Genomic DNA, 57,671 nt, shown 5'->3' on the forward strand with positions numbered 1-57,671 from the left:
GTGCTAAACTACTTATTACAGGCGGGAGATACCGCTGATCCAGAGGGTTTTATCCGGCGACTGGCAGAACAGTCCCCGAAGTATGAGGAGGTACTGATGACAATAGCGCAGAAACTGGAGCAGAAGGGGCACCAGAAAGGATTTATTGAAGGGCGTCAGGAAGGGCGTCAGGAAGGGCGTCAGGAAGGATTGCATAAAGGCGAAAAACAGGGGATCCTGAAAATCGCGTGTGCGATGATCGATATGGGTATCGACCGTGAAACGGTAATGAAAACTACCGGGTTGAGCCAGAACGAACTTGAGCAAATACGCCACTAACTCGTGCTGAGAGCTCTTAATCAGCATTCAACGATGCGTGTTAAACGAGGATCTTACGGTGACTGTCAGAACAGTCACCGAAGTATGAGTATCGACCGTGAAACAGGTGATGAAAATCACCGGACTGAGTCAGAGTGAGCTTGAACAAATGTCCGACAAAATTACTGTTGATACGTTATCGGCATAAAAATGCTTGAGTTAATGTACAAAACGCATAGAAGCGGCACATTTACATTCCAAGCGATAAGACTGAGTTTGAATCTACGTGTTTCTGAAATCTCTGTTCTTAAGCAGAGTTAGGGTTATTTACTGATGGTCTTTCCGGCAACGAATGACAACCGAAATATGGGCTGGGCTATCATTTTTGGCAATTAATGGTTTATTTATACGAGCTGTTTCTACACAAATCATATTTTTGTAACCTTCATCACACATATCTTTCATATTATTCGATAATTCAGCACCGGGATTCCAGCATACAACATCACTGTGATGGTAATGGTGAATTTCAATTGTTCGTTTCAGTGAGTTATCTCTTATCAGATTAAAATCTTCTGGTTCTGTATAGATGCGGTCAGTGTGGCCGGTGAAAGTAAGATCTTCTCCTGTTGTGTATTGCTCTTTATCAGCAACAGTATCAATAAAATGTTTACCCAGACCACTGACTGAAATCTGATTAATATTACCGACATTCAGATAAGTGTGCAGGGCACAGGTTGCCTGATAATCACCATAGGCTTCCAGTTCCACTTCACAGGTTTCACACAGTTTGAAACGGGCAATCAAGGTAAAATCATAGGGCCACAATTTACGGGTATATTCGTTGTCTCTCAGCGTGAAAGTTAATATTACGCCATTTTCATGTTCATTATGTGCACTGAATTCCCAGGGAAGCGTTCTGGCAAAACCGTGATTTGGTGTTCCTACGGGGCCAAACCAGGGCCAACAAATAGGAATACCCCCGCGGATAGCGGTGCCTGCTTTAAATGCTGTTTTCCTGCTTAACCACAATCCCGGTTCTTCATCACTGGGTTGCCAGGCGATGAGGTGCGCCCCTTGCTGGCTGATTGCGCCACGAACTTTAGGATGAGACACGACTATCAATGGGAAGCCATCTATATTCCGTTGACTGATGGAAGGGGAGATTTGTTCTGCAACCGGTAATGCAAAAATTGTATCGCTCATGTGTTATGACCTTATAAACCCAAAGCAGGCATATTGCATGGCCCAAGAATAACGCATGTTGTAAACAGATTAAAACAAAAGAGCCGCAAGGAAAGGCGGCTCTTTTCAGGCAAGGTGATGACTCAGTTATTTAGAGATGTGAGTGATGAGATCCAGCACTTTATTAGAATAACCTGTTTCGTTGTCATACCAGGAAACCAGCTTCACAAAGTTGTCATTCAGGGCAATACCGGCTTTTGCATCAAATACAGAAGTCAGTTTTTCGCCATTGAAATCATTAGATACAACGTCATCTTCGGTGTAACCCAGAACGCCTTTCAGCTCACCTTCAGCTGCGTCTTTGATGGCATCACAGATTTGCTGATAGGTGGCAGGTTTTTCCAGACGTACAGTCAGGTCAACAACAGAGACGTTAGGAGTAGGAACACGGAAAGCCATACCAGTCAGTTTACCGTTCAGCTCAGGGATAACTTTACCTACTGCTTTAGCCGCACCGGTAGAAGATGGGATGATATTCTGAGCGGCACCACGGCCACCGCGCCAATCTTTTGCAGAAGGGCCATCCACTGTTTTCTGAGTCGCAGTGGTTGCGTGAACAGTGGTCATCAGCCCTTCGACGATGCCGAATTTGTCATTGATAACTTTAGCCAGCGGTGCCAGACAATTAGTGGTGCAGGAGGCATTGGAAACGATGTCCTGGCTGGCGTAAGCTTTGTGGTTAACACCCATAACAAACATAGGTGTGTCATCTTTGGATGGGCCAGTCAGAACCACTTTTTTCGCACCAGCGATAATGTGCTTACGTGCAGTTTCATCAGTCAGGAAGATACCTGTTGCTTCTGCAACAACATCAACGCCCACTTCATTCCATTTCAGGTTGGCTGGATCTCTTTCTGCTGTAACACGGATAGTTTTACCGTTAACAACCAGGTGGCCGTCTTCTACTTCAACCGTTCCGTTGAAGCGACCGTGAGTTGAATCGTATTTCAGCATGTAAGCCATGTATTTTGCATCCAGCAAATCGTTGATTGCGACGATTTCGATGTCTGAACGTTCTTGTGCAGCACGGAAAACAATACGGCCAATACGACCAAAACCGTTGATACCTACTTTGATAGTCATAGTGTTCCACCAGCTATTTTTTAGTGAATTAAAAATTATTACTAAAGTTACCAAAACCTTGCCAGCCGTCAAGCGGAATCGTGTCAATAGTCGAAAAACATCGACTTTGAGTACACCATTCAGACACTTGTTATACGGTACCAGCAATCGATCCGCCCATCATTATCGGGGCACCGACAGATATTGAAAGTTAATCGGTTAGATATGCGAGTCACATCACAAATAGTAGGATAAATATCTTCAGTTAACCGCTTAAAATAAATTCCACTGATGTAATGTTAATCTTTTGTTATTATCATTTGATTTTATTGAAAACATGAGTCTTATTAAGGTGGTCGTTATGGCTAAGAATCCTGATGTTTCCCTTTATACAGAGCTTACTGATATTCAGCGTCATGTTACCCAGAATGCTGGGACGGAACCGCCATTTTCGGGGAAACTGCTACATAATAAAAAAAGTGGCGTGTATCATTGTCTGTGCTGTGGGCAGCCGTTATTTATGTCCGAGACTAAATTTGATTCTGGCTGTGGCTGGCCGAGTTTTTACCAGCCTGTCAGCGATGATGCGGTACTGTATCTTGATGATAATAGTCATAATATACAGCGTATTGAAGTTCGTTGCCGCCATTGTGACGCTCATTTGGGGCATGTGTTCGCTGATGGTCCGAAACCAACAGGAGAACGTTTTTGTATCAACTCGGCTGCGTTAAGTTTTACTGATGAAAATACAGGTGAAAAAACAGTAGGTTAGACATTTTTATCATTGCCGGCATTGCCGTTAATTTATGTAAGAAAAATCGTTTCAGCTAATTCTAGAAAATAATAATGAGGAAATATCAATGGAACTGGATGATCTGTTATCTGTAATGACACCAGAAATATATCAACGCCTGGTTCAGGCAGTCGAACTGGGTAAATGGCAGGATGGTGTGCCTCTAACTGTAGAGCAGAAAGAGAATAGCTTGCAAATGATTATGCTATGGCAAGCAAGGCACAACCATGAACCTGAGCATATGACAATCGGTACTGATGGTCAGTTGGTGATGAAGAGTAAACAAGAACTGAAAGCGGCCTTTCAGTCTGAAATGGTGGCAACATTTAAACCATAATCTTCGCAAGATGAAGATGAAAAGGCTGAGTTTGTTGAACTCAGCCTGGCCTTGATGGGTATCAGAAAAGGGCTCTTTCTAACTGGGCAAGTTCTATCAGGATCGCGCCTTGCGCTTTTATCTCTTTGTATGCGGATTGGCTGTCACCTGGACTGAGGTTAACCCCCCGACAACCATCAGTGATTACCCAGGTTTCATAACCTAATGCCAGCGCATCCAGCGCGGTAAACTTCACACAATAATCAGTGGCAATACCAATAATAAACAGTCGTTCAATTTGCTCTGTTTGCAACCAGTCGTCAAGCCGGGTTTTACTCTGATGGCCGTTATCAAAGAAAGCGCTGTAGCTGTCGATCTGTGGATTTTCGCCTTTGTAGAAAATCTCAATAATGGCCTGCTTGTTCAGTTGTGGATGGAAATCAGCGCCATGTTGCCCCTGAACACAGTGTTCCGGCCACCATACTTGCGCAATACCGTTCAGTATACCGATATCCCCGATCTTCTGACCGGAGTTTACTGCGAAGCTCATATGTTCAGCAGGGTGCCAGTCTTGGGTGGCAATAATGCTGATATTGTGTTTCAGACAGATATCAATTGCCTGATTTGCAACATCAATGACGTGTTCACTCTCTTTTACGGCCAATGTACCGCCGGTACAGAAATCATTCTGTAGATCAATAAGTAATAGGGCTGTTTTCATCTCTTTCTCGGATTATTTATCGGCATAACTTAATTCACCACGTAAATTTTGTTGCATTAAATAACGAATTTTTTCATTGCCATAAGGTTGACTGAGTAAATAGTGCAACTTAGTTAAAGTTGCTTCAAAGGTCATATCGTAGCCACTGATAACACCGGCTTCAGCCAAAGCATGACCGGTTGCGTAACCATCCATGTTTACCCTGCCAGAAATGCACTGGGTCAGATTGACAACCACAATCCCTCTCTCTGTTGCCTGTTTTAGTTCTTTCAATAATTCAGGGTGCTGTGGTGCATTGCCGACGCCATATGAGCGCAGGATTAAGGCTTTAACCGGTTGCATTAAAATATTGTTCACAACCTGACTGGAAAGGCCGGGATAAATGGTTATCACGCCAATAGGCTGATGAGTGATCTGATGAGTGATAAATGCACCACGGCTGGCAGGGGCCGGACCTGCATTGAAGGTTTTGATGTTAATACCTGCTTCCATCAATGGGGAGCAGTTTGGTGAGGCAAAAGCATCGAAACCGTCCGCATGTGCTTTGACCGTCCGGTTCCCACGGAACAATTTATTATTGAAAAACAGGCTGACCTCGTTAACGGGGTAGTTAGCGGCAAGATAAAGTGCATTCAGCAAATTTGTCTGTCCGTCAGAGCGTAGTGCTTCCAGCGGGATTTGTGATCCTGTCACAATCACCGGCTTACCCAGATTCTCAAACATAAAAGAGAGCGCGGATGCGGTAAATGCCATCGTATCCGTGCCATGCAGGATCACGAAACCATCATAATCATCGTAATTTTGCCGGATATCATCAGCGATGAGTTGCCAGTCTTCTGGGGTCATATCAGAAGAATCAATCAGTGGGTGATGTTCACGGAGGGTGAATGTCGGCATTTCAGACCGGTGGAATTCGGGCATTTTGGTGAGCTGGCGCTGTAAATGGCCGGAAACGGGAATGTATCCCTGAGATGAACGTTGCATCCCAATGGTTCCGCCAGTATAGACGACATAAATAGATTTTTTCTGCATGACTGTGCCTCGTAAAAAGATCAGCTGGATTATAGGAGCATTACAAAATAAAAAAAGCCTGACAGGGTATCTGTCAGGCTAAAAACGTCATTAATTAAGTTATCACCAGGATCATACCGGGGAATTCCAGCGGCATGTTTCTGCTAATATCATGCATTATGATGGTTTTTTAGCGAATATCTCCACAGTTTAAACAGAACGCATAACGATTTTGTGGATCATTCAAATGGCGATAGAACTCAGCTTGTTGTTTTACTGCCTGAGCGGCCTGTGTCAGTGGTGCGGGTAGCCATGCCTGAATCGCTTCCGGTACGATAGCTTGAGTGGTTGCCGTCAGTTGGTTCATCAGCAACTCACTGAATGACATTTCCGGCTGCATCCAATCAAGTTCTGGGTGATCCAATTTTGCCAATTCAGCTGCTTTGACAACCGCGTCGTCGAAATCACCTAATTGGTCGACCAATCCATTGGTTTTAGCGTCATTACCAATCCATACATGCCCCTGAGCAATGTTATCGACCTCTTCTGATGTCTTATTGCGTGAGTCAGCAACCAGGCCAATAAAGTTCTTATAGCCATTCTCAATATTAAGCTGCATCAACTCTGAGAACTCTTTACTGAGCCCTTTAGTGACAGAAATACCCGCCAGTGGTGTTGTGGAAACGCCATCCGTGTGGATACCAATATGATCCAAACTGTTTTCATAAGTACTGATGACACCGAAGATCCCAATAGAACCAGTTAGCGTACTTTGGTTTGCAATGATGTAATTGGCGGGGGTGGAGATCCAGTAACCACCGGATGCAGCCATTCCTCCCATAGAAACAACGACCGGCTTATTTGCTGCACGCAGAGCAGCTAGCTCGGTGCGGATAACATCGGAAGCGCTAACGCTGCCGCCAGGGCTGTTTACCCGCAGAATAACGGCTTTGATATTATCATCCAAACGCGCTTGGCGGATCTGCGCAGCGGTTGTATCACCGCCAACCATTCCTGGAACCTGTTGACCATCAACGATCGTGCCTTGCGCTATGATAACGGCAATATTGCCTTTGGATGATGATTTATTTGCCAGCAATTGTGGCGCGTAATCATAAATACTGATGGCATTGAAATGTCGGTTTTTCTCATCCCAGCCAAAAGCTTTTGTCATTTCATTTTCAATGATATTGCGTGGAGCGACATAATCGACCAGTTTGCGTTTAAGTGCATATTGGGCATTATCTCCTCCGACAGCACGCAGACCGGCAATCATCTCATCCGCGCCTGGGAATACCTGATGAACAGAAAGTTTGCGGTTAGCGGAGATAGTATTGAGGTAGTTGTGCCAAAGACCGTTGACCCAACGGCTGTCAGCTTCCCGTGCAGCCGGAGACATATCATCGCGCATAACTGGCTCTATGGCTGATTTATACGTCCCGACCCGGAAAATATGGGTGGTGACTTTCAGTGAATCCAGCAGGGATTTGTAATAGAGGTTATTAGTTGAATAGCCATAAAGACCAACCGTACCTTGTGGCGACAGATAAATTTTATCGGCAAAAGTGGCCAGATAATATTGCGGCTGGTTGTAGTTATCACTGATAGCGTAAACGGGTTTGCCGGAGGTTTTAAACTCATTAATCGCTTTACCGATATACTGCATCGATGGCTGGTCAGCGCCGATGAAATCGTCAAGTTTCAGCACCAGACCGGTGATTTTGTCATCAGTTTTTGCCTGACGAATCGTATCAACAATATCAAACAGAGAATTTTCCTGTAATTTATTGCCGGATGAACCAAACAGTTCACGTCCCAGTTGATTCAATGGGTTACGGCTGGAAACCTGATCCACAACAACACCGGTGAGATTGACATACAATGCTCCCCGATAACTATCCACCGCTTTATTGGGCTGTTGATAGAGCATAAAGCCCCCAACAATCACCAAGATAAGCAGGATAAAAATCAGGTTTGAAATGACTTCCCGAACAAAATTCAGCAGTCGCCAACTCCATTTAAATAATCTTGCGACCCACTTCCATAAAATACGCATATCATCTCCAAAGATAGGATCAAGTAGGGCTATCCTAATGACCAGACATATAAATGTCAGCTTCAAATAGTGTCAAATTGTCCGAAAAAGCCGTTTTTGGGCTTTTATTCGTTAACAAATAAACAGAAAATGTTAGCTTATAACAAAATAGCTTATTCAGGAGAAAAAATATGAATGCATTAGAACTCTTGTTAAACCGACGTTCAGCATCACGTTTAACGACACCGGCACCGCAAGGTGAAGCATTACAGAATATTCTGGCCGCAGGTATGAGAGCGCCTGATCATGGCGCATTACGGCCGTGGCGCTTTATTGTCATGCAGGATGAAGGTATTGATCGGTTTAGCCAATTACTCCACCAGGCTGCCGTTGACGGTCATCTGGGGGTTGAAGCGGAAGAAAAAGCAAAAAGTGCGCCTTATCGTGCACCATTAATTATCGCTGTGCTGGCAAAGGTAATGGAGAATTCCAAGATACCGGAATGGGAACAAGTGGTTTCTGCCGGTTGTACTGTGCACGCGATGCAAATGGCGGCGGTGGCGCAAGGGTTTGGTGGTATCTGGCGCACCGGTTCATGGACTGATGATGATACGGTGCGTACTGGTCTGGGTTGTAATGAGTATGACAAGGTAGTCGGTTTTCTCTACCTTGGGACGCCTGTTTTAAAAGCGCCAGGCAAAGTTACCACGCCGGATATGACTAATTTTGTCAGTTATTTCTGACCGGAGTCTGTTATGTCAACAGAAGTTCGCCTTACCCAGTACAGCCACGGTGCTGGATGCGGCTGCAAAATTTCACCGAAAGTTTTGGAAACCATTTTGCATAGTGAGCAGGAAAAATTTCTTGATCCTCACTTATTGGTGGGTAATGAAACGCGTGATGATGCGGCGGTTTATGATATTGGCAATGGTACGGGCATCATCAGTACGACAGATTTCTTTATGCCGATCGTGGATGATCCATTTGATTTTGGCCGGATTGCCGCGACAAATGCTATCAGCGATATTTATGCAATGGGCGGTAAGCCCATTATGGCGATCGCGATCTTGGGATGGCCGATTGATAAACTGGCACTGGAAATTGCCCGTAAGGTGATTGAAGGTGGCCGGGCTGTTTGTAAAGAAGCGGGAATTTCACTGGCGGGAGGACATTCTATTGATGCACCTGAGCCTATTTTTGGTCTGGCTGTAACCGGTATCGTTAACATTGACCGGGTGAAACGGAACAGTGCAGCGAAAGCCGGTAGCCAGCTATTTTTGACAAAGCCGCTTGGCATTGGGGTATTGACCACGGCGGAGAAAAAAAGCCTGTTGTTGCCTGAGCATCAAGGCGTCGCGACAGCAACTATGTGCTGCCTAAATAAACCGGGGGCTGATCTTGCCGAAGTTGCGGGTGTGACAGCCATGACTGATGTGACCGGGTTTGGTCTGTTAGGGCATTTGAGTGAAATTTGTCGAGGATCGGGTGTCCGGGCAACTCTCCATTTTTCAAAAATTCCTAAGCTGCCGGAAGTGGGATCCTATATTGAAAAAGGGTGTGTTCCGGGGGGCACTGGGCGTAATTTTGACAGTTATGGTCATCTTATTGGTGAAATGACAGTGCTTCAGCGTAACCTGTTATGTGATCCGCAAACATCAGGCGGCTTGCTGCTGGCCGTTCTGCCAGAAGCGGTAGATGAAGTGAAAATGATTGCACGATGTCATGGCATTGAACTGACAGCAATAGGTGAGTTGTCTGAGCAACAGTCAGGCAGAGTGCTGATTGAGGTTAATGAATAATATCCATGCGGCTTTTTATTGCAGAAAAACCAAGCCTGGCTAGGGCGATTGCTGATGTTTTACCGAAACCGCATCGCCGTGGCGATGGCTTTATTGCTTGTGGAAATAACCAGTTTGTGACTTGGTGTATTGGGCACTTACTGGAGCAGGCGGAGCCTGATGCTTATGACAGCCGCTTTGCCCGTTGGTCGCTGGTTGATCTTCCTATCATTCCGGAGAAATGGCAGTTAAAACCGCGATCTTCTGTGGCGAAACAGCTCAACGTCATCCGGGAGTTACTGGAAAAAGCAGATGAAGTGGTACATGCGGGCGACCCGGATCGTGAAGGGCAACTGCTGGTGGATGAGGTTCTGGATTTTTTGAAATTGGATGGTGAAAAGCGAAAAAATGTTCATCGTTGCCTGATAAGTGATCTAAATCCACAAGCAGTTACCAGAGCTATTGATAGATTGAGAAATAACCGGGATTTTATCCCGCTGTGTGTTTCCGCTCTCGCCAGAGCCAGGGCTGATTGGTTGTATGGCATTAACATGACCCGGGCTTATACTTTGCTTGGACGCAATGCGGGGTACCAGGGGGTATTATCTGTTGGGCGGGTTCAGACACCGGTTTTAGGGTTAGTTGTTCGTCGGGATGAAGAGATTGAGCATTTCGTACCAAAAGATTTCTTTGAGGTGAAAGCGCATATTGTTACGCCAAAGGATGAGCGTTTTATCGCTCTCTGGCAGCCAAGTGAATCTTGTATTGATTTTCTGGATGAAGAAGGGCGATTGATACATCGGCCTTTGGCTGAACATGTTGTTGCCAGAATCACCGGCCAGCCAGCCTATGTGACATCCTATCAGGATAAACGGGAATCTGAAGTTGCTCCCTTGCCGTTTTCATTATCTTCGTTACAGATTGAAGCCGCCAAACGTTTTGGCCTGAATGCACAGCAAGTGTTGGATATTTGCCAGCGATTGTATGAAACGCATAAATTGATTACTTATCCTCGCTCTGATTGCCGTTATTTGCCGGAAGAGCACTTTGCCGGGCGCCATGCGGTGCTTAATGCCATATCCGTTCATACAACCAATCTGTTGCCACAAGCATTACTGGAAACAGACAGAAAGAATCGTTGTTGGGATGATAAAAAGGTTGATGCTCACCATGCCATTATTCCTACGGCACGAAGTAACCATATAAATCTGACAGACAACGAGGCTGATATTTATGGTTTGATTGCCAGACAATATTTGATGCAATTTTTTCCAGATGCCATATTCCGTAAATGTATTATTGAATTGGCAATTGCCGGTGGCAAATTTATTGCTAAAGCGCGTTTTCTTGCTGAGGCAGGTTGGAGAACATTGCTTGGTAATAAAGAGCGTGATGAAGAAAACGATGGAACACCATTACCGGTTGTTGCTAAAGGTGATGAATTATTGTGTGAAAGAGGGGAGGTGGTAGAACGCCAAACTCAACCGCCAAAGCCATTTACTGATGCCACTATCCTTTCTGCTATGACGGGGATTGCCCGTTTTGTGCAGGATAAGGAATTGAAGAAAGTCCTTCGTGCAACGGATGGGCTGGGAACTGAAGCAACCCGTGCCGGCATTATCGAACTGTTGTTTAAACGGGAGTTTCTTTATAAAAAAGGGCGTCATATTCATGCAACGCCTGCGGGTAGGGCACTTATTCATGTATTGCCTGATATGGCCGCTTTACCGGATATGACAGCCCACTGGGAGTCCCGGTTAACGCAAATCAGCGAAAAACAGTTCCGTTATCAAGATTTCATGGGGCCACTTGAGGAGACATTGCAGCAATTAATTTGGCAGGCTAAACAGAACCGTAATTTAAACGCTTTTCGTGATTTGCCTCCGGTTCCGGTCAAAGAGAAAAAAGGGAAAAAAACAAAATCGACAAAAAACGCTAAAACAATTGCGCCGTAGGGCGCAGTTGCTACGTTATTTTAAAAGAAATGATTGATATTCGGCGTCAACAGAATATCACATTTCAAATTCTACCCAGACAGGCGCATGATCTGACGGTTTTTCCATTTCACGGATTTTATAATCAATACCGGTCGCAATACAGCGCTCCGCTAAGGGCTTACTGGCAAGAAATAAATCGATACGCAGCCCGCGATTATCATCAAACCCTTTTGAACGATAATCAAACCAAGAAAATTGGTCGTTACATTCAGGATTCAGGTTCCTGAATGTATCAACCAGACCCCAACTTTTCAGGCGATCCATCCAATCCCTTTCTTCCGGCAGGAAAGAACATTTACCTGTTTTTAACCAGCGTTTTTGGTTGTTCTCACCAATGCCGATATCCAGATCTGTCGGACTGATATTCATATCCCCCATGATAATCACTTGTGATTGAGGCGATAAATTTTGCTCCAGATAGTTTTGCAGGTCCTGATAAAACTTCTCTTTTGCAGGAAATTTCACTGGATGGTCACGGCTTTCTCCCTGTGGAAAATAGCCATTAATGACGGTCAATCGCCCGTGAGGGGTTTCCATATCAGCCATAATAATACGGCGTTGGACATCTTCATTGTCCCCGGGAAAACCACGGCGCACAGCAAGAGGAGCCTGACGTGTTAACAGTGCAACGCCGTAATGGGCTTTCTGACCGTAATAAAACACATGATAACCAAGTTTCCTCACTTCTTCTAAAGGAAATGCGTCATCATGAACTTTTGTTTCCTGTAGGCCGATAACATCGGGTTGATGTTGCTCGACGATAGCAGCTAACTGATGGGGGCGGGCACGTAATCCATTAATATTAAAAGAGATAAATTTCATCTTTTACAGCCATCCAGTGAAAAGACACAAGAACAATAATAACAGATGGATCTTAAAAAGTAACTATTGACAATGGTCAGAACGAAATAGTAACGGAACCCCTAATATTATAATTAATTGTGAAAAATATAATAATTTATGGTGAGAAAACACTGTGGTTAGACCGTTTTTATCTCTAGTGTTACAAAAATTGATTACTGAAAAATGTAGAACCCTATCCTAATCTTTGATAGAAAATTGAGCTCGTTAGTAATGTTTATATTTTCTAATGGTTGATTGGTTGAGATTAATTTTTGAACCATGATAAACATGAATAATAGAGTTTATTGAGCCACCTATGTATTGAACATAAGCTTTTTTTATGTGGTATATGTTTGAGAAGTATTTGTTTTTTTGTACAAAATTTACGCCTTCACAGGATCAAACTGATTTAACTGTCATTTGGTGAAGGCTATTTCAAAGAAATTATTTTAGCCACAAGTTATATAGGAACGGTGAATTATGTTTTTTTCTCGTAAATTAGAAGCATTCATGGCAGTGGTGGAAAATGGTTCTTTAAGTAAAGCGGCAAGAGTGATGAACCGTACAACTCCTCCAGTAGCTAAATCAATCAAAGACTTCGAAGCAACATTAGGGAAGCGCCTTTTCAAAAGGGAGAAATTTGGGATGAGTCTGACTAAAGATGGTTTGGAATTATATAATGATCTTAAAGATCTTTATTTACAAGAAAAAGAAATAACTAAAAAACATATCAGTGGTAGTATATGTAACATAGTTAATATTTATTACGATTGGGGGAAAAACAAACACCTAATTTATTTATATAAGGCAGCTGACAGAAATAGCTCCCAAGTAAATATATTCCGGTTTAGTTATGATAACATTGAAGAAATAGTAGATTATGACGGCAACACGCTCATTATGAGCTCAGAAAAGATACTAAGTGACCGTTTTAGTCTTATTCGCAAAATAAAAGGACCAGAATTGGGAATTTGCTGCCGAAAAGAGTTATTGGATATTGCTGGCGGTGATGTAATGCAATTACTAAAAAATAATACTTGGTTGTGTGATCCTGTTCTTTATAAAAGCAGTTTCATTAAAAACCTGGAAGAAGAAGTTATTCAAAGTGGTGGTAAAGTGAATATGCGCCAGATGGATAATATGGGGTGCTGCATGAATTTCATTTATTCAAGAGACTATATTTTCATTACAGATTCTCATCCTGATGAATTGGAAGGAGGTGATGCTTTAAGTTTTGTTCCTATTGAAAAGCCGGGTGCAACAAACCAATGTTATATTTATAAGTCTAAATCACATTCAAGTGTACTTAATCGTTTTATCGATTCAGTAAATGATATGAGTTAAGTTTATTCTACGCGGAGTAGATTATTGTAAGCTCCGCGTTGTTGTTTTGCGGAGATGATGATAGAAAGTTTTCACTGTACTCAGATGATAAATTTATATTTGTTATTTTTTGTTATACCTAGAATAATTTTTTATGGTGGCAGGGAAAGATAGACTGTTTCCTCGCCTTTTGGACTAACACACTGTAAGCACTACGCTGTTATTTTGCTTTGCTTAATTCGAACCTTGTCCGAAGTGCAAAGCATCCTGCATATGAGTGCCATGTATTCATTGGGATGATACATGATTTCTAAGCCGGGGTTCTCCCGGCTTCAGGCTTTCAGGGACGGCTACAGCTTCTCTTGGTGATATTCATCCTCTGACGCGTTCACCACAACCTTGTTTTATTGTCTTAGCCACGGCGTTGCAGTGCGCCAAAAAATGATGTTCGCCTCCAGGTAGTTTTTCTAGGTCAGAGCCAGTTCCTGAACCGCCATCGTGACCAAATCCAACTTGCCTTTGTAACGGTTGAAAAAGGGATAGATGTTTTTCATCTGTGCGGATTGATATGGCACGATATCGGGACCACCCAGGCCGATCTTATTTTTCGACGCGAAATAAAATGGGCGGGACATGTATTGATGATCATTATTCCATTCACGTGGCCAGAAGTTAACGTATTGCACCACGTAGGATTTTTGAATGCCTGGTGGGCAAAATGTCAATATCAATGGTGGTTTCTGACAGATAATGCTGGCAATGCGGTCATCAAACTCTTTTGGATCTTACTTAAGCAACATCAGATCTTTTTCGATCGCGGAAAAATCGATAATTTTTGTGGTCTTACGACTAATGCAGCAGTTGACAGTAAACTAAAAATCAGGCTGGTGGAGATGAGTTGTTTTAACATCTTTTTTCTTAATTGTAGGAGCCTATAGATGAGGTTATGACTGTTTAACAAAGTGAATGGTTCCGTTGACTTATGAATTTGTTTAACATCGCAAAGTTACTTTATGCATGAATTGGTAATATCAGACTGACAACTCATCTTCTCCATCAATGCTGGGTTTACTTTGAATATGGGTAATTCTTTTCTACGTTTTAACCCTCATTGAACTATCTTTTTGTAATTAAACCTTCATTAAGAGATCACTAAGAATATTCCTAAAAATGCCACTGGTTATGAGATTTATGGGCAATGTCGTTTAATTATCGTTTAGTTAAATATAGCGCAATTGAGATTAATTCTCTTTCGTATTAAGGAAGATGATATTCAGAATACTTGCTAAATGAATGAGAGGATGGCAATGGTAGAATAAATAAACTTACTCTTTGGAATGGCTTTTCGTCAGTTAACTATTTGAAATTTAAAATAAAATTAATAAAGTAAAAGTCAGTGAAATAGCAAGGAGCATCATTGCCTTTGCGATTTATTAAAGTGCAAAACAGAAAAACTGATATTGAAAGAATTTTGGTAATCCAGATTGAAAGAATCAATAAAATCTTTCCTGAAAATAAATTTCATATTGTTTGGGGTTTTTTGATATGTTATGTTTTTCATATTAGCTTTTGTATACCCTCGTTAAGGGAATAACCTTATCCAGAAACAACTCATCCCATTAACGCAATAGATAAGGAGTAGATAATGGATAAACCAATTGAAAAAGAAGAAGAAAAAGAAAATGAAATTTATATTCATCCTGAATATGATGAATGTGGTCGTCCGTACTACAACGTACCTAATGCCAGAATAGAAGAAAACCTGATAGCGGTTTGTTTGAAATACGCAAGTAAGGTGATCCCGGTGATTTTCCTGCCGGGGGTAATGGGGAGTAATTTAAAATCGACACATGATGATGAGCCAGTTTGGTTGGTAAATTCTCAGCTTGGTGTTGCAAGTTGGATATCAAAGAATGCTTCTTATAGGAAAAGAACGTTAGATCCCCAAAACACCGATATTTACGATTCGGGTGCAATAAATAATTACATTGCAGAGGGAAGGAAATTCCCTGATCGCTATCAACGTGGTTGGGGAGAGGTGGCCTATCTGAGCTATGGTCATTTTTTGCCTTGGCTTCAATTGGTGCTGGATGATGAGCGTCTGGTGTTTGAGTATCGTATGGAAGGGCAGGGAAAAAAGACCGCTCGTCAACAATTGATTGGTCAGAATCTGGGTGCTGAATGGGGTGAAGAACCACTGACAGCGGAAGAGGTTGGACACAGTTATCGTTTTATGTACCCGGTTCATGTGATGGGCTATAACTGGCTGCAATCCAATGAGGATTCCGCCAAGAAGCTGGCAAAATATGTTGATAAAGTTTTAGCCTTTTACGGTAAACGTTGTGCAGCAAATAAGGTTATTTTAGTCACTCATTCAATGGGGGGCTTAGTGGCCCGCCATTATTCAGAACAGTTGGGTGGGCGGGATAAAATTTTGGGTATCGTGCATGGCGTTATGCCTGATACGGGTTCACCCATGACTTATAAGAGGATGAAAACCGGTGAAGATGGCATAACTGGGATGGTGATCGGTAGTAATGGTGCCGAGATGACCCCAGTATTGGCACAGTCTCCCGGTCCTTTACAGCTTCTGCCGGGAAAGGCGTATGGTAAAGGTTGGTTACATATCGCTGATGGTAAAATCATGCACAAGTTGCCGGAATCAGACCCATATCAGGAAATCTATCTGGAAAAGAGCCGATGGTGGGGATTATGTGAAACCCGGTTTTTAAATCCGGATAAAGAAGATAAATGGAAAGATAAAAAAAGCTGGAATGATTACTGGCGATTAATGAAGAAAACAGTTAAGCCATTTATTGAAGAGTTGAGTGGTAAATACCACCCTAATACTTATGCCTTTTATGGTGTCAGTGAGAAGCACCTATCATATGGAATTATCTCCTGGAGAGAGGTAAGTAAAGATTATTACAATAAAACAGAAGATTATTCCGGCATGACATTTAATCAACCGTTATATGATCCTTTTGATTTGGAAACCGGCACAACACGTATGGTTCAATTTTCTGTCGGGCCTTCTTTTCAGGATATTGCCGCGAAAACTTTTAAACTGGCACCTCCAGAGGAGAAAGGGGATGGTACCGTGCCGGAACAGGCTGGCCGTATTCCAACTAGAAAATTACACAGCCAGTTAGCAACGGATGTTGACCATGAAGGGGCATATAACGAGGATAAAGCCCGGTTATTTACCCTGCGTTCAATTGTGAAGATAGTTCAGGCGGTGAAGATTGAATAAGAAAAATATCTTCCTTATTTTATTGTTTGTATTGGCTATTTATGCCCTGTGGAGATGGTATTTCCCTGATCCTTATCATCCCAGTTTAACCGAGAAGGAAAAGCAAGTGACAACAGAAATGTTAGCAAATAGGCAAACCCGTTGTGTAGGCCGTTATCTGATTGATATCCCCGCAGCATTTGGCAATGTTATCCATAATGGGATATTTATTGGTGATGCGAAAATAGAAACGGAACGTTTGTATCCACCTGAATTTGCATATCGGATAGAAGCAAGAGAACAGGAATTAAAGACGATGCAATATGTTAAGCCGAAAGATATGCCTTTTTTAAAAAGAGTCTATCGTTTGCAAGATAATATGGAAGGTGTGATCTTCGACAGGAATGAGAGTTCTGGTGTTCCTGGTTATGCTCGCGTATTAGAAGCACATTTGTATAGTCATGGTGTTGCTTTTACTGTAACAATGGAATTTATTGAATTGTCAGATGATAAGTATAAAGCAGACAGGGACGATTATATCAAGGGTGGGTTTTCTGAAAGGGAATACAATGAGTTGTATCAAACCCTTGAAAAAATGAAAGGACTGCTTTCCCGAATCAGTGGCAGAAAAGATACAGAAATCCCGACTGTTGCTGGAACCTGTATTCCTGATGGGTTTATTGCCGGTAATTGGAATGAGAAAGAGAATATGGGTTTTGTCTATCGGGGAAATCAAGGTGAGAATTTTAAGTTCAGCATTGAAATACTTAATGATCTTACAGGGGAAAATACGTTGCTTGAACGTATTGGTGAAATTGAAAAGGATTTGAATGCTAATCGTGGCGGGATAGCAAGGAAAGGGAAAAAGGAAGTGAACGGTATTCATGGGGAAGAATTATTAGCAATTGGTCTGCAACCTTTTGACAATAATCCTCGATATCAATTTGAGTTAGTTGCGAATGAAACAGCTGGTGACTATAAAAATCCTTATGTTGATATTATGTTGAGGAATTATCAGTTACCTCCGACGCCTTATACTGGAGATGAGCTGATTACATTTTGGGATACGGTAATAAGTACCTTTCGTAAAAGGCCGGGTGCTTTCTAATAGCAATAAAAACACGTTTTAAGTGAAAACGCTTATAGGGATATAAGGGTTAGAAATTGGGGTGGAGAGACAAGTAAACACGAATATGTACTTTAATGTTCAGTTGTGAATGTGGTTCAGGCGGTGAAGATTGAATAAGAAAAATATCTTCCTTATTTTATTGTTTGTATTGGCTATTTATGCCCTGTGGAGATGGTATTTCCCTGATCCTTATCATCCCAGTTTAACCGAGAAGGAAAAGCAAGTGGCAACAGAAATGTTAGCAAATAGGCAAACCCGTTGTGTAGGCCGTTATCTGATTGATATCCCCGCAGCATTTGGCAATGTTATCCATGATGGGATATTTATTGGTGATGCGAAAATAGAAACGGAACGTTTGTATCCACCTGAATTTGAATATCGGATAGAAACAAGAGAGCAAGAGTTGAAGACGGCGAAAACTATCGATCCGAAAGACATGCCTTTTCTAAAAAAAGTTCATCGCTTACAAGGGAATCTGAATGGTGTAATTTTTGATAGAAATGAGAACATTGATGAGCCAGGTTTCGGTAGAGTGTTGGAAGCGCATTTATACAATAATGGCGTTGCATTTAAAATTGTAATGGAAATGTTGGATTTGTCTGATGCTAAATATGCCAGTGACAAGGAAGATTTTATTAAAGCGGAGGTTCCTGAAAGAGAGCTGAATACTACAGATAGAACCCTGGAGGAAATGAGAAGACTGCTTTCCCGAATCAGTGGCAGAAAAGATACAGAAATCCCGATTGTTGCTGGAACCTGTATTCCTGATGGGTTTATTGCCGGTAATTGGAATGAGAAAGAGAACATGACCTTTGTTTATCAAGGAAACAAGGATGATCATTTCACGTTCAGTATTGAAGTCATTAATGACCTTAAGGGGGAAAATACGTTGCTTGAACGTATTGGTAAAATTGAAAAGGATTTGCATTCTAACCGTGGCGGAATAGCTAGGAAGGGAAAACGGGAAGTAAACGGTATTCATGGGGAAGAATTATTAGCAATCGGTTTGCAACCTTTTGACAATAATCCCCGGTATCAATTTGATCTTATTGCAAATGAAACCGCAGGAGATTATAAAAACCCCTATGTTAGTATTATGTTAATGAATTATCAGTTACCTCCGACGCCTTACACTGGAGATGAGCTGATTACATTTTGGGATACGGTAACGAGTACCTTTCGTAAAAGGCCGGGTGCTTTCTAATAGCAATAAAAACATGTTTTAAATTAAATGTTTTACTGCCTATTATGGCTATTGTTCTGTCGGTAAAAGGTCAGGTATTTTTAAAAGTAATGAACTAATCAGAGGTTGAATATGATTGAATTTATTTCTTGCCCTAAAAAGAGGCAGGGCATTTATCCGGTTATGATGGGTGATTGCTTTTGCTATATTTTAAGTCCTGCGTTCCATAACCATATCGAGTCATTATCATGAGCTGGCCTATTCCTGAAATACCTGAACTTAAACCAGTAGCGCCTTTGCGCTATAAATTATGGTTTATCATTTTGCTTTTAATATTGGTTGCCGGCACACTCGTTTATACTTTTCTAAAAGACACGACCGATTTCGTTCACGCGGCGCTTTATAGCAGCTTACCCTCCTTCCTGGTATGGCTGATGTTATTTGGCGCAGCGTTAAATCGCTATGAGCAATATTGCATGGCAGCGTATGCCTGGGAAGAGGCCAGTGCTGAAACCCGTTTCCAATGGCAGCAATGGAGCAGAAAACAACTGGCTGTGGTTGGTAATATTATTTTGACGCCTGAACAGCAAGGCATGGCATCATTATTAGGTGATTCGAAAGATATTCCTGCTTGTCCTCATCGAGGGCGTGCATTATTTTCTCCATTAAGAGATATCCCGCAATTGTTGGATAAAATTGATCAGGATTTTGAAAAACAATGCCCGGGTTATCGCTACCTTCTGCGTAAGGTTTATCTCGCAGAATCCCCTTCTATCGATTTGTCTCGCTATCAGGAATTGATCAGCCAACGCTGGAAAGTACAACGGGTAAACATAGCGAACCGGGATGAGATCGATAAGTTATATAATGAGGCGACTTTTGAAGGGCTAATAATGGTTATCGCCTTGCAGCTTTGGCCTGCTAAGGATGATAGAGAGGCGTACAGTGAATTTGTGTCTGCTCAATTATTCTCATCCACAAAATTTGCTACTCAAAAGAAGTTAAACATTCTTGCTGGTATGGTGCGTCCTTTACCTTCGTTACCGGGAGAAATAATAAAAGATTTGCATGTATTGTTTGAATATAACCGCATTGATAAAAATAACATGAAACACCTTTGGGTAACGGGTATCACTAACAAGGTGCGGACTGAGCTGATGATTTACAGTTATGATAATTCGCTCAGTTTCTCCCCGGAGAACCCGATTCATTTAATCGATCACTCTTTTGGTCAGCCCGGGCCACTGTCTGTTTTTTTGACATCAGCCATGCTGACAGAAGCAATTCACCTGACAAATAGCGACCATATCGTCATTAATCAATTACCTGAGGGTAGCGCAGTACTCTATTTAATGACGAAGGAATTACATTGATGAAAAAACAAATAACCTCAATGCTATTAATGGTGGGAATGTTTTCTCATCGTTATGAGTCATGATCTTTTTTTATTAAAGCGGCCCATCAATTACTGGAGTGAGCCGCGCAGGAGAGTTGATAACTTTAATTTACCGCCATTGACGGAGAATTAGCCGATCTGCAAATAAAAGTCATCATTATTTCTTAGCCAGAAAAGGGGCGGTATATAGGATAGTCGATAGCCAGATGCTTGCCGTGATGAACATAATAATAAGCCTGGTGAAACGCCAATAAGACGGCTTTGGGGTTGTATCTGTGGGTAATTGGGTATTTTTTGACTGATTATCATTTTGTTCATTATCCTGAAATGGCAGGATAAAACGATAGCCTTGTCGGTATACGGTGTGGATTGCTTCACCCAGGTCACAATAGCGTAGTGTTCGGCGTAATTTACAGATCAATTGCAGTAGATTGGTTTCTGCTACACCATTTTTGCGCTCAGGCCAAACTAAAGGGATGAGTTGCTCCCGGTTTAACGTATTCCCTTGCGATGCATGTTCCCACAGGGCGAGTAGCAGGCGTTTCTCTTTTTCCGTAATGACAAATATATTTTTACCATGGATTATTTTGTTTGAGTCACAGTCTAAATAAACATCTCTAGTTATTTTCAGCATAACGCATTCTCTGCCTCTGTTTAGTGTTTGTCTATTCGTCATAGCTAGGAGAGCTCAAATAGGCTTATGCCTGTTAAAATTTATATAATTTCTGCATGAGTAATGCAAGAAAATAAATGATTTAAAATTTTTTATTTTATTTTGTCATGTGGGTTATTTTTCTGTTTCTTATTAAGAAATAAAATTAATGATAATTATTTATAAGATTTATTTATATTTATGATGAGTTGTCTATTTACTTTGGAAACAGAGGAGATCTTCATAATTCATAATTATAGATAAGAACTTTTTAGGGGTTAATGAGTGAATAAGTCATCATGAGTAATAACCCAATCAATTGAATGGTGTTTGTCTATGATGTTGAATTAATAGGTAAAAGTATAAATTAAAATAATTAATTTTTATTTTTAACTTTTATTTAAGTGTGATTGCGCGATTATTGGTCCATGAATAACTCCAACGTGATATTTATCACGTATTAACTGAGTTAGTCATTGGTCAGTAGTCGTTAGATCGCCTCATTCTTTAACGAGGATGTGGATATATGAATATAAAGCCAGGCGGATATACCAGAATTGGGCATGATACCTAAGGGCGGTAGCGTACCTGAAATGATAATGATGAGTATTCTAACCCAGCTTATAAATGTAATAAACTCCTTAGAAGGAAATAACAATGTCTACAACTGCCGAGCAAATTGCTGTTCAATACCCCATTCCCACTTACCGTTTTGTTGTTACTGTTGGTGATGAACAAATGTCTTTTCAAAGCGTATCGGGATTAGATATCAGCTATGACACCATTGAATATCGTGATGGAATTGGTAACTGGTTACAAATGCCGGGTCAGCGCCAGAGACCAACGATTACCTTGAAACGCGGTATTTTTAAAGGGCAATCTAAATTATACGATTGGATTAATTCTATTTCTCTTAATCAGATAGAAAAGAAAGATATTTCTATTAGCCTGACCGATGAAACCGGTTCAAGTCTGCTGATTACCTGGAATATTGCTAATGCTTTTCCAGAAAAATTGACTGCGCCCAGTTTTGATGCTTCCAGTAATGAAGTTGCGGTGCAGGAAATCAGTTTAAAAGCCGATCGGGTTACTGTTGAATTCCATTAATACACTGTTTAGTGCCACGAATAGCTTGGCATGTCAATTCAGTGGTTTTTAAAGGCTAATATTATGACAACTGTTACAACTTATCCGGGTGTCTATATTGAAGAAGATGCCTCATTGGCACTCTCTATTCGTTCAAGTGCAACGGCGGTACCTGTCTTTGCTGTCGAAGATCACAATTCATTTGTATCATCTAGTACCTCTCTTCGAGTTAATAGCTGGTTGGAATATCTGACACTAAAAGGTAGACCATTTGATTCTGGTGATAAGCTTGATATTTCACTGCGCGCCTATTTTATTAACGGTGGTGGGTATTGCTATCTCGTCAAAACCACAGATTTAGAAAAACAAGTTCCAAAGCTCGACGATGTCACATTGTTGGTTGCCGCCGGAGAAGAGATCAATGAGGTTGCGGGAAAACTGTGTAAACCGGGCAAAGGATTATTCGCCATTTTTGATGGCCCAGAAGATCAAATCACTTCGGAGCAAAGACCAGACGAACTCCTCGAATCTTATTCCTCTACTCCTTATGGCGCGGTTTATTATCCTTGGCTGACCGCTGAATGGGGAGATAAAAAAGCCAAAGTTGATATTCCTCCCAGTGCAGTGATGGCGGGTATTTATGCCAGTGTCGATAATAGCCGCGGTGTTTGGCAAGCATCGGCTAACGTGGCTATTCAAGGTGGATTACAACCTAAATATCTGGTGACTGACGATCTGCAAGGGGAATATAACCGAGGTAAAGCGCTGAATATGATCCGCACCTTTCCTAAGAGCGGCATATTGGTTTGGGGGGCTCGTACGCTTGAGGATAGTGATAATTGGCGTTATATCCCGGTTCGCCGTCTGTTTAACAGCGCAGAGCGGGACATTAAAAATGCCATGAGTTTTGCGGTCTTTGAATCTAACAGCCAACCCACTTGGGAAGTGGTGCGTCGGGCTATTGATAATTATCTTTATTCCCTTTGGCAACAAGGCGGATTGGTGGGAAATAAAGCTGAACAGGCTTATTTTGTTCAAATCGGTAAAGGTACCACCATGACTGATGACGATATTAAACAGGGCAAAATGATCGTCAAAATTGGTATGGCTGCTGTTCGTCCAGCCGAATTTATTATTTTGCAGTTTAGCCAGTCAATTGGGCAAGCCCGGTAAATCATTGTGGCCTGCTTAATAGTTGCTAATCATCTAAATTGAATGAGGAAGTCATAATGCCGTCTGTCGCATATACTACACCCGGTGTTTATATTGAGGAAGATGCTTCGCTATCGTTATCAATTAGCACCAGTCCAACGGCTATTCCAGTTTTCATTGGTAAGTTTTTCAGAAAAGACGGTAGCCAAATAGAACAGGGTAGCTGTATTAAAATCACTAGTTGGTTAGATTTTATCTCGCAGTTTTCATTATCTTCATCTTTTAAAGTGTCAATACAGGCTATAGAAGAAAAGACGGAAGAAAAGGAAAAAAAGGAAGAGGAAAAGACGGAGGAAAAAACAGAGGAAAAGGCAGAAGAAAAAACAGAGAAAAAGGCAGAAATAAGCGTAGAGACTGTTTCTAAGCCGCTGAAAAACAATCAGAAAAATGCTAAAATTGGTAGTGGTATCTCAGTGGATAAGGAAGTTAAAAAAACCTATACCTATGTTGCCACTATCACAGCAACGGCTTTCGGTGCTTTTGCTGTGCAGCATTATTTTAGTAATGGTGGTGGTGCTTGTTATCTGCTGCCATTGGTAGCGCCAGTAAAAACTGATGTTCCGAAAGTAAAAGCTGCTATAGCAGCAAAGACTATTGAGGCGGTAAAATATGAATTGGCAACTCTGCCGGACTTGATAGAAAAACAACAGGAGATCACCTTACTGCTCTGCCCTGAAACGGATGAAACATTAGCGCCTAGTCAAAAACAGGAAGTTTACAGTGGAGTAAATTCTCTGTTAAAAGACAAAGTGGGTTATTTCCTGATTGCTGATAGTACAGGTGGGGAAGATAAACCCACTACACAGCCGGATAAAACCGCTGTTTATTATCCTGATTTAGAGACCTCTTTTACTTATAACCAGCCAGCAGATGCTGATATTGTCCTGCGTGGTTATGAGGATCCATCAGCTAATCTGGAAACATTGAAAACAGCTTCACCAGAGGAATATGTTAAAGCTAAAAAAGCTGTCGATGATGTATTTAAAGCGACTAAAATCATCTTACCCCCAAGTGCCGCAGTTGCGGGTGCTTATGCGGCAACTGATGCCAGCCGGGGGGTTTGGAAAGCGTCAGCCAATGTAGCATTAAATAATGCGAAACCTGCTGCGGTAATTACCGACAACGATCAAAGCACGATGAATAAATCGGGCATTAATGCTATTCGTCACTTTACTGGCAAAGGCACACTGATTTGGGGCGCACGTACCCTGAAAGATGATGATAACTGGCGCTATATTCCGGTACGGCGTTTATTTAATGCGGCAGAACGGGATATCAAACAGGCCATGCGATTTGCTGTTTTTGAACCCAATAGCCAACCAACCTGGGAGCGGGTGCGGTCAGCCATTGACAACTATCTCCATCAACTCTGGCAACAAGGGGCGCTGGTCGGCAGTCGTCCCCAAGAAGCCTATTTTGTCCAAATTGGTCAAGGTGTCACCATGTCCGACGACGATATTAAGCAAGGAAAAATGATCGTCAAAGTGGGTATGGCGGCAGTACGTCCGGCTGAATTTATCATCCTGCAATTTTCGCAAAAATTAGCACAGTAACCATACTGAGGCGCGGTTTGCCGCGCCTGTTCTGTTGAGGAAACGACAATGGCGATTAAACAGCCGGGTGTCACAGTAACGGAAAACCTGATATCCCAGAAGCAAGATGATGCATTTATCGGTGTACCGGTTTTTATTGGTTGTATCCAACCGGCTAAAAACAACTATATCAGTGATAAAACCGCCGTAGAAATAAACAGCCTGACTAACTTTACCCTGAAATTTCGGCAGTCAGGATTAATGTACTACTCTGTGCGTCACTTTTTTGAAAATGGTGGTCAACAAGCTTATGTACTGCCACTGGGACCTGATAAGCAGTTAAACGATTTTCAGTCATTGATCACTACGCTACAACAGGAATGGATTAAACAGGCCATTGCCGCAGAGAGTACTATCACACTGATTGTGGTCCCTGATATTGTCCGCTTTAATCAGAAGGGGGAGCCTGACGCCACCATAGATCTTTGGTTACCGTTCTGGCAGTCAGTGTGTGATCTTTGTAAAAGTCGGCGTGGCATCATGGGATTGCTGGATGCGCCTGATGACCCCGGATTGGCGGCTAAATGTTTAGCGCAATTTTCTTCAAATGATCGGCAATGGGGAGCGGTATACTGGCCGGGACTGAAAAGTGCATACCAAGAAAGTGGTAAACATATCATCCTTTCGCCTACTGCGGCGGTCGCTGCTGTCATCCAGAATCACGATAATCAGAAAGGCATATGGACCGCTCCTGCTAATGTGGTTTTAGCCAAAGTGGTTAGTCCGGTACGCTCTTTTATTGAAGCTGATGCACTCTTTAATCGGGATGACGATATCCCGCTGAATCTGATCCGCAGTTTTCCTGGCAAAGGGATTAAAATCTGGGGATGCCGAACCTTGGACAACACACCTGACTCCCCTTGGCGCTATATCCAAATTCGCCGCCTGGTCTCCTATATTGAAGCTCATATAACCCGACTGGGCCGGGCCTTTGTTTTCGAACCCAATAATCCGATTACCTGGATGAAACTTAAAGGCCAAACCTACAACTGGCTGCATCAGTTATGGTTAAAAGGTGGATTGTTAGGTACCCAGGAAGAGCGGGCATTTGACATATTGCTCGGTGTTGACGAATCAATGAGTGAAGCGGATGTGCTGGCCGGGAAAATGATCATGAAAATCAAACTGGCTCTGCTCATTCCGGCGGAATTTATTGAGCTGAACTTAACGTTTGATACTCGTACCGGCGCAATCCGATTAAGCTAATAAACAGGGGCAAAATATGCATAACCTCTACACCCCGTCAGTATCACACCGTTTTATCGCCAGTTTTCTTTTTAACAATATTCCCAGTCCATTTGATATTGCCTTTCAGCAGATATCAGGCCTTAGCCGTGAATTGCAAACGACCCAACACAATCAAGGCGGAGAAAATGCCAGAAATGTCTGGCTGGCCGATAAGATCCAACACGGTAGTTTGGTGTTGGAACGTGGTGTGATGACAGTGACACCGCTCACGCTGATATTTGATCATGTCTTGCGCGGGGAAAAGGCGATTTATGCCGATGTGGTCATTATGTTGCTGAATGAAAATTTTCTACCCGTAGCGAGTTGGACGATCAGTAATGCGTTACCGGTTCGTTGGTCTACCGGTAACTTTGATGCCAATAGCAATGCTGTTTTAGTGAATTCTCTGGAGTTACGTTATCAAGATATGCTCTGGTTAGGAGTGCAAGCATGACTGTAGAAATTAAAGAACTGATTATTCAGGCTAAAGTTACCGATTCTGCGAGTGATTTGTCATCTCCGCGAACATTAGTGCAGGAAGCGTTGGACGACGCTCGCCTGATTGAGAGGATAAAGCATGAGGTGTTAGAGGCATTACGGGAAACAGGAGGCCATTATGAGCTTAATTGAACGTAGTTTGTCCAAACTCACGCTGACGGCTTTTAAAGATCGGGAAGGTAAAATCTTGGTGGGCAGTTTACAGGTGATGTATAACCCTGATGCTATCCAACTGGATTATCAAGCCAGTTATAAAAAGGATGAAAGTATTACCAGTACCCACCAAAGCAACCACTATGTGTCATCTCAACCTGCCGGCTTGTCATTAGATCTGTTGTTTGATGCATCCATGCCTGGCAACGCTACACCGATAGAAACCCAACTGGCGATTCTGAAAACGCTCTGTGCCATCGATGCCAGTACCAAAGTCTCTCACTTTCTTAAAATCAAGTGGGGAAAAATGCGTTGGGAAAATAAAGGCTATTTTGCCTGCCGGGCCAACGGTCTCAGCATTCATTACACCTTATTTGACCGGGATGCTACCCCGCTGCGGGCAACTGCCACTTTATCTTTGGTGGCAGATGAGAGCTTTGTTATTCAGACTACCGAGCAACAGTTAAGATCACCACCGGTTACCGCGGTTAACGTAACTGATATGCTCTCCCTGCCATTGATTGCACTGGGCGCTGGCGCTTCTCTGGCGGGCGGTATCGATTATCTCACCCTCGCCTGGCAAAACGGTCTGGATAATCTTGATGATTTCACTCCGGGACAAACGCTACAAGCACGGAGGGAGGTATGAAGATACCTGCAATAGCGGTTAAGATAGGCGGCAAGATACTCAATCAGTTTACTGTCATCAGTCTGTCAGTAAATTATCCTATCAATGGCATTCCTTCAGCTAACATCACTTTGGGTATCATCGGTGATATCAGCCATATTTTTGATGCCAAGGCGCAGGCTGAACTGGCAAGTTGTCGTCCGAATCATGAGCTTATTGTGCAGATCCAAAAAAATGTGTTGTTTAAAGGGATCATCGTTCGGCAGACCTTGGGGCTTAAAGATCAGGACAGTCTGATGATTCTGACGGCAAAACATCCACTGCAAAAATTAACGCATAGTTTCCACTCGCAACTATTCAGTAAACAGAGCGATGAGGCGATTATCAAGCAGCTATTCAGCCAGGCTGGTGTGCCTGTCGCGATAAAACAAGCGCCTCAGCTTAAGACAGTGCATGAACAGATGGTGCAGTTTCGCTGTAATGACTGGACTTTTCTAAAAAGCCGGCTTAGTGCTACCAATACCTGGCTACTCCCGGGCAATGATGCCATTACGTTGGTAACGCCGGAGTCGCTGAATCAATCAACTGTACACACCCTCCGTCAGCGCGGCAACCACCAGGATGTGGTGTTGTTTGAAGCTAATCTGCAATGGGATAATCAGCGCAGCCCCAAAACGATAAGTGTGCAGTCCTGGGATATTACCCAACAAAAGTTGTCTCAGGCGATTCAGGCGAAGCACAGCGGGTTTGGCCTCGGTCAGCTTGCGGCGGACACGCTGAAACCGCTTACCGGCCAAGAGTGGCAATGGATTTTAAGCTACCCATTGGATAATGAACAAACCAAGCAGTTTGCTCAAAGCATCATAGGCAACCGACGAAGCCATAATATATCCGGTAATTTTGAGGTTAAAGGTGATGATCGCTATAAGCCGGGTGATGTTTTGGCATTAACTGGCTTTGGTCAGGGGATGGATGGTCAGGCGATTATTACCGGTGTAAAGCAGACCATCACTCAGCGGCAAGGTTGGCGTACCCGGTTAACTTTAGGTATGCAATCAGACGTAGAACACGTTGTGCCTCAGGTTAAAGAGCTGCATATCGGGATCGTAGAAAAATACCACCAAGACAGCCAATCGCTGGGCCGTATTCCGGTCAAAATACCGGCTTTGAACTTAACCAACGGCACTCTTTTTGCCCGCTTAGGTAAACCTTATGCCAGCCATGAAAGTGGATTCTGCTTCTACCCAGAACCGGGGGATGAGGTGATTATCGGTTTCTTTGAATGTGATCCCCGTTTTCCGGTGATATTAGGATCTATGCACAACCCTAAAAATAAATCGCCGTTGGAACCGAGTGAAAAAAATTTGGTGAAAACGTTAGTGATTAAGCAAGAAGAAAATCAGCAAGCACTCATATTCGATAATAAAGATAAGACGCTCGCATTTAATAGTGGAAAAAATACATTATCTTTGCAGCAGGATAAAGATATCACCATTAGTTCCGCTAAAAATCTCATCACTCATGCACAGGAAATTAATATCCAGGCCGATAAATCCCTGTCAGCCGCTGGAAAATCAGGGGTCGATATTAAAGGGGCAAAAATTAATTTAACACAATAATAGGGTAGTGAGATGGCAGATAAAATATTAGCTGATATTTATGGTCGGGGTTGGGCATTCCCGCCTCAATTTTCTATCAAAGATAATGCGCATTCTGAAACACAATCTGGCGTAATCATGGCGGAAGGAGCAGAACATGTTCGCCAGAATATGAAAATTCTTTTTTTAACTGAACCTGGTGAACGGATTATGCGTGAAGATTACGGTTGCGGCTTAAATGATTATATGTTTGAAAATATCACTGACGAATTGATGGCACGGATTCAAACGCGTATTGAAGAACGCGTATTACGTTATGAACCCCGTGCAGAAGTGACTGAAATTCAGGTGAATCAGGGAACAGATTTGCTTAATTCCTTACATATTAAGGTGACTTATACCCTAAGGGGCAGCGAAATCAGCGTGCAAATTGAAGGTATTCTTGAGATTGGTGAAGGGCCGATACAGGTGATCTTATGAGTAAACAACTGGTTATTGATGGCGACATCCTGCTATTCGAACCCTTATTCGGTAACCGACAGGTCACTATTTTGGGGCTGGCAACCATCAAGGGCAGTGGGCACGCGCAAATCCAGGGAAAAAAGATCGTGATTGTGGGGGATGAAAAAAAGGTACAGTTTCAGGCGCAGTATATTACCCCCAGTCACCCGATACCCGGCATGGGCATGGTCACCATTGCTCAATTAGATACCAGCCAGCAGGTAAACTTTTGCCGTAGCCCTGTCACGATGATTGTGGTTGGGCAGCAATTTATCGCCCGTTTTACGCCGTCACAACCGGCAAATAATCCGTCAACCGGGCCGGATGTAACGGTACCGAGTATGGGAAAAGGCCGTTTTATTGCCAGTCAATATACTATCAGCGCTGGGTAGATAACCTCGCCAATCTTATTTTCAAATAACAACGATCTCCTGAAAACATATTAAGGTTATATTCAAATAACAGGTGGTATAAATATGGGACAGACCGGATTAGCGAATAAACTTGCCGCTATCGTATCGGATACTGATTTTAAACTTGATGAAAGAAGTACACTGGATATTTTAAACTGGCTTAAAGAATACGCTGAAAAAATCCCTTTCGATCAAGAGAAAAAACAGTTCTGGAGTGGTTTCTATTTTTTTCAAAAAAATAGCCCTCAGGAATTAGCGAATATTTACCAGAATGCGAATAAAGCAAATGGCCTTTTACCCGCTCATCAGGCTTTTTTACTGGCTTTTTTAAAACTATTAGAAACGACTAAAACATTATTTAATACCTTTCCGGCGCGGCATCGAGATCTTTATTATCGGGAATTATTGGGCTTGAAACCGAGAGATGCCCAGGCGGATCAAGTGGCGATAGGTATTACCCTGAGTTCGGATCGTATTGAATATCTTGTTCCTAAAGGAACCCGCTTTGATGCCGGACATGATAGTGCGGGAAATCCGTTACAGTATGTGTCCGAATCGAATGTATTGGCAAATCAAGGGGAGCTGACTGACTTACGTTGGTGTCGGAAAGAGGGGAATGGCTGGAAATCGGCAATACCATTAAATCTTGCCGATGACATTGTATTCCCTGAAAACGGTATTCAACTTTTTAGCCCAAAGCTTAATAGTGTTCCAGTTCTGTACGGCTATCTGATCACTTCGCCTCTATTTGCCATGTTGGCAGGAGAACGAAGTATTAAAGTGACACTGGCAGACAAGTGGGCAGGTAATGCTGATTACGTCACCGCTAAAATCAGTTCGGGAGACCACTGGCTCTCTCTATCTGTAAAAAAAGAAAAAGATACCGATGATCTGATGCTTTGCTTATCAGCTAATGATGATCCTATCACTCCTCCTGACAACCTTAATGGAATGACATTGAGTGCACCGGTACTTAAATTGGGTACGTCTCAGGACCCTATGCTGCCCAAGATTAAAGATATTGAGATCAGCATTAACGGCAACCGTAATGTGTACTATGCCTCTGACGGCGGTATTGAACAAACAGATACCGCCAGCTTTCCCTTTGGTCAATTGCCATCGTTAGGCTCCGGTTTTAATTTGGTTGCCCCGGAATGGTATGGCACTGAAAGTGCAATACTCACGATGACTCCTCAATGGGTTGGTTTGCCTATAGAGAATTTTGCGAAGTGGTATGAAAAGTATAGCCCTAAACCTGCCGATAATAGTGCATTTAACATACAGGCTTATTTAACCACACCTCAGGAAAGAATTAAGTTAAATGAAGGTAAGGTTCAATCGCTATTTACTGAAACTCAGGCTCCGCCATATAAAGACAAACAGCCCAATGATCCACCACAAGGGCAAAGCCTAAAATTTACCTTACCGGCAATGAATTACCCTCTTGCAGACAGCCCAAAGCCCAATGACTGGCCTGCATCAATACGCATAGAACTGGCCGAGCAAGATTTTATGCACACCCAATATTGGCAAGATCCTACCGGGAAGAATTTACCTTATACGCCACAAATCAGTGCGTTGCAGGTTCAATTCAGCGCTAAAGCTAAACCTGAGCAATTTACTGTTTATCCTCTGACGCCTTTTGGCCGGGGCGAGGCAGCAGCAGAAACGCCGGCACTTGCCCATGAAGCATTCTATTTAGGCTTTACCGGGGTACTGCCGGGGCAAACGTTATCTCTCTATTGGCAGTTAGAAGGCATTAAAACACTCGCTTTATCCTGGTCTTATCTCAATAAGAACAATACCTGGATTAAGTTGGATAAATTAGTTGAAGATCAAACTCGTAACTTGTTTGACCGGGGGGGCTGGCGCGCTTTATTGCCGCAGGATGCTTCAAATCAGGCAGCCTTGATGCCGACGGGGCGGTACTGGCTGAAAGCAGAGATAACGGATAAGACCGAGCCCCAGGATTACCCGAGAATTAACAGCTTGTTATATAACGCTACCACGGCAACTTTAGCCAACACAGAAACCGTTGAGCAGGATCATTTTATTAACGGATTGGCTGCTGGCAGCATTAAACAACCGGTAAACACGGTTGTTGCAATTAGCAACGTCACTCAACCTTGGCCTTCCTGGAACGGTCGCCCTCAGGAAACGGAGCAAGCCTTCCTAAAACGAATTCCTGTCCGGCTCTCCCATCGTAACCGGGTACTGAGTTGGGAGAACATGGTCACTTTACTAAAAGATCATTTTGTCAGCCTATTTGATGTCAGATACCATTCTGGCGGTGAATTAACCACCATTCCGGCACCGGAAAAGCAACAATTAATTGTGATCCCTGACAATCGTTACAAAGATAATAATGATGTGCTACGTCCAGAGCTGGACTTGGCCCGGCGGGAAGAGATGGTTAAATGGTTAAGTCGATTAAGCAGCCCTTGGGCAACCATTGAAATTAACAATCCTACCTACGTTAACGTCCTGATCAGTTATCAACTGGTGTTTGTCTCAGGTATTAATCCTGATTACGGCCATTATCAGCTACAACAGGAATTGAGCCGAAATTATATGCCGTGGGGAGAAAATCCGGCTATCGGTGTAACAACCGGTAACTGCATTGATTACTACCAGTTGTTAGCCACGATCCAGCAATTCTCTCTGGTTGAACGGGTCACGAACTTAACCTTGGAAAAACATGGAAAACCAGCAGGCGCAATGGGTGAAAATATTTGGGCTGACGATAATGAAGTATTGGTTTTAGTCTGGTCAAAAGAGGAGTTAGCACATGAGTAATCAGGATGCTTTGTTTCCCATCGTCAAAGATGATATTGCCTTTGATACCTTACTTAACCAGGCAAAGGCGGTTATTGAACAACAGTCCAGTAACTGCTGGAGTGATATGGGTGAAAGTGATCCCGGTATCACCTTATTAGAAGCTTGTTGTTATGGTGCATCAGATTTGGCTTACCGCCATTCTTTGCCGCTTTTGGATCTTCTTACACCCGGAAAAGAGGAACAGACACCCGACGACGGTATTTTCCCCAAGGAGTTTGGCCCGCAACAAATGCTGACTTGTGGACCTATCACCGCGGAGGATTATCGCCGGGCGTTACTGGACTTGCACAGCAGCGACCTGATAGATGACACCGACGAAGGCTATTTTTTATTTAATGATGTACTACTGATATGTGAACCCAAAGATCAACGCTACACATATTGGTATAGTAAAAAGGAACGAAAATACAGTTTTCAAATGCCAAAATCAGAGGGTGAACAGTTAACATTAAGAGGAAATTATTGGCTTTATTTACTGCCGAGTCGGGAGAGTGAAAATAATAAAACCCTGGCTGAGGATAGATTGAAAGCATTTCTGAAAGATAATCGTAATTTGGGAGAATGGGTTAGTAAGATTATCTGGTTAAAACCTGTTGATTTACCATTGAAGATTAGTATTCAGCTTGATAATGACGTTAAAGATATTGCTGACATATTTGCGCAAATTTATATGATGGCGGAACAAACCGTATTTGAAAAACCATCGCGTTATACCACTCAAGCAATGAAAGAAATGGGTTACAGTAATGAAGAAATCTTTGATGGCCCTTATTTACACCACGGCTGGATACCTAAATTACCGCCGATTAGAGACTACGACGCTTCTATGGTATTAAATTTGAGCCCCCTGATTAACCAATTATTAGCTATTAAAGGTGTTCAAGGCGTTACCCGGCTGGAATTAGATAAGGATAAGTATGATGTCAACATTATTTCTCCGCTATCGGGTGATAATTGGTCTTGGGAAATTGTTAAAGGATATTATCCCAGACTATGGAGCAGTGACCCCTTAGAATTGATTACCTCATCAAACAGCCCACTGACTATTACCGCCAAAGGTGGAGTTAATGTCACCGTATCTAAACAAGATATAGAGAAAAAGGTCATTGCGGAGCCACTATTTACTATACATCCAGAATTATTGAATTGGGGCAGGTATCGTAAGGTCTTGGATTACTATCCGGTGAGTAATAAGTTACCTGCCTGTTATGGATTGCAAACTCATAGACATACCCTACAACAAGTGCAGTTACACCAATTTATACTGCCTTTTGAACAAATGTTAGCTAACAGCTGCGCCGAACTCGCTTTATTGCCAAAACTATTGGCTTTTAAACAACGGGGAGATACGGTATATGGCGCACAATGGCCTTTTAAGGCGAATACAGTCAGTCATCAAGTTCATCAAAATATAGAATCTGATTTGGTAGAAAAGCTTCATAATGATTCATCTATTTCTCACAAAGGCGTTATTCAGGAGAGAAACTATGCAAAAGAGCTGGCTATCCTTGAATATCTGTTAGGCTATTTTGGTGCTCATCGAGCAGCCAGACCTCTTATACTTAGCCGACAGGATTTTCTGTCCACTCAGCGCGATTATTTGGCTCAACAGCCAGAGCTGGCCTATCAGCGTAATAATATTCGGATTGATAAAATATCAGCGCTGCAAAAACGGATTGCGGCCCGGTTGGGTTTGGGAAGAAAATGTTTCAATGAAATTCCGGATCTGGCTGACCTGCCTTTTTACTTGATTGAGCACCGTCGGCTTTTACCCGTGAAACCTGATGTCGCATTTGACAGTGAACAAATGCCTGATGGATTGGAAATTGAAAATCATGCTGATTCTAAAAGTCATCACTTAATTATCACCCAGCAAAGTGCAGCGGGGCGGTTATTGCAGGGGCAGATGATTGATCTGATTATCAAAGGCGATAATGGATTCACGTTGCGGGGCCAAGTGATCACTGAGATTACAGAGAAATCATTTTATCTTGACACCCGTAACAGCGTTGTTTTGGAATACCGGTTGAACGAAGTGCAGAAGGCATTTACGGATGGTCATCTGCGTTGGTGTGATAGCCCGGTGTGGTTGGAGGATATGGATTATCAACTGGTTTATGCTGATGGGGAAGATAAAGAGGCAGATCAAAATGGTGATGAAGATGAATGCTGGATCACTTCCAGTCCTCAAAGTCCTTTTCCTGCAATGATCAAAGAAGGTGACGAAATCACGCTAAAATATAAAATTACTTCCTATGAACCCGCCAAAAAAATATCAGCTAACACGAAATCTTCATCTGACTATATGCTTAAAGCGTGGGTAAAAAAATTCGATCGTATTGAAGGTAAGATATTAATTACACGAAAGAAAGAAAATAAAGATACCAAAGTTACTTTTCCACAAAAGGAAGATGCATGGCGTTATCGCTGGTATTTCTCCAGTGCAGAATATGCTCATACTGATCGTTTTTCATTTGTCGTCAGCATAGTGATTAACCGTCAGTTAATTGAAAATAAAAATGTTGATCCTCACAAACTGGAATCGTGGGTAAAAACCGAGATTTTAGCTGAATTTCCTGCTCATGTTTCCATGATTATTCACTGGTTATCCCCAGAACATTTCAGGAATTTTGCCAGCACCTATAAGCGTTGGCAAAATAATGGTACGCCTTTAGGGGATGAAGCATACTCTATTTTAGAAATGTTAACGTTGGGACGTCTGCCTTCCGCATTAACTGGCATAGGGAATATGAGAATTGCTACTGAACAACAGAGAAATGAGGTGGTTGGTAAATCTGAAACAGAATGGCATTCTGAATTCATTGAGAGTAACCAGTTGCTATATGTACCAAAAGTTCAAGGAGATATTTATCGTAGTAAAGATGATAGAGGAAGTACACCAATTGAAAATTCTCAATTTCAGTCTTGGGATAATAAAGATAAAGATTAATTTATCTATAGGTAAAAAGTGGATTAATATAGTATTACAATAAAAGATACTTATTGTACTATTAAATTCGTTATCTTTAATTATTATTGCGTCATTATTAAGTCATAATTTTAGGATATTGGCAATAAAACAGACTAATATATAAGGTGATAAAAATGGAAAAGAAAAACAATATATCTAATTCAGAGCTTAGTTCAGAAAATAATAATAATAAGGAAGATCTCTCAGCAGATGATTTAAAAAAACGCTTTAAAGCAGGCAGCATTCCATTACAAACTGATTATGAACACTTAATTGATATTGCTGATATTGGCCGCAAAGCAACCGGGCAAGCACCGAAACAGAATGGACCAGGAGTAGGATTGAAACTGGATGATAATGGTATACTTAATTTAAAAATAGGCACTATCACCAATAAAGATTTTTCTCCATTAATGTTAAAAGAGGATACTTTGTCTGTAGACCTTGGTAGTGGTCTGATTAATAAAGACAATGGAATATGTGTTGGTCAAGGCAATGGCATTGTTGTAAATACAGATAATGTGGCTGTTAAGGCTGCCAACGGTATTACCGTTGGTGAAAAAGGGGTGGAGGTTAAGGCTAAGAATAACGGCAGTATTTCCATTGACTCAGATGGCATAGCTGTTAAGTGTTGGAAAGGGGGTGGGATTGTAGTAACTGATAATACGGGTCTTTATTTAAAATTGGAGGGAGGGGATGGAAGTAATGCTTGGAGTGGTGTAAGTGGTTTGAGTCTGAGTGAGAGTGGTGTAAAAGTTAAAGCTAGTAATGGTATTAATGTTGATAAAAATGGTGTTTCCGTTAAAGCGGGTAATGGTATTAAGGTTGATGATAAAGGTGTCAGTATTGATCCTGATAAAGTACTCCCCAGAGGAATGATTGTGATGTTCTCTGGTAGTCGTGTTCCTACAGGATGGGCGCTGTGTGATGGTAATAATGGTACACCTAATTTAATCGATCGATTTATTTTAGGGGGAGATTTTGCTGGTGTTAATGGGCAGAGTGATATTGCACATTCAGGTGCTAAAAATAGCAAATCATTTAATTTTAAATCTGATGAAGCCACATTAGATATCAATGGTAAAACAGAGGGGAGATCATTATCTATTGAACAAATACCTAACCATGACCACATTAGTGGAATAATTATGGATACGACCGTCGCTTCTCAGTATAAAACTGTTCAGCTCCCAGACAGTAACAATAATGCTGTACCCACTGCAAATAATACCAAAAGTAGGTATCTCTACCATTCAACAGGAATGACCACCTCTAAAGGAGATGTAAATGGAAGCAGCCCAGAAACACATAATCATGATATTAATTTAAAAAACACTGGCAAGCATTCCCATAATAACAGAATAACAGTACCTTATTATATTCTTGCTTTTATTATTAAAACTTAACATTTGAAAAAATTGCAAATTTAAGTCATCCATTAATCGAAAAGAGAGTATTAACATGATTTCGGAGCCAAATCTGTTAAATAGGATTACCATTACTATTGAAACCAATAATCAACAAGTGGCTAAGAAAGTATTGCACAGCGCCTTATTTGACCGGAAAAACATACATAAATTATTAAATTTATACTTTGATAAATATAATTCTAATCGGAATGTATATTTTGAAACATTAACTCTGGAGCTTGATGAAATAAATTTCCGTGACTTAAATTCATTGTTCCCTATTAGGCTTAATGTTGCTCTAAGTAAAGCGTTAAATCAATATCAGACAAGTAATAAGGTGGAAATTCTTACAGAAAATTCAATAATACCCGAAAATACTCGCCAGCCCTCTTTATTACATAGTGGTTATTTGTCCAATATTGAGGAGTTTATTCAGTATTTATATAAAAAAAGTGATAAATTAAATCCTGAAAAGGAAATGAAGGATAATATTGATGTTAATATCAATATTTTAATTAAACAATTAATGAAAATAGGAAATAAATTAACATTATTACTGGCAAAAAGCTGTCTATCTGAGCACAGCTTGCAGCGGCTTTTATCTATCAGTCAACCTGCTTTATTAACCGCTATTAATCGCAAGTTATCAGAGGATGCCGATATCTCTCAGCATCAAGGAAAGGAGGTTTACTTCTGGCAACTGGTATTGAATGCACTGGGATATATACAGCGGCATGATACGCAGGAAATACCTAAACCAGATGTGAAAGTGATCTCATATATCACGGCTGAATTTGAATGCAGTATGCTTGAAGTTGTGTCTATGATTAGGTTGTTTCGCCAAAATATAGCAACTGAGAATGACTTATTAAATGAATGGTTGAAGCCACTTTGGCAAATAGAATTGATCCCACAACGTTGTAAAAAATACCTTTCTGTTCAGGAATATGAAAATTTAGTTAACCGTTTTGGCTGTGAAAGCCAGAGTTTTAGAAAACAAGTTATACAGAAAATAACCGAAATTAATCCGTTACTAACTGAATTATTACCGTCATTAGCGACAGAGCCACAGCAAAATTTACCGCCATTAAATCAGCATCAACTTTCATTAATAGCTACAGCGATTCAAAAAGGAGAAGTCAAAACCCAAAATATTCTCCAGCTATTTCAACATCCGGCGTTATATAACCGAGCAGGTACAACTTGGTTAGCGAGGCTATGGCAATTAACCCCTGTTTCACAGGTATGTAAGAAACATCTTTCTGCTAAAGAATACCAAGATCTCTCACAACGTTTTATTCTAAATAATACAGATAAAAAATTAATTACCGAAGATCGACAACCATTATCGACATTGGATAACCTGAGTATTACAGATAATAGCCGTAAGCAACCCCGAATTATCAATAGATCACACGTTGACCGGGTTTCATTGATTAAAAAAATTTTCCCGTGTCAGGTCAGTAATGCTGGAATATTGGTTCTATGGCCGATGTTACCTGCGTTATTTAATCGGCTTGGTTTGCTTGATGCACAGAAATTTATCCACCGTCCGGCTCAGTTCAATGCTGTGGGTCTCCTTGATTACCTGATTTGGGGAAACGAAGAAGTACAAATTGAACGAAAGATCTTGAATAATATCCTGTGTGGATTAATGGCTGATGAATTTATTGAATTAGCGCCTCTTGAACCAGAAGAACGGTTAATAACAGAGCAATGGCTGGATGCTGTTATCGACCAACTTCCCACGTGGAAAAAATTAAGCCGTAATGATGCCCGCCAACTGTTTTTACAACGACCGGGTGAATTGTTAATAGATGATCAGGAAATCAAAATCACAGTACAGCATCAACCATTTGATTTACTATTAACCCACTGGCCGTGGCCATTAAATATGGCAAAATTTCCCTGGCTAAATCGTCCTTTACAGATTGACTGGCAAAACATTTAAAAGGTTTATATGAACTCTTTACTTAAAAATAGCCACTATAGGGTAGCTGAATTATGCTGGATTTATCCCCATCTGGAGCGTATTGATCTGCGGTTACAGCATTACTATTATCGAAACAGAGACAAATACGATTCCTTACCAGAGAGTTTTTTACTTACCGAAGATGAAATAAAACAACGTTTGCTGACACCATTAGGTATTCCCCATTGGATAATTAAAGAGGATGATATTATTAACCTACCTGAAATCGGAGAAAACCCATCCTTTGATATATTATCCTTATTGATTGAACGCTTCGAATTAACTGAATTTGAGCGTGATGCCTTATTATTAGGTTTATTACCCCATTTCGACAACCGTTATCATGCGTTATTTGCGGCTTTGCACGGTAACAATAAAAAACAGTGGCCCAGTTTTGCTTTAGCGATTGAACTATTTAGTGAGCGTCAAAGTGATCGGCAATTACTGCAAAACAGCTTTTTACCGCAAACACCGTTAATTCGTAACCATTTATTACGGATCAATAACGATGAGGAACCTATTTGGTTACAAACGCAGTTTTTAACTCACAGCGCTGTTTGGCATTTCTTATCAGGGCAACGGGTTGTTTTACCGCCGCTAATAACTTGTGCTTATTGGAATACTCCTGCCTCACAGATTGGGTATCCACAAGCCCTTTATCATTTATTTGAAAAGATATTATTGAATGAAACGAATGAAATACGTCCGCTGGTGATATTAAGAGGAAAAGAGGGGAGCGCCAGAGAGTTAGCCGTGAATAATATTATGGCGTTTCATGGTATCAGTACTTTAACCCTTGATTTAGCCCGCCTGCCAGACGAAGAGAATCTTACGGTAATATCTAACTTACTAACAGATGCAATACGGGAAGCCCGGTTACACGATGCCTGTTTATTAATTCGCAATTTTTCTTTACTTGCAGAGGAAAAGAAAATATTGAATAGCGAGTTATCTGCTTTACTGAATCAGCCAAAATTACGCGTAGTGTGTTTAATGGAACCGCGAGACTCATTAGTGTGGATTAAACATCTGCCTATGGTGCAAGTCGATATGCCTATAACAACACTGATAGAGAAAAAAACTATGCTAGAAAGAAGCTTACCAAGTCATGCTTCGGATGAAATTAATATTACTCAATTATGTCAGCGTTTTTCATTTACAGCGGAAACATTGCCACTCATCCTTGAAGAAGCGTGTCAATACCAAATACTCCGACAGCCGGAAGGCCAATTGGAAGAGATCGACCTGCGTCAGGCATTAAGTTTCCGTGCTCAACAGAACTTAGGTAAATTAGCGCAGCGGATAACCCCAAAACGTAGTTTTAATGACTTAGTGGTTTCTGATGAATTAATTCAACAATTGAAAGAAATTATTGCCGCTATTAATTATCGTGATCAAATATTAGGTGCCGGTTTTCAGGAAAAAATAAGCTATGGTACAGGTATTAGTGCCTTATTTTATGGTGAATCAGGGACGGGTAAAACGATGGCCGCAGAGATTATTGCCGGGTATCTGGGGGTTGATCTGATTAAGGTCGATCTTTCTACGGTGGTAAATAAATATATCGGTGAAACTGAAAAAAATATCTCCCGCATTTTCGATTTAGCCGAAGCGGATTCCGGGGTACTGTTTTTCGATGAAGCTGATGCACTATTTGGCAAGCGCAGTGAAACTAAAGATGCCCAGGACAGACATGCTAATATTGAGGTTTCTTATCTGTTACAACGGCTGGAGGATTATCCGGGATTAGTTATTTTAGCCACTAATAATCGTAGCCATCTGGATAGCGCGTTTAATCGTCGTTTTAGCTTTATTACCCATTTTACTTATCCCGATGAAGAGCTACGTAAAAAAATGTGGTGGGCAATTTGGCCTGAACAATTGAGATTATCGGATGAGATTAATTTTGAATATTTGGCTAAACGTGCCGATATAACCGGCGCTAATATCAGGAATATTGCTTTATTATCATCAATATTAGCAGCAAATGATAATAACGAACAAATTGAGAATAAATATATCGAACGAGCAATTATACTTGAATTGAATAAAGTTGGGCGATTGGTTTTTTAAATGTTTGTTAATTTTGGAGTCGATATGAAAAGTATCATCGAACCTGATAATGCTATTGTGGAAGTTAATAACGCATTAAAAGATATTCTATTTCAGTATTTAACCAATATTGATGTTCGTTTTGACCTGCCAGAAATGGATTTAATTCCATCGAAGCCGACAATAAGTGTATTTCTTTATGATATACATGAAGACTTACAATTACGTTCTGCTGAACCAAGGCGTTATAGCCCTGCAACTAATTTATTATTACCGGGATGGGTTAATATTAATTATAATTATTTAATTACCTACTGGCATTCGAGTAAACCATCAGGTGATGGTTGTAGTCCAGATAGTCAGCCGGATAATCAGGCTGCAAAAATAATGACTGGTGTTTTGAACGCATTGATTAATAACCGTCAATTGTCTAAAATTCCCGGCGCATATACCAGAGTGATCCCGCCGCAGGAAAATTTAAATAGCTTGGGTAACTTTTGGCAGGCTCTTGGTAATCGTCCACGCTTGTCTTTATTGTATTCAGTTACCGCACCTGTAAAACTTCAAGATGTTAGAAATATTGTAGAACCGGTTAGGGAGATTTCCCATTCTGTAGTGCAGAAATCAAATTTGGTTAGCGCACAAATAAACCAGGCTTTGTCGGAAAAATTATGTGTTGATTTAGGTGGTACAGAAGATGTACGTTTTGCTCTTGCTAAAGTGAATCTTAAAACTGAATTTACTACAGAGGATAATGAAAATCAGGAAAATGAAAAGGTTATTCTTAAGGTTTCTGGCGTTATTTTTTCGGATTATTTATCTAAGATAAAAAATATTATTTTAACATGGAAAAATAGTCAGAATGCTGTAGTTAATATAAATGGTATAGGTATCTTTGTTGCTAAAGAAAATTTTGATAAACTAATTGAACTCAAGAGAATATGATATTAATGATTTCATAGTAAATATGGAGAGTATTTGTTATTTTCCAACACACAGATGCGTTGTTTAAATGCTTATATTCGGTACGTCAGGTTATCTGGATAATCTCAGATACATTTTAAATAGTTGTGTATTTATCTGGCAATACTCTTCGCTATCTGACTTGTCAGAAATTTCTTGATTTATTTTCGATAATGACAAAAAGGTAGATAATATGGTTCAAAAAGAAGGCAAAGGTATAAATATAGCGGTATTTAAATGTTAAATCATTGTGATGGTAATTTCAAATGCAACAAGTTCAGTGATTATAGAGGGTTTATAAATGTTCAAAAATGATGTTTATGAAAAAACAGTTAAATCTGGCAAAGGTAAAACTCCAGATGGAATGCTATTAGATGCATTATATTTGGAAATCCCTAATGCTAGAGCAGTCATGTCTGCTTATAAGAAAAAGACACCTAATTTACCTGACTTCAATGAAAAGACGCAATTAATCCTCAGTTCTTCAAAGAAATTTGGTCAGCTAAAACCGGCAAAGCAACGTGCTTTCTCTGAATCTGGTTTAAAAGCGGATGGTGTTTCTGACGGAAAATTTATTTATTCAAAAAATGCTTTGTCGAATTTCGCTGCTCATGCGGGATATGAGCATAATGGTCATTATGAAGATGAATTTGTCAATTTTAAGGATAATGATAGAAATTTAGCAGAGGGTAAATTATTTCCTGGAATTAACTTAATCAGGAGGCCATTAATAGAAAAAAACAAAGAAACAAATGAATGGGAAATAAAACAAATAGAAGTAGGTGCTTATAAGGTTAGTGATATTGATTCTTTTATTTTAGGGATAAGTAATATGTATCGTGAAGCAGGTACATCTTTACATTCAATAACAGAATCCCTGATCAGAAATCATGTTATTAACAATGACTATGTATTACCCACGATGGCAGGTATTGCTGGTCTACATGCAGAGGTACAAGCACTTAACCGTTTATTTATTTTAGAAGATAAAAGGGCCGGGAAAGCTATTGGAAGCCGAAAAATAGGTGAATATATGCGGGATATGCTGAAATCATCTATTTTCACACAGCGATTAACAACAAAACAAGCTGGAGATGATTTTGCTGCTTGCCATAATTGTTCTGGAATATTGTCAGCGCCAGCTAATGTTATTACTGGTAAGGTGGAAAGTGCGGGCAGTAATTTTTCATCAACATTATCTCGATATAATAAATCACAAGAATCACCAATATAAAATAGTATTTTATTAAATGGATGGTTTATCATGGTGCTTTATTTTAAGGATGAAGTGCCATTGTTTTATATTCTTAATAATGAATATGGGCTATATTTATTTTTTTTTCGGAATTGAAAATATAATAACGATTGCACTATTTAATCAATAAATAGAAGTTGGAATTATTCATATCTTCGGAAATTGAATTTATTCATTACAGTTGGAATATATAAACGATTATTCAAACTTTCCCAGAGACAAAGTATTATTTTAGCCATCTTAATTATTTATTAAAGAATAATTATGAATTATTGGCAGCGGATTAACTTGGAGGTGATAATATATAATGCTAATAAAGTAAAAATCAAAAGAAAAATAACGCCTATAATTTTTTTATCATAAATGGTTGGTATGAAATATGAAAAAATATGAAATGTTGACGTTAAGGCGAGATCTCGAGTCACTAGGTTATAGAAAAAAGAACAACCCATTTTTATGGGAACAAAATAAGGATGCTGTTCATGAAAGTCTTTCCAATCAGTTCCCTAATAGTCGAAGGAAAAAGAATCATCTTAATGATCTAGCAGAGTATTGCTGGCTGGTTTATCGTAAAGCCCTTTTATCAACGGGGCCAATGTTAATTGGTCGAGCCAATGATCTTTGGCAAGACAAATTTCTTAAGCCACTTGGACTTGGTAAAGGAATAAATGAGAATTTATGGAACCAAAATGCCCAAGGAAATATGCTGGTAGTAGACAAATGGTCTGGTGTAATAAATGACTGTTGGGTACTTGGTGGTATTCATAGGCATGCGGACTTTCATCTAATGTCAACCGCAGCCCCTGCTAATTTATGGAATCACGAAGATGGCTACCATGTAGTTACAGCAAGAGAAATATTAGGTCTTCTCAATTTTGGCTATAAACGAGAAAAACGAGGGGAACAAGTGATTTATACATGTAAAAATTATTCTTCTGCCGATAGAGCGGGTCTTCTTCCCTATAATATTTTAATGAAAAATGCAATAGGACAGGGCCCTTCTTCAATTACAAAGCTCATTTTTGAACAAGTGACAGGTTTTAACGAGGAAATTAGAGCATTTGATCATTCTAGTTTAAGACATGTGTAGATAAGCGTAGTGTGTTATTTATGCCTGAGGATTATGTGAGTTACTTCATCGTAGAAGATTTTATCACTCCTCAGGCATTGAACTTCCTTCTTATTTTTAAACTGTTCTGCTGGTTTTAAAAGTGAACGAGATACCAGCCCAGAAACGATATAATCTTTATGACTTGTTTTAACCATCAATGGCCCTCCTGAGTCCCCGCCGCCGACACCTCCATTTTGATTACCAGAACAAATATTTATTTCCGGATCGTAATGTGTATCAGGGTATCCCGCAGGAACTTCGATACTTTTCTTATCATCAAGGATATCTTCATCTATCCCATTGAGTTTTGCAAAAGCATCACTGTTTGCATCTCGGTTGAGCTTGATCAGTGCTATGTCATACCGTATTTGCCATATTTTCTCTTGGTTATTTCTGTGCTTTGAGAAGCCAATCCAGACCGTTTTCAGTGTGGCCGGCGGGGTGATATTCGCAACCTAGCCACTATCGGGTTCATGACGCTCCGGCACAGAGGCAATTTGGATGTGGCTGAATTTTCCCCATAGGCGTTCAATCGTGCGCAGTAAATCCCCTTCTATAATCTGGCATATCACGGGTATTAATCGGTTCAATTAATATATTGATATTATGTTCTGCCACCACATCTGTGGAATGTTGAATATTTCTGATATAACACTCACGCTGTTGTTCCGGTGTAAACGGTTTATTCAGCTTTCCCGCCATAGCATGAATCTGGTTGCAATCCAGTGCTAACGCGTATTTAAGGGCAGTTGTTGCACCTTCCGGCTGGGGTGGCATCAATGGTTTTCCGGTATCATTCTTATTTTTTATGATTATTTCACACGCTATTTTACAAATATACGACTGTCATCACATTAGCGTATCCTATGCGCGAAGTTTATTTTTCTGGTAATTATTTGATTTATAAAGTTTATGTTGAATTGTTGTGAAATGTTAACTTTTACATAAAGGTGTGATGAAGAAAGGGTGCACGAGTTCTGTTTTACTCATCCCCGTAGCATTTTGTTGTTTCGCTGCGCTCAACTCGAACCTTGGCGAAGGTTCTCAACCTTCCCCCAAGCGGGGAATCTGCATTTATGGCTTTGATTGGATATTCAGGAATAACATGTTTGTGATGGTGGTGGGGGAAGGATGACTCGTCACTTCGTTCCTCGCCCTGCGGGCCAATGCGTCGCAAGCGCCGCATTGTTGTTTCGCTGCGCTCAACTCGAACCTTGGCGAAGGTTCTCAACCTTCCCCCAAACGGGGAATCTGCATTTATGGCTTTGATTGGATATTCAGGAATAACATGTTTGTGATGGTGGTGGGGGAAGGATTCGAACCTTCGAAGTCTGTGACGGCAGATTTACAGTCTGCTCCCTTTGGCCGCTCGGGAACCCCACCAAATTTTGAAAAGTATCATTGTTGCTTACAGCGGGCGGAATCATATCAAATGAACCGCCCCTGTAAAGTCTATATTTGAAAATAAGTTACCGTATGCTGTTTTTTTGCCCCGAGCGAGTCAGTTGTAAGCAATAAGTCAAGGGCTTCTTCTGCTAAAGAATGACTGTGCGGTTTCCATAAACAAAAACCCGTTGGGCAAGTACCCAGTATAAAGCATGGCTCAGGACGTTTTTTTCAACATCCCGGCCAGCCCTCATCATGTCTTCCGCTGTGTATGTATGGTCTATATTAATGACATTCTGAGTAATGATTGGACCTTCATCCAGATTATCATTCACGTAGTGGGCTGTTGCTCCTATGATTTTTACACCTCTTTCATATGCCTGATGATAAGGGCGGGCCCCGATAAATGCAGGTAAGAAGGAGTGGTGAATATTAATAATCTGATTTGGGTAATGCTGGACAAATTCCGGTGTCAGTACCCGCATGTATTTGGCAAGTACTACGTAATCAGGTTTGTACTGGTCGATCTGGGCAATCAGTTTTTCATCATGTTGCTCACGGGTTAAACCTTCATGGCTGATTAAATGGAAAGGGATACCAAATTGTTCAACTAATGATTGTAATGTTGCGTGGTTGCCGATAACCGCAGCAATTTCAACATCAAGCCCATCGTAAGCGCTTTTCATGAGTAAATCCCCAAGGCAATGCGCTTCTTTTGTCACCATAATAACAATACGCCGCCGCCCAGCAGTGTTTAATTCCCGCTGCGAACCCACCGGTAGCGCGTCATCTAAGTCAGCAAGAAATGTTTCATCGTTGAAGATCCCTTCAAGCTCAGTACGCATGAAAAAGCGGCTGGTGTGATGATCGACGAATTCATTATTCTGAACGATATTCAGTTGGTGCTTGTAGCAGATGTTAGTAATTTTGGCGATTAATCCTTTTGCATCAGGGCAAATAGTGCGCAGAATTTTCTTTTGTACATGTTGGTGTTGCATGAATAGGGTGATCCTTAAATCTTTTTCACTTTTTGTCTGTGGTGTTTAACCACAACATTTTTTGTATTTTTTACCTGAACCACATGGACAGGGGCTATTACGGCCAGTTTGAGGTTTAACGCCGTCAATATAATACCACCGCTGGTCTATGCGAAGAAAACGTGAACGTTCATGAATAAGTTGTTTATCCTGGGCTTTTTGATCAAGAAAGCAAGTTGAAAATTCAACATAGGCTTCGTTATCGTTTTTACCTTTTTCAGTTGCGATAATATTTAATCCGAGCCATTGGGTAGCAATAAAACTCTGCTCTATATCTGAACGCCACTTTTCAGCCTGGCAGTCAGGATGCCAACTGGCAATAAGGTAATCCGCATTATGTTTTACATAGGCACTGTATCTGGAACGCATCAATGATTCGGCGTTTGGGGCAGGTTTTGTGTTTTTGAGATAAGCAGAACAGCAATCCGCAAAATCTATTCCACTGCCGCAAGGGCATAACTCTGTCAAAATAACTCCAATTGTAAAGGGTGAAATACCATTTTATGCGCTTTCTATTGCAAAGAAACGTAAGAGAACAAATGATAGTCACTTTATTGAACTAATATAATTGATAGTACCTAAAAACAGGTGAAAGTCGCAATATTAAGCTAAAGGAGCGTGTTTATGGAAAAAGCACTGGCAGGTAAACAGATTCTGGTTGTAGAGGATGAACCTGTTTTTAGTTCTTTGCTGGCTGGGTATTTGCGAACGTTGGGTGCCAAGGTATTGGTCGCATCTAATGGCGCTATTGCACTACAGGTTTTGGGACGTGAAGCTCATATTGAACTTATTTTATGTGATTTAGATATGCCGGTGATGAACGGCATTGAATTTGTTGCGAAATTAACTAATGAGGGGATTAATATTCCAGTTATCATTATTTCAGCAACTAACAAGATGGCAGAGGTTGATGAAGTGCTTCGTTTAGGTGCAAAAGATGTTTTATTAAAACCTGTTGCCGATCTCAATGAGATAAAAAAAACAGTGCTGGCCTATTTACATCCAACTGTTTTTATGTCTGGTGCAATTGAACAGAATAACTTGAATAAAGATTGGTTAACGCTGAAACATAATTCAGATGAAGCATTAAATATGTTTAAGCAGTTACAACCCCCGGTTTCTCAGGTGATTGCTCACTGTAAAGTCAATTACCGAAAATTAAATATGATTGATAAGCCAGGATTAATTCTCGATATGGCTGCGTTATCTGACAATGAATTAGCTTTTTATTGTCTGGATATCAGCCGTTCAACAGAGTACGGTGTGATTTCAGCATTATTACTCAGAGTTGCATTTAACAGTTTGTTACAAGAGCATATCACCCATCATTCCCGGCGTTTACCCAGTATGTCAGGTATTCTAAACAGGATTAATAATTTGTTGGAAGATGCTGGATTACAAGGGCAATTTCCATTGCTGCTTGGCTATTATCATACAATCAACAAAACGGTTCTGCTTACTTCCGCAGGGTTACATGCCAGTATTAAGTCGGGTAACCACCAAATCCAATTAGATAGTGGTGTTCCTCTTGGGACGTTGAGAACAATTTGTTCGAACCAGGTTTGTTCTCATAGTGCTGAATGGCAATGTCGGATTTGGAATACAGATAGTCAAATAAAATTGATGCTTTCTTCCATATATTCCGGGTGAATATTACCAAGGTGAGATTTTGTTTAAAGCAGATATTAAACATCAAGTCACGGTGATGTAATTAGACAGAATGGCGCTGTTTATCGGATAGAATTAGCTGGTATACTCAGTTCATTCTGCTTGGAATCTACCAGGCTATTTTATTTGTCGCTCTTTAGTGCAAAGAGCGAATTTAGCACGGCGCAGATAAAAGCGATAACTTTTGAGTGTACTATTAATGTGACCAGAAAGGCGGACAAAGCGATGTGTTCTGTGTATACGTCGGTTTTTGTATGTTGTCCGCACTCTCGATTTATTGACAAGAATGGTCTGCAATAATGACGCCTTATTGGAATAGGTTCTTAAAGAGCCAGCACTGATTTTGAGTTGAAGACGGGTTTGTTTCAGCCAAAAAACATCAGGAGAAAAGATTAATGCCATCAGTAAGTAAAACAGTAAAGAAAGCCGTTATTCCCGTCGCCGGATTGGGAACAAGGATGTTACCTGCTACGAAAGCAATTCCTAAAGAGATGCTGCCCTTAGTGGATAAACCTCTTATTCAGTATGTTGTTAATGAGTGTATTGCCGCTGGCATTAATGAAATTATTCTGGTGACTCATTCATCAAAAAATTCAATTGAAAACCATTTCGATACCAGTTTTGAGCTGGAGGCTATCCTTGAGCAAAGGGTGAAACGTCAGCTACTGGATGAAGTTCAATCTATTTGTCCAAATCATGTCACTATTATGCAAACTCGCCAGGGAATTGCTAAAGGATTAGGTCATGCGGTGTTATGCGCCAAGCCCTTAATTGGCGATGAGCCTTTTGCGGTGATACTCCCTGACGTTATTCTTGATGAGTACAGTACAGACCTGACTAAATATAATCTGAGCGAGATGTTGGTTCGTTACAATGAAACGGGAGCCAGTCAGATATTAGTAGAACCTGTACCTCATGAAGATGTTTCCAGTTATGGTATTGTCGATTGTCGGGGAGAAAATCTGCAACCCGGTGACAGTAAATCTATCAGGTGTGTGGTCGAAAAACCTGAACCCAAAGAAGCGCCGTCAAACCTTTCTATTGTTGGTCGTTATGTGTTGTCTGAAAAAATTTGGCCATTATTGGCAAAGACAGCACCAGGTGCCGGAGATGAGATTCAACTTACCGATGCTATTGCCATGTTAATGGAAAAGGAGCCCGTGGAAGCTTATCACTTGCGCGGGGTAAGTCATGATTGTGGTAATAAGCTTGGTTATATGCAGGCGTTTGTCCAATATGGCATGAAGCATCATGCTTTAGGCAAAGAGTTTACTGATTGGTTAGTGGCTTTGCAGGATCAAGCTAAATAATAATTTTGTGGAAATTGTTAGGTATCATATGAAAGTTACGGTATTTGGTATTGGCTATGTTGGCTTGGTTCAGGCTACGGTTTTAGCTGAAGTAGGGCATGATGTCCTTTGTATTGATGTAGATGAAAATAAAGTTGAAAATCTGAAAAATGGTCAAGTCCCCATTTTTGAGCCGGGTTTAGCGCCACTGGTTAAGAAGAATTATGAAGAAGGCCGCCTGAATTTCAGCACTGATGCAAAGGCCGGTGTTGCTCACGGTAAATTACAGTTTATTGCGGTAGGTACACCTCCGGATGAAGATGGTTCAGCGGATTTGAAGTATGTCTCCGCCGTTGCCCGTACTATTGCCGAGTACATGGATAGCTATAAAGTTATTATTGATAAATCTACGGTTCCTGTTGGTACAGCCGATAAAGTTAATGCGGTTGTTAATGAGACTCTGAGTAAACGCAATATTGATATCCCGTTTGATGTGGTTTCTAACCCTGAGTTCCTTAAAGAAGGGGCCGCTGTTGCAGATTGTATGCGTCCTGAGCGGATTATTATTGGGTGTGACAACGACAGAGTCGTTGACCTGATTCGTGAATTGTATGAGCCATTTAATCGTAATCATGATCGTATGATTGTGATGGATATCCGCAGTGCGGAACTGACGAAATATGCCGCCAACTGTATGTTGGCAACGAAAATCAGTTTCATGAATGAGATCGCGAACTTAGCTGAAATGCTGGGGGCGGATATTGAGCATGTTCGTCAGGGAATGGGTTCTGATCCCCGTATTGGCTATCATTTTATCTATCCGGGCTGTGGTTATGGTGGCTCATGTTTTCCGAAAGATGTGCAGGCGTTAATTCGTACCGCAGAGCAAATTGGCTATCAACCCAGGATCCTTCATGCGGTAGAACAAGTGAATGAACGGCAAAAGAGTAAATTACCTTCTTTTGTTAAACGCCATTTCGGTGAAAATTTATCCGGCAAGACATTTGCAGTTTGGGGGTTATCGTTCAAACCGAATACCGATGATATGCGTGAAGCATCCAGCCGTGTTTTGATGGAAGTCTTGTGGCAGGCAGGTGCCAAAATACAGGCTTATGATCCTGAGGCGATGCAGGAAGCTCAACGTATTTATGGTCAGCGTGATGATTTATCATTGATGGGTACCAAGGAAGCGGCGCTGAATGGGGCGGATGCCCTGATTATCTGTACTGAATGGCAAAGTTTCCGTGCGCCAGATTTTGATATCATCAAAGGGTCTCTCAGGACGCCCGTTATCTTTGACGGGCGGAATCTCTATGATCCTGAACGCCTGCAATCCCGTGGTTTTACTTATTATGGGATTGGTCGTGGCGCATCCATTAACCCGGTTATCTGAGTAATACGATGAAATTCTTAGTGACAGGTGCTGCTGGTTTTATTGGTTTTCATGTGAGCCAGCGATTATTGAAAATGGGGCATGAGGTTGTGGGTATTGACAACCTTAATGACTATTATGATGTGAATCTTAAACAAGCACGGTTAGATTTATTATTTGATAAGCCGGGCTTTAAATTTGAAAAGCTGGATTTAGCTGACAGAATAGCCATTTTTGATCTTTTTGTGCGGCATCAATTCCAGCGGGTTATCCATCTGGGCGCTCAGGCGGGTGTTCGCTATTCGTTGCAAAACCCAATGGCTTACATTGATTCGAATATAGTTGGGCATATCAATATCCTGGAGGGTTGTCGCCATAATAATGTTGAGCATTTATTATATTCTTCTTCCAGTTCTGTTTATGGGTTAAATAGAAAGCAACCGTTTTCGACAAACGATTCAGTTGATCACCCAATTTCACTATATGCGGCAACTAAAAAATCAGATGAATTAATGTCTCATTGTTACTCTCATCTTTATCAGTTGCCAACGACAGGCTTGCGATTTTTCACCGTATATGGCCCGTGGGGGCGTCCTGATATGGCTTTATTTAAGTTCACTAAAGCGATGTTATTAGGGCAGCCTATTGAGGTTTATAACCACGGTAACATGGTTAGAGACTTTACTTATATCGATGATATCGTTGAATCAATAATCAGGTTGCAAGACATCATTCCTGCATCAAATGAGCGCTGGATGGTTGAGGATGGGCAAATATCTGCCAGTTCTGCTCCTTACTGTATTTATAATATTGGTAATGGTCAACCAACTAGACTAGGTGATTTTATTGAGGCGATAGAAGAGTCATTAGGCATTCAGGCTAAGAAAAATTTTATGCCCATGCAAGCTGGGGATGTTCTATCGACCTGCGCTGATTCAAGTGACCTTTTTCAAAAAATAGGATTTGCCCCCAATACGCCGCTAAAGCATGGCGTGAAGCAGTTTGTAGAGTGGTATTTGAATTTCTATCATCAATCCAAATAAGAAAAAGGAGCCATTGGCTCCTTTTCTATTGAATCACTGACAGCGACTTAAGAGAAGTAAATAACTGTACCTGATTGGTTATTAATTTGCCTTAGCATTGGCTAAGTTAGTCACTAGCTAGCGTTGCTTCACAACAAAGAAATGACACCTACAGGTTGTTATTTGATTAAATGCCTGCCAATGATGTTTAAGCTCATATAACAGGCATTAATACGTTTGTCAGTTAAACCGTTTATATAATAAAAATACCCTTGTAAGAGGGTATTTTTATAATTAAATCAATTTAAAAACAACATGTTAGAGCAAGAAGCTTTCCAGAGTTTTTCCTTCGTCTTCAATTGCTTTTTTGATAACAGCTGGTGTACGCCCCTGACCTGTCCAGGTTTTAGTTTCACCGTTGGTATCAACATATTGGTATTTAGCTGGACGCGCAGGACGTTTTGTTTTACCAGCAGATTTGCCGGCGCTCATTGTCTGAAGCAATTCACTTGGATCAATTCCTTGATCAAGAATCATTTTACGAACTTCTTCCAATTTGCGTGTACGTTCCTCTAATTCAGCTTGTACCTGACTTTCTTCTTCACGACGCTCTTCAACAGCGACGGTCAGTTTTTCAAGTATTTCTTCTAAGAACTCAAGTTCACATTCTCTTGCTTGAGCTCGTAAAGTACGGATGTTATTTAGGGTTTTTAAATCGCTCATTGTCCTGGTCTCAAATTATAATGATGATGGCTGATGTGGATATAATAATAGAATGCTATTTTATTTTCTGCAATAGTCATTTTCTCATATTCGGATAAAATGACTCTTTTTTTTAAACGTAATTTCTTTACAAAAGTTATATAGCGCTTTTTATACAGCTATTTCGATTGTCATTCCACAATAACATGTTCAGGGTACCTTTAACAAAGGGGGGCATGATTATCTCTCTAATTTATAAACCAAGCATATACTAAATCGGTAAGTAATTTTAACTGTTTCTTATCATACCTGCTAAGGCAAAATAATACTAAGTTAAAAAAAACTTATGACTAATCCATGAGTTATCGTCGATTTTCTGTGACTATTTTCTGGGAGTAAGTCACGCACATTATTAATTTGTATACAATATGCAACAAATCAGTCTGGCTTTCATTTCTTAATTTAAACATGAACATTTGTCGTTTAAATGCGCTTTATTACCCATTTGATGTGATCAAGGTCATGAATCATTAAGACATCATTAAGCTAAATATTTCTGTATATCAATCGGTAAAGCTTACTGAGATGGATAATCACCACTAAAGTTTATGGTAAACTCATCTGACTATATGGCTTTATAGATTTTGTTAAGAGGCAGGGCTAATGGCTCAACTTTATTTTTATTACTCCGCAATGAACGCCGGAAAATCGACATCACTGTTGCAATCCTCTTATAACTATAATGAGAGAGGGATGAGAACGCTGATTTTTACCGCAGAAATTGACACCCGGTTTGAAAAAGGAAAAGTCAGTTCTCGGATTGGATTATCTGCTGATGCACTTTTGTTTAGCCAACAGACAGATATTGGTGAGTTAATCAGAAATGAAAATATGTGGGAAAAAGTGCATTGTGTGCTGATTGATGAGTGTCAGTTTCTCACGAAAGCACAGGTTGAACAGCTATGTAAAGTGACTGACTACGATGATATTCCGGTTCTTTGCTATGGGCTGAGAACGGATTTCAGCGGAGAGCTTTTTAGTGGTAGTCAGTATCTTTTGGCGTGGGCTGATAAGCTAGTTGAGCTGAAAACTATCTGCCATTGTGGGCGCAAGGCAAGCCGTGTATTACGTTTTGATGGCGAAGGTATGGTCATTTATGATGGCGAACAGGTTGATATTGGTGGTAATGAGAAATATGTGTCTGTTTGCCGTAAGCACTATATGGATGCTATCAGTAAGGCTAAGGAAAGACGAAGATAAGGATACAATTTATAATTCTGTTGTCTGTTGTAAAGCTTCCTGAGGCCGTTTGAGAGCTTGGATTAACCGTGAGGAAAACGGGGCAGAGGTAAAGTTAAAGGGGCTTATATTTGCCCCTTTTAAGTGGTTTACATCAGTTAACAGCCTGTTTTTTCCGGAGGTTCTGGCGTTACCTCTGTTTCTGTGAATTCACGGCCATAGAATGAATCCAGCAGTAATTGTTTCAGCTCAGAAATCAGGGGGTAGCGTGGATTAGCGCCAGTGCATTGGTCGTCGAAGGCATCTTCAGACAACTTATCAATTTTTGCCAGGAAGTCAGCTTCCTGAACACCGGCTTCGCGGATAGATGTTGGGATACCCAGTGTCGATTTCATCTCTTCCAGCCATGCCAGCAGTTTTTCGATTTTTGCTGCTGTATGGTCGCCGGTCGCAGATAAACCAAGATGATCCGCAATTTCAGCATAACGACGGCGGGCTTGCGGGCGGTCATATTGGCTGAATGCGGTCTGTTTGGTTGGGTTATCGTTAGCGTTATAACGGATAACGTTACAAATCAGCAGTGCGTTAGCAAGGCCATGTGGAATATGGAACTCCGAACCCAATTTATGTGCCATAGAGTGACATACCCCCAGGAAAGCATTAGCAAATGCAATACCCGCAATAGTTGCAGCATTATGAACCCGTTCACGGGCGATTGGGTTAGTGGCACCTTCGTGATAGCTGGCTGGGAGGAACTCTTTCAATAGTTTTAGCGCTTGCAGTGCTTGTCCGTCAGAGTATTCGTTTGCCAGGACCGATACGTAAGCTTCCAGGGAATGGGTGATTGCGTCTAGTCCACCAAAAGCACACAGTGATTTTGGCAGATTCATCACCAGGTTGGCATCAACGATAGCCATATCCGGCGTCAGAGCATAATCAGCCAGTGGATATTTCTGACCGGTTGCATCATCAGTGACAACGGCGAAGGGGGTCACTTCAGAGCCTGTACCGGAAGTTGTGGTAATCGCTACCATTTTCGCTTTAATCCCCATTTTGGGGAATCGGTAGATACGTTTACGGATATCCATAAACCGCAGGGCTAATTCTTCGAAATGCGTTTCAGGGTGTTCATACATCACCCACATAATTTTGGCGGCATCCATTGGAGAACCACCACCCAAGGCAATAATGATATCTGGTTTGAATGAGTGCATTTGTTCCGCACCCTTACGAACAATGCTTAGGGTAGGGTCTGCTTCAACTTCAAAGAAAACTTCGGTTTCTATCCCGTGGGATTTCAGCACATCAGTGACCTGGTCAGCATAGCCATTATTGAATAAGAAACGGTCTGTTACGATGAAGGCACGTTTTGCGCCATCAGTTGCGACTTCCTCTAATGCGATAGGCAGTGAACCGCGGCGGAAGTAAATTGATTTTGGAAGTTTATGCCACAGCATATTTTCTGCCCTTTTCGCCACAGTTTTGGTGTTGATGAGATGTTTTGGCCCTACGTTTTCAGAGATAGAGTTTCCTCCCCATGAACCGCAGCCCAGTGTCAGAGATGGGGCAAGTTTGAAATTATAGAGATCACCGATACCCCCCTGAGAGGCGGGTGTATTCACCAGAATACGGGCTGTTTTCATTTTGTCGCCAAAGTATTTGATGCGTGCCGCTCGATTGTCCTGGTCGGTATACAGGCAGGATGTGTGACCAATCCCCCCCATTTCAACCAGTTTTTCTGCTTTCTCTACCGCGTCTTCAAAATTGTTACCACGATACATTGCGAGTAATGGAGACAGTTTTTCGTGGGCGAAGGGTTCTGCTTTATCAATCAGATTGACTTCTCCAATTAGGATCTTGGTTCTTTCCGGAACATGAAAGCCGGCCATTTCGGCAATTTTCGTTGCGGGTTGACCAACAATTTCCGCATTCAGGTTACCGTTTTTCAGGATGATATCTTGAACCGCTTTCAGTTCCTTACCTTGTAACAAATAACCACCATGAGTAAAGAAACGTTTACGCACCTGATCATAAACAGAATCCACCACGATAACGGACTGTTCTGAAGCACAGATAACACCGTTGTCGAAAGTTTTGGACATCAGAATAGAGGCGACTGCGCGTTTAATATCAGCTGATTCGTCGATGACGACCGGTGTGTTCCCCGCACCAACGCCGATTGCCGGCTTACCAGAGCTGTATGCTGCTGTTACCATACTAGGGCCACCGGTCGCCAGGATCAGGTTGATATCCTGGTGATGCATCAATGCATTGGAAAGCTCAACAGACGGCTCATCAATCCAGCCAATAATATCTTTTGGTGCACCGGCTTCCACCGCAGCACACAGAACCAATTCAGCTGCTTTGTTTGTTGCTTTTTTAGCCCGTGGATGGGGTGAAAAAATAATACCGTTACGGGTTTTCAGGCTGATCAGCGCCTTAAAAATCGCGGTGGAGGTTGGGTTAGTCGTTGGCACGATACCGCAGATTAAGCCGATAGGTTCGGCGATAGTGATGGTGCCGAATGTTTTGTCTTCGGACAAAATGCCACAGGTTTTCTCATCTTTATAAGCGTTATAGATGTATTCGGAAGCAAAGTGGTTTTTGATCACTTTGTCTTCGACAATCCCCATCCCTGATTCTGCCACGGCTAATTTTGCTAAAGGGATGCGTGCATCTGCTGCTGCAAGGGCCGCAGCACGGAAGATCTTGTCAACTTGCTCTTGAGAAAAGTTGGCAAATTCACGTTGTGCTTTTTTAACCCGGGCAACCAGCTCGTTCAGTTCAGTAATATGAGTTACAGTCATAGAGAAGTACTCCTGGAAAATATTGAAAATACTTAAATATCAATGGATAAGGGTTTTTTAGACTATTTAGCCTGGTGATTTTATGATGGCTACAGATTACCATTTGGTATTAAATAGATATTGATCTTAATCACATAAATCCCAAGCTGACTCCTTTCAGCTTGGGGAGTGATGATTAACGGTAAGTTCCCGCTATCAGGGATGGCAGAATTTTATTGGGCTGGTGATAACCAGCGGATTGTTTGCTTTTTGCTGTTGGTTGTTATTCCGCTCAGTTCCCTTGGTCGTCAAATATCTTGGGCAAACAGGCATTAACGTTATCACCCGAATTATGGGGCTGCTATTGATGTCTTTGGGGATCGAACTGATTGTGGCAGGGATCAGAGCATTATTCCCAGGGTTACTCTGATACGATTGACGATAAAATGTGTTAAGTTCTTCTCAAGTCAAATTATAAATTATAATATTCTTGTCATTTTTATTATAAAGCCTGTCTTATAAGTTTTTCTCACTTATTTTACTGGTATCCCCTGAATTTTATACAAATAACCCAATATTTTTCTAAACTATTTTTGTCTGCTAGTGCAATCTGTAACTGGTTGCTTCCATCGTAGTTTTGTGATGAATGTAGGTTTTTAATTTGCATTGATTGCAATT

Annotated in this window: 45 protein-coding genes, 1 tRNA gene, 1 other RNA gene and 3 pseudogenes; 35 read left to right on the forward strand and 15 right to left on the reverse strand. The window is 41.2% G+C overall.

The features are described from left to right. Nucleotides 1-318: pseudogene (locus C5471_RS11925) on the forward strand (ISNCY family transposase); the annotation flags it as partial. A gap of 306 nt (nucleotides 319-624) precedes the next feature. Here the strand turns inward: C5471_RS11925 and C5471_RS11930 are convergent. Both C5471_RS11930 and gapA read right to left on the reverse strand, forming a co-directional pair. After that, a complete protein-coding gene (locus tag C5471_RS11930; RefSeq protein ID WP_133812889.1) occupies nucleotides 625-1,503 on the reverse strand; it encodes a D-hexose-6-phosphate mutarotase in 879 nt (292 codons plus the stop codon). A gap of 126 nt (nucleotides 1,504-1,629) precedes the next feature. Then, nucleotides 1,630-2,625: a glyceraldehyde-3-phosphate dehydrogenase gene (gene gapA / locus C5471_RS11935; protein WP_133812890.1), complete on the reverse strand. Its 996-nt coding sequence runs from the start codon at nucleotides 2,623-2,625 to the stop codon at nucleotides 1,630-1,632. Between the two features lie 340 nt (nucleotides 2,626-2,965). Here gapA and msrB point away from each other — a divergent pair, with 340 nt between their 5' ends. Both msrB and C5471_RS11945 read left to right on the forward strand, forming a co-directional pair. Then, a complete protein-coding gene (gene msrB / locus C5471_RS11940; RefSeq protein WP_133812891.1) occupies nucleotides 2,966-3,376 on the forward strand; it encodes a peptide-methionine (R)-S-oxide reductase MsrB in 411 nt (136 codons plus the stop codon). An 88-nt stretch (nucleotides 3,377-3,464) separates the two neighbouring features. Next, nucleotides 3,465-3,734, forward strand: a complete 270-nt coding sequence (locus C5471_RS11945; protein ID WP_133812892.1) for a YeaC family protein — start codon at nucleotides 3,465-3,467, stop codon at nucleotides 3,732-3,734. Between the two features lie 61 nt (nucleotides 3,735-3,795). Here the strand turns inward: C5471_RS11945 and pncA are convergent, their stop codons facing one another. From pncA to sppA, 3 genes are all read right to left on the reverse strand, one after another. Beyond that, entirely contained in the window at nucleotides 3,796-4,434 is a 639-nt protein-coding gene (pncA, locus tag C5471_RS11950; RefSeq protein WP_133812893.1) for a bifunctional nicotinamidase/pyrazinamidase, read from the reverse strand. 12 nt (nucleotides 4,435-4,446) lie between these two features. After that, the gene (gene ansA, locus C5471_RS11955; RefSeq protein WP_133812894.1) at nucleotides 4,447-5,466 is read right to left on the reverse strand and encodes an asparaginase; all 1,020 of its coding nucleotides are present in this window, start codon (nucleotides 5,464-5,466) and stop codon (nucleotides 4,447-4,449) included. Between the two features lie 169 nt (nucleotides 5,467-5,635). Continuing rightward, entirely contained in the window at nucleotides 5,636-7,501 is a 1,866-nt protein-coding gene (sppA, locus tag C5471_RS11960; protein WP_133812895.1) for a signal peptide peptidase SppA, read from the reverse strand. A gap of 170 nt (nucleotides 7,502-7,671) precedes the next feature. Between sppA and C5471_RS11965 the strand changes: the two genes are divergently transcribed. From C5471_RS11965 to C5471_RS11975, 3 genes are read left to right on the forward strand one after another with little or no spacing between them, the layout of a single operon-like run. After that, on the forward strand, nucleotides 7,672-8,223 hold the full coding sequence (locus C5471_RS11965; protein WP_133812896.1) for an NAD(P)H nitroreductase: 552 nt from the start codon (nucleotides 7,672-7,674) through the stop codon (nucleotides 8,221-8,223). Between the two features lie 12 nt (nucleotides 8,224-8,235). Continuing rightward, a complete protein-coding gene (selD, locus tag C5471_RS11970) occupies nucleotides 8,236-9,279 on the forward strand; it encodes a selenide, water dikinase SelD (protein WP_133812897.1) in 1,044 nt (347 codons plus the stop codon). Between the two features lie 5 nt (nucleotides 9,280-9,284). Then, on the forward strand, nucleotides 9,285-11,213 hold the full coding sequence (locus tag C5471_RS11975; protein WP_133812898.1) for a DNA topoisomerase III: 1,929 nt from the start codon (nucleotides 9,285-9,287) through the stop codon (nucleotides 11,211-11,213). A 57-nt stretch (nucleotides 11,214-11,270) separates the two neighbouring features. On the opposite strand, the gene xthA is transcribed toward C5471_RS11975, so the two are convergent. Continuing rightward, nucleotides 11,271-12,077 carry an exodeoxyribonuclease III gene (gene xthA, locus C5471_RS11980; protein ID WP_133812899.1) on the reverse strand — a complete coding sequence of 269 codons (807 nt, stop codon included), beginning with the start codon at nucleotides 12,075-12,077 and terminating at the stop codon, nucleotides 11,271-11,273. A 501-nt stretch (nucleotides 12,078-12,578) separates the two neighbouring features. On the opposite strand from xthA, the gene C5471_RS11985 reads away from it, so the two are divergent. Then, entirely contained in the window at nucleotides 12,579-13,442 is an 864-nt protein-coding gene (locus C5471_RS11985) for a helix-turn-helix domain-containing protein (RefSeq protein ID WP_132351529.1), read from the forward strand. A 383-nt stretch (nucleotides 13,443-13,825) separates the two neighbouring features. Here the strand turns inward: C5471_RS11985 and C5471_RS11990 are convergent. Continuing rightward, nucleotides 13,826-14,146, reverse strand: a pseudogene (locus tag C5471_RS11990) (hypothetical protein); the annotation flags it as partial. Nucleotides 14,147-15,066: 920 nt separating this feature from the next. Here C5471_RS11990 and C5471_RS11995 point away from each other — a divergent pair. From C5471_RS11995 to C5471_RS12010, 4 genes are all read left to right on the forward strand, one after another. Beyond that, the gene (locus C5471_RS11995; RefSeq protein WP_133812900.1) at nucleotides 15,067-16,674 is read left to right on the forward strand and encodes an esterase/lipase family protein; all 1,608 of its coding nucleotides are present in this window, start codon (nucleotides 15,067-15,069) and stop codon (nucleotides 16,672-16,674) included. Continuing rightward, a complete protein-coding gene (locus tag C5471_RS12000; RefSeq protein WP_242688679.1) occupies nucleotides 16,667-17,761 on the forward strand; it encodes a T6SS immunity protein Tli4 family protein in 1,095 nt (364 codons plus the stop codon). The genes C5471_RS11995 and C5471_RS12000 overlap by 8 nt, the downstream gene beginning before the upstream one ends. Before the next feature lie 130 nt (nucleotides 17,762-17,891). Then, entirely contained in the window at nucleotides 17,892-18,986 is a 1,095-nt protein-coding gene (locus tag C5471_RS12005; protein ID WP_242688680.1) for a T6SS immunity protein Tli4 family protein, read from the forward strand. Nucleotides 18,987-19,213: 227 nt separating this feature from the next. Beyond that, nucleotides 19,214-20,338 carry a hypothetical protein gene (locus tag C5471_RS12010; RefSeq protein WP_133812901.1) on the forward strand — a complete coding sequence of 375 codons (1,125 nt, stop codon included), beginning with the start codon at nucleotides 19,214-19,216 and terminating at the stop codon, nucleotides 20,336-20,338. A gap of 180 nt (nucleotides 20,339-20,518) precedes the next feature. On the opposite strand, the gene C5471_RS12015 is transcribed toward C5471_RS12010, so the two are convergent. After that, a complete protein-coding gene (locus C5471_RS12015) occupies nucleotides 20,519-20,995 on the reverse strand; it encodes a winged helix-turn-helix domain-containing protein (protein WP_242688681.1) in 477 nt (158 codons plus the stop codon). A 675-nt stretch (nucleotides 20,996-21,670) separates the two neighbouring features. Here C5471_RS12015 and C5471_RS12020 point away from each other — a divergent pair. From C5471_RS12020 to C5471_RS12105, 18 genes are all read left to right on the forward strand, one after another. Then, complete coding sequence (locus C5471_RS12020) at nucleotides 21,671-22,120, forward strand: phage tail protein (RefSeq protein WP_133812902.1); 450 nt, start codon at nucleotides 21,671-21,673, stop codon at nucleotides 22,118-22,120. Between the two features lie 63 nt (nucleotides 22,121-22,183). After that, nucleotides 22,184-23,272: a phage tail sheath family protein gene (locus C5471_RS12025; RefSeq protein WP_133812903.1), complete on the forward strand. Its 1,089-nt coding sequence runs from the start codon at nucleotides 22,184-22,186 to the stop codon at nucleotides 23,270-23,272. A 56-nt stretch (nucleotides 23,273-23,328) separates the two neighbouring features. Further along, nucleotides 23,329-24,864: a phage tail sheath family protein gene (locus C5471_RS12030; RefSeq protein WP_133812904.1), complete on the forward strand. Its 1,536-nt coding sequence runs from the start codon at nucleotides 23,329-23,331 to the stop codon at nucleotides 24,862-24,864. A 48-nt stretch (nucleotides 24,865-24,912) separates the two neighbouring features. Next, nucleotides 24,913-26,109, forward strand: coding sequence for a phage tail sheath C-terminal domain-containing protein (locus C5471_RS12035; protein ID WP_133812905.1), 1,197 nt, complete (start codon nucleotides 24,913-24,915; stop codon nucleotides 26,107-26,109). Between the two features lie 16 nt (nucleotides 26,110-26,125). Further along, entirely contained in the window at nucleotides 26,126-26,584 is a 459-nt protein-coding gene (locus tag C5471_RS12040) for a phage tail protein (protein WP_133812906.1), read from the forward strand. Next, nucleotides 26,581-26,760, forward strand: coding sequence for a DUF5908 family protein (locus C5471_RS12045; protein WP_021325530.1), 180 nt, complete (start codon nucleotides 26,581-26,583; stop codon nucleotides 26,758-26,760). Before C5471_RS12040 ends, C5471_RS12045 begins: the two co-directional genes overlap by 4 nt. Then, on the forward strand, nucleotides 26,747-27,430 hold the full coding sequence (locus C5471_RS12050; protein WP_133812907.1) for a CIS tube protein: 684 nt from the start codon (nucleotides 26,747-26,749) through the stop codon (nucleotides 27,428-27,430). Before C5471_RS12045 ends, C5471_RS12050 begins: the two co-directional genes overlap by 14 nt. Then, a complete protein-coding gene (locus tag C5471_RS12055) occupies nucleotides 27,427-29,028 on the forward strand; it encodes a phage baseplate assembly protein V (RefSeq protein ID WP_133812908.1) in 1,602 nt (533 codons plus the stop codon). The genes C5471_RS12050 and C5471_RS12055 overlap by 4 nt, the downstream gene beginning before the upstream one ends. 12 nt (nucleotides 29,029-29,040) lie before the next feature. Further along, entirely contained in the window at nucleotides 29,041-29,487 is a 447-nt protein-coding gene (locus C5471_RS12060; protein WP_133812909.1) for a GPW/gp25 family protein, read from the forward strand. Further along, entirely contained in the window at nucleotides 29,484-29,900 is a 417-nt protein-coding gene (locus tag C5471_RS12065) for a hypothetical protein (RefSeq protein WP_133812910.1), read from the forward strand. Before C5471_RS12060 ends, C5471_RS12065 begins: the two co-directional genes overlap by 4 nt. A gap of 84 nt (nucleotides 29,901-29,984) precedes the next feature. Further along, nucleotides 29,985-32,717, forward strand: coding sequence for a hypothetical protein (locus tag C5471_RS12070; RefSeq protein ID WP_133812911.1), 2,733 nt, complete (start codon nucleotides 29,985-29,987; stop codon nucleotides 32,715-32,717). Then, nucleotides 32,710-35,709 carry a hypothetical protein gene (locus C5471_RS12075; protein ID WP_133812912.1) on the forward strand — a complete coding sequence of 1,000 codons (3,000 nt, stop codon included), beginning with the start codon at nucleotides 32,710-32,712 and terminating at the stop codon, nucleotides 35,707-35,709. Before C5471_RS12070 ends, C5471_RS12075 begins: the two co-directional genes overlap by 8 nt. Nucleotides 35,710-35,864: 155 nt before the next feature. Further along, nucleotides 35,865-37,136, forward strand: a complete 1,272-nt coding sequence (locus C5471_RS12080; protein WP_133812913.1) for a tail fiber protein — start codon at nucleotides 35,865-35,867, stop codon at nucleotides 37,134-37,136. A gap of 55 nt (nucleotides 37,137-37,191) precedes the next feature. Next, nucleotides 37,192-39,090, forward strand: coding sequence for a contractile injection system tape measure protein (locus C5471_RS12085; protein ID WP_133812914.1), 1,899 nt, complete (start codon nucleotides 37,192-37,194; stop codon nucleotides 39,088-39,090). A 9-nt stretch (nucleotides 39,091-39,099) separates the two neighbouring features. Beyond that, nucleotides 39,100-41,184 (forward strand): ATP-binding protein, encoded by a 2,085-nt coding sequence (locus tag C5471_RS12090; RefSeq protein WP_133812915.1) that lies wholly within the window; start codon nucleotides 39,100-39,102, stop codon nucleotides 41,182-41,184. A 24-nt stretch (nucleotides 41,185-41,208) separates the two neighbouring features. Next, complete coding sequence (locus C5471_RS12095; protein ID WP_133812916.1) at nucleotides 41,209-42,108, forward strand: Pvc16 family protein; 900 nt, start codon at nucleotides 41,209-41,211, stop codon at nucleotides 42,106-42,108. Between the two features lie 319 nt (nucleotides 42,109-42,427). After that, nucleotides 42,428-43,360 carry a YwqJ-related putative deaminase gene (locus C5471_RS12100; RefSeq protein ID WP_133812917.1) on the forward strand — a complete coding sequence of 311 codons (933 nt, stop codon included), beginning with the start codon at nucleotides 42,428-42,430 and terminating at the stop codon, nucleotides 43,358-43,360. Nucleotides 43,361-43,760: 400 nt separating this feature from the next. Further along, nucleotides 43,761-44,471 (forward strand): hypothetical protein, encoded by a 711-nt coding sequence (locus C5471_RS12105; protein WP_133812918.1) that lies wholly within the window; start codon nucleotides 43,761-43,763, stop codon nucleotides 44,469-44,471. A 549-nt stretch (nucleotides 44,472-45,020) separates the two neighbouring features. Here C5471_RS12105 and C5471_RS24345 read toward each other — a convergent pair. From C5471_RS24345 to C5471_RS12130, 5 genes are all read right to left on the reverse strand, one after another. Beyond that, a complete protein-coding gene (locus C5471_RS24345; RefSeq protein ID WP_242688682.1) occupies nucleotides 45,021-45,269 on the reverse strand; it encodes a TIM barrel protein in 249 nt (82 codons plus the stop codon). 338 nt (nucleotides 45,270-45,607) lie between these two features. Further along, nucleotides 45,608-45,744, reverse strand: a non-coding RNA gene (locus tag C5471_RS12115) — RtT sRNA. A 46-nt stretch (nucleotides 45,745-45,790) separates the two neighbouring features. Continuing rightward, nucleotides 45,791-45,875: transfer RNA gene (locus tag C5471_RS12120), tRNA-Tyr, on the reverse strand. A gap of 152 nt (nucleotides 45,876-46,027) precedes the next feature. After that, a complete protein-coding gene (gene purU / locus C5471_RS12125; RefSeq protein WP_133812919.1) occupies nucleotides 46,028-46,876 on the reverse strand; it encodes a formyltetrahydrofolate deformylase in 849 nt (282 codons plus the stop codon). A 45-nt stretch (nucleotides 46,877-46,921) separates the two neighbouring features. Beyond that, nucleotides 46,922-47,383, reverse strand: a complete 462-nt coding sequence (locus C5471_RS12130) for a YchJ family protein (protein ID WP_133812920.1) — start codon at nucleotides 47,381-47,383, stop codon at nucleotides 46,922-46,924. A 156-nt stretch (nucleotides 47,384-47,539) separates the two neighbouring features. On the opposite strand from C5471_RS12130, the gene rssB reads away from it, so the two are divergent. The 4 genes from rssB (at nucleotide 47,540) to C5471_RS12150 (ending at nucleotide 52,287) form a co-directional block, all read left to right on the forward strand. Next, a complete protein-coding gene (gene rssB / locus C5471_RS12135) occupies nucleotides 47,540-48,565 on the forward strand; it encodes a two-component system response regulator RssB (RefSeq protein ID WP_133812921.1) in 1,026 nt (341 codons plus the stop codon). A gap of 413 nt (nucleotides 48,566-48,978) precedes the next feature. Further along, entirely contained in the window at nucleotides 48,979-49,893 is a 915-nt protein-coding gene (gene galU / locus C5471_RS12140) for a UTP--glucose-1-phosphate uridylyltransferase GalU (protein WP_133812922.1), read from the forward strand. 28 nt (nucleotides 49,894-49,921) lie between these two features. After that, complete coding sequence (locus C5471_RS12145) at nucleotides 49,922-51,265, forward strand: UDP-glucose dehydrogenase family protein (protein WP_133812923.1); 1,344 nt, start codon at nucleotides 49,922-49,924, stop codon at nucleotides 51,263-51,265. Nucleotides 51,266-51,273: 8 nt separating this feature from the next. After that, on the forward strand, nucleotides 51,274-52,287 hold the full coding sequence (locus tag C5471_RS12150; protein WP_133812924.1) for an NAD-dependent epimerase: 1,014 nt from the start codon (nucleotides 51,274-51,276) through the stop codon (nucleotides 52,285-52,287). A 297-nt stretch (nucleotides 52,288-52,584) separates the two neighbouring features. Here the strand turns inward: C5471_RS12150 and hns are convergent, their stop codons facing one another. After that, nucleotides 52,585-52,989, reverse strand: a complete 405-nt coding sequence (gene hns, locus C5471_RS12155; protein WP_133812925.1) for a histone-like nucleoid-structuring protein H-NS — start codon at nucleotides 52,987-52,989, stop codon at nucleotides 52,585-52,587. 642 nt (nucleotides 52,990-53,631) lie between these two features. Here hns and C5471_RS12160 point away from each other — a divergent pair. Then, entirely contained in the window at nucleotides 53,632-54,228 is a 597-nt protein-coding gene (locus C5471_RS12160; protein ID WP_133812926.1) for a thymidine kinase, read from the forward strand. Between the two features lie 137 nt (nucleotides 54,229-54,365). Here the strand turns inward: C5471_RS12160 and adhE are convergent, their stop codons facing one another. Then, the gene (adhE, locus tag C5471_RS12165; protein ID WP_133812927.1) at nucleotides 54,366-57,014 is read right to left on the reverse strand and encodes a bifunctional acetaldehyde-CoA/alcohol dehydrogenase; all 2,649 of its coding nucleotides are present in this window, start codon (nucleotides 57,012-57,014) and stop codon (nucleotides 54,366-54,368) included. A 184-nt stretch (nucleotides 57,015-57,198) separates the two neighbouring features. Between adhE and C5471_RS12170 the strand changes: the two are divergent. After that, a pseudogene (locus tag C5471_RS12170) lies at nucleotides 57,199-57,423 on the forward strand (MarC family protein); the annotation flags it as partial. Nucleotides 57,424-57,671 lie beyond the last annotated feature (248 nt).

Source organism: Photorhabdus tasmaniensis, from assembly GCF_011189505.1.
Taxonomy (GTDB): domain Bacteria; phylum Pseudomonadota; class Gammaproteobacteria; order Enterobacterales; family Enterobacteriaceae; genus Photorhabdus; species Photorhabdus tasmaniensis.

Bases quoted from the DNA above. Each gene is read 5' to 3' on its own strand.
- C5471_RS24345 (WP_242688682.1), bottom strand. From the start codon at position 45,269: ATGCCACCCCAGCCGGAAGGTGCAACAACTGCCCTTAAATACGCGTTA.
- C5471_RS11985 (WP_132351529.1), top strand. From the start codon at position 12,579: ATGTTTTTTTCTCGTAAATTAGAAGCATTCATGGCAGTGGTGGAAAAT.
- msrB (WP_133812891.1), top strand. From the start codon at position 2,966: ATGGCTAAGAATCCTGATGTTTCCCTTTATACAGAGCTTACTGATATT.
- C5471_RS12160 (WP_133812926.1), top strand. From the start codon at position 53,632: ATGGCTCAACTTTATTTTTATTACTCCGCAATGAACGCCGGAAAATCG.
- C5471_RS12050 (WP_133812907.1), top strand. From the start codon at position 26,747: ATGAGCTTAATTGAACGTAGTTTGTCCAAACTCACGCTGACGGCTTTT.
- C5471_RS12070 (WP_133812911.1), top strand. From the start codon at position 29,985: ATGGGACAGACCGGATTAGCGAATAAACTTGCCGCTATCGTATCGGAT.
- C5471_RS12055 (WP_133812908.1), top strand. From the start codon at position 27,427: ATGAAGATACCTGCAATAGCGGTTAAGATAGGCGGCAAGATACTCAAT.
- C5471_RS11995 (WP_133812900.1), top strand. From the start codon at position 15,067: ATGGATAAACCAATTGAAAAAGAAGAAGAAAAAGAAAATGAAATTTAT.
- C5471_RS12080 (WP_133812913.1), top strand. From the start codon at position 35,865: ATGGAAAAGAAAAACAATATATCTAATTCAGAGCTTAGTTCAGAAAAT.
- C5471_RS12075 (WP_133812912.1), top strand. From the start codon at position 32,710: ATGAGTAATCAGGATGCTTTGTTTCCCATCGTCAAAGATGATATTGCC.
- galU (WP_133812922.1), top strand. From the start codon at position 48,979: ATGCCATCAGTAAGTAAAACAGTAAAGAAAGCCGTTATTCCCGTCGCC.
- selD (WP_133812897.1), top strand. From the start codon at position 8,236: ATGTCAACAGAAGTTCGCCTTACCCAGTACAGCCACGGTGCTGGATGC.
- C5471_RS12010 (WP_133812901.1), top strand. From the start codon at position 19,214: ATGAGCTGGCCTATTCCTGAAATACCTGAACTTAAACCAGTAGCGCCT.
- xthA (WP_133812899.1), bottom strand. From the start codon at position 12,077: ATGAAATTTATCTCTTTTAATATTAATGGATTACGTGCCCGCCCCCAT.
- purU (WP_133812919.1), bottom strand. From the start codon at position 46,876: ATGCAACACCAACATGTACAAAAGAAAATTCTGCGCACTATTTGCCCT.
- sppA (WP_133812895.1), bottom strand. From the start codon at position 7,501: ATGCGTATTTTATGGAAGTGGGTCGCAAGATTATTTAAATGGAGTTGG.
- ansA (WP_133812894.1), bottom strand. From the start codon at position 5,466: ATGCAGAAAAAATCTATTTATGTCGTCTATACTGGCGGAACCATTGGG.
- C5471_RS11945 (WP_133812892.1), top strand. From the start codon at position 3,465: ATGGAACTGGATGATCTGTTATCTGTAATGACACCAGAAATATATCAA.
- C5471_RS12150 (WP_133812924.1), top strand. From the start codon at position 51,274: ATGAAATTCTTAGTGACAGGTGCTGCTGGTTTTATTGGTTTTCATGTG.
- C5471_RS11930 (WP_133812889.1), bottom strand. From the start codon at position 1,503: ATGAGCGATACAATTTTTGCATTACCGGTTGCAGAACAAATCTCCCCT.
- C5471_RS12105 (WP_133812918.1), top strand. From the start codon at position 43,761: ATGAAAAAATATGAAATGTTGACGTTAAGGCGAGATCTCGAGTCACTA.
- adhE (WP_133812927.1), bottom strand. From the start codon at position 57,014: ATGACTGTAACTCATATTACTGAACTGAACGAGCTGGTTGCCCGGGTT.
- C5471_RS12065 (WP_133812910.1), top strand. From the start codon at position 29,484: ATGAGTAAACAACTGGTTATTGATGGCGACATCCTGCTATTCGAACCC.
- C5471_RS12085 (WP_133812914.1), top strand. From the start codon at position 37,192: ATGATTTCGGAGCCAAATCTGTTAAATAGGATTACCATTACTATTGAA.
- C5471_RS12025 (WP_133812903.1), top strand. From the start codon at position 22,184: ATGACAACTGTTACAACTTATCCGGGTGTCTATATTGAAGAAGATGCC.
- C5471_RS12100 (WP_133812917.1), top strand. From the start codon at position 42,428: ATGTTCAAAAATGATGTTTATGAAAAAACAGTTAAATCTGGCAAAGGT.
- C5471_RS12090 (WP_133812915.1), top strand. From the start codon at position 39,100: ATGAACTCTTTACTTAAAAATAGCCACTATAGGGTAGCTGAATTATGC.
- gapA (WP_133812890.1), bottom strand. From the start codon at position 2,625: ATGACTATCAAAGTAGGTATCAACGGTTTTGGTCGTATTGGCCGTATT.
- C5471_RS12035 (WP_133812905.1), top strand. From the start codon at position 24,913: ATGGCGATTAAACAGCCGGGTGTCACAGTAACGGAAAACCTGATATCC.
- C5471_RS11965 (WP_133812896.1), top strand. From the start codon at position 7,672: ATGAATGCATTAGAACTCTTGTTAAACCGACGTTCAGCATCACGTTTA.
- C5471_RS12015 (WP_242688681.1), bottom strand. From the start codon at position 20,995: ATGCTGAAAATAACTAGAGATGTTTATTTAGACTGTGACTCAAACAAA.
- C5471_RS12060 (WP_133812909.1), top strand. From the start codon at position 29,041: ATGGCAGATAAAATATTAGCTGATATTTATGGTCGGGGTTGGGCATTC.
- C5471_RS12045 (WP_021325530.1), top strand. From the start codon at position 26,581: ATGACTGTAGAAATTAAAGAACTGATTATTCAGGCTAAAGTTACCGAT.
- C5471_RS12040 (WP_133812906.1), top strand. From the start codon at position 26,126: ATGCATAACCTCTACACCCCGTCAGTATCACACCGTTTTATCGCCAGT.
- C5471_RS12030 (WP_133812904.1), top strand. From the start codon at position 23,329: ATGCCGTCTGTCGCATATACTACACCCGGTGTTTATATTGAGGAAGAT.
- pncA (WP_133812893.1), bottom strand. From the start codon at position 4,434: ATGAAAACAGCCCTATTACTTATTGATCTACAGAATGATTTCTGTACC.
- hns (WP_133812925.1), bottom strand. From the start codon at position 52,989: ATGAGCGATTTAAAAACCCTAAATAACATCCGTACTTTACGAGCTCAA.
- rssB (WP_133812921.1), top strand. From the start codon at position 47,540: ATGGAAAAAGCACTGGCAGGTAAACAGATTCTGGTTGTAGAGGATGAA.
- C5471_RS12145 (WP_133812923.1), top strand. From the start codon at position 49,922: ATGAAAGTTACGGTATTTGGTATTGGCTATGTTGGCTTGGTTCAGGCT.
- C5471_RS12020 (WP_133812902.1), top strand. From the start codon at position 21,671: ATGTCTACAACTGCCGAGCAAATTGCTGTTCAATACCCCATTCCCACT.
- C5471_RS12095 (WP_133812916.1), top strand. From the start codon at position 41,209: ATGAAAAGTATCATCGAACCTGATAATGCTATTGTGGAAGTTAATAAC.
- C5471_RS11975 (WP_133812898.1), top strand. From the start codon at position 9,285: ATGCGGCTTTTTATTGCAGAAAAACCAAGCCTGGCTAGGGCGATTGCT.